The sequence below is a fragment of the Flavobacterium sp. OHVDL-2026-0007 genome, assembly GCF_059882335.1.
On the sequence record NZ_CM187612.1, the window covers coordinates 2,191,521 to 2,249,191 of the forward strand.

The following is a 57,671-nucleotide window of genomic DNA, read 5'->3' on the forward strand; positions in this document are numbered from 1 at the left end:
GCAACTCTAAAAATTTCATCTTGATAATTTACTCCTGCGCCCCCTACCTCAGGATTAAGGGCAATCGGCAATGAAGCTTTTCCCGCCCCTGCATAAGCTGCATTACTAACTTTTGCCCATTGCTCTTGATTCAACAAACCTAATTGTTTGGTCACACTGGCAAATCCACCAAACGCATCCAAAGTAACCTTTATGTCTCCTTTTTTACCACTCTTAGTGGTAATAATAACGACACCATTTGCAGCTCTGGATCCGTAAATTGCAGCTGCTGCTGCATCTTTTAAAACTTCAATGGATTCAATATCAGTAGGACTTATACTATTCATAGATGTTACTTGAATATCATCTACCAAAATCAAAGGTGTATTGTTGTTTAATGAACCCGCTCCTCTTATCTGAATTCTAGTACCAGATCCAGGACCACCTCCTGCAGATTCTACGGAAACTCCTGCCACCTTACCTTGAATAGCACTACCCAAGTTGGTGTTGCTTTGTGCATCGAGCTGTTTTGCCTTTAAGCTACTTATAGCACCGGTCGCACTACTTTTTTTCACACTTCCGTATCCGATGACCACCACTTCATTTAAGGCGTTACTTTCTTCATTAAGTGATACATTAATAACACCTCTACTATTTAGTGCTTCTTCAGTACTGGTATAGCCTATATATGTGAAAACTAATATTGCTTTTGCATCTGCTACATTTAATTTATAGCCCCCGTCAAAATCAGTTACGGTTGCCGTTGTAGTCCCTTTTACCGTCACGGTAACACCTGGGACTTTTTGAGCTGTTTTACTATCTCGAACTGTTCCTGTAATCGTATTTTGAGCTTGCATACTCATGCAGGAGATCAAAATAAAAAACGACAGAGCCAGTTTAGATTCCATGAAAGATCCTAAATTTTTCATGCGATTAACATTCTTGTTTTTCATAAATTCATAGTTTTTAAAATTGGTTGGTTAATATTTGTTTGCATTGATTCTCCGTTTAAGAAGAAAATTAAAATGGGTTTCGAAATTATTGCCATGGGAATTAACATTATATCCTCCTAAAATTAAAGCCCTACAGGCCTCTATTTTACATGTAGTATAATGTCAACTGGTTTTACCCATAGACTCGAAAAACGCACTTTTATGGGTTCTGATGAGACTCCTGTCGACTGTACATAAGCGGCAATGTGACCATGAAAAGCACGTTGCACATTATCGGTATAATCGGTCATATCAGTATTATTTCCTGCTTCAAGTCCTAGTAAAACTCCAGGTCCGTCAATGGTACACGTCACTTCATTATCTGAAAGCATAACTGGTAAACCATTCTGATCTTTTAACTGAACCATTATTTTGGCAACTCCTCTATCTTTTGCAATGCTGATATTCTTTTCAGAGATCGTTAATGCAAAGGCTTGCTGTGTAGATTCGATGGCATACCTACTCACTACGGCATCCTCTTTGTTTAAACCAATTGCTTCTAATTTTCCAGAGGCAAAGGGAATATCCCAATAAATAATTCCCGTTTTTTCATCGTAGGCTTTGGTCTGCCCCACTACTTTTCCATTTAATTCCAATCGCGCTTTTGCAGCATTGGTATAACAAACCACACGGATCATCTCTGTTTCTTTATAATTCCAAATTGCCCAAGCATCTTTAGAAACATCTTCTTTATCTTTCAGCGGATAGGTTCCAACATAAGCCATTGGTTTATCAGACCATAAGGACTGACGAAAATACCCTCTAGGTTTAATAACCCCAGCAAAATCAACCAGACCAGAATAAAATCCCCTTGAAGGCCATCTTCCTGACTCTCCTAGATAGTCAATACCTGTCCAAAGGAATTGTCCAAAAATATGTTTGTTGTTCTTTACCGCCAACCAAGGCTCCATATCGTGAACATTTTCACTTCCATAGATGACTCTGTTGGGATATTTTTCATGATCGGATTGGTATTTACTTTCTGTATAATTATAGCCCGTAATATCTAAAGCTCCTGGATAGGCTGTCTCGTTAGACATGGCTACACCCGCAAGTCCTGCAGTTGTTGGACGAGAGGTATCGTATTTTTTTACCGCAGCCACCAAGCGTTTTGCAATAACGCCCAGACGCATGGCATCTGGTGCGTCTTTTTTGTATCCTCCGTAAGCTGCTTGACCAAAACCATCTGTTCCTTTATCCAAAACAGGATGTGAATAAGGATCATTTGGATAATCCACTTCATTGCCTATACTCCAAGCAAAAACTGACATATGATTTCTGTCGCGACGAACAAAATCTTCCAAGTCTTTTTCTGCATAGTCTGCAAAAATATCAAACGACCCCTCGAATCCTGGTGTTCCATAATTCCATCCTTCTAACCATTTACGCTTTGGGAATTCCCATTCATCGTAGGCTTCATTGAGCACTAAAATTCCCAATTCATCACAGAGTTCATAAAAAACGGGCGCTTGTGGATTGTGACTGGTACGAATGGCATTTACCCCAATTTCTTTCAAGGTTTTCAATCTTGTTTCCCAAACTTCACGCGGAACAGCAGCTCCTAAAACCCCTGCATCATGATGTAGACAAACCCCTTTCATTTTCATCCATTTACCATTGAGCGCAAAACCATTATTGGGATCAAATTGGAAAGTTCTAAAACCTGTAGTAGTACTACTTTGATCTATCTTTTTTCCATCGCGCAAAACTGTTGTTTTGAGTTGATACAAATTGGGCGTATCCAAATCCCACAGTTTAGGATTCTTGAGCTTCATGGCTACTGTTATTTTTTGACTTTTATTGCCTTCGATCTGTACTTTAGTCGTCGTTTTGGCTACTGCTTTCCCATCGTTGTCAATCAATTCATTTTCTATAGTTAGAACCGATTTTGTCCCAGTCCCATTTTCAATAGCAACCTCAACTTGTAAAGTTCCAACTGCATTTTTCACTTCTGGATAAGCGTAAACGCCCCATTGTGCAATATGAACGGGATTGGCATAAACCATCCATACATTTCGGTAAATACCGGAGCCGGTGTACCATCTTGAATCGGCACTTTGGCTGTGATCAACACGTACCGAAATGGTATTCTCCTGTCCATATTTTACAAAAGGAGTTGCATCATAGGCAAATGATATGTAACCATTTGGTCGTTTTCCTAAAGAATGACCATTAATAAAAACCTCACTTCTATTATACACCCCTTCAAAATACAAATAGACTTTCTCCCCTTGCTTATTTTGAGGAACATTAAGTGTTTTTCTGTACCAGCCAATTCCACCTGGTAAATAACCTGAACAACTGGCCAAAGTAGGACTCAATTGTCCTTTCACACTCCAATCGTGTGGCACATTCACCCATGCCCATTTACTATCATCGTAAGTTGCTTTTTGAGCCTCTGGGGTATCCTGAAGATTAAACTTCCAGTTGTCATTGATTTTTTTTGAATCTCCGAATGATAGCTGACTAAATCCAGAGGTATAAGAGAACATAAATAGGAGTAATATGATTTTTTTAACCACCATTATTTTGAATGTTTTTTAATTATTATATATTTTAGATTCCACTACTGTTTTACTTTTCTATCGTATAAGGGTGCCCTTCTGAGCCCAATAGCTATTATTTTAGAGGACGGCCCACAGCTTTCTTAAAAGGCTACTTTTCATTTTGTTCGAGCATATACGATACCCTCTTCGTACAGGAATATCAGATGACATCATCACAACTATAAATGCAAAGTAATGTTTAGTCAGAAGGTTTCAGGAGGGGTAAAATGGAAAAAAAAGGAGGTCAAATCCGTAATTACGCTATTTAATTAACTATAAAATTATCAACTACAAAAAAAATATCTAAAATTTCAAGAAAATCATAATTATCAAATTAGCAACACTTACTCCATTGCCTTTTTTAAAAACAAGAAGACAATAACTATTGTGTAAAGAATAGAAATAAAGGGTAAAACAACATCCCAAAGACTAAGTAAAGTAAGAAATTGCCGCTTAGTACCAACGAGTCTACATAGAGCCCAGTGATTTAAAGCAGCGCTAAAAAACATATCCCTCTTATTGGATAATGTTTGTATCAGCGTTAAAGGAGTTTTTGTATTTTTTTATGTATTCAGAGGGCGTCATACCAAAGAGTTTTACAAATTGCTGACGGAAATACTTAGGATCCTCAAAGCCGACCTCAGCACTTGCTTGGGCAATATTAATATTTTCAGTTAACATCAACATGGCAGCCCTTCTAATTCGGATCGAGCGTATAAAAGCATTAAGGGTTTGACCTGAAATAATTTTAATTTTGGTATAAAGCGTCCTATGACTCATTCCCATTTCAGTAGCAAAAGTTTTAATGGTAAAGTCATTTTTATGAATATTCGCCTCGATAATATCAATACATCTTTTTAAAATCTCTTGGTATTCGGCTGGAACTTTCTGACTGTTTTCTTTTAGGGTTATACGGTCTAGAAAATAGCTACGTAAATTACTACGACTTCTCAATAGTGATTCCACACGAGCCACTAGTATAGCGTCGTCAAAAGGTTTGGTAATATAATCATCCGCTCCGTCACTTATCCCTTGCAGATGGGTTTCTGGATTTTTGGAAGCCGTAAGTAAAATAACGGGGATATGAGACAACACATCATTATATTTTATCTTTCTGCACAACTCAAGACCATCCATACCTTTCATGGCTATATCACTGAGTACCAAATCAGGCATATGTTTTTTAGTCAGTTCTAGTCCTTGCTCTCCACTTTCCGCACTGTATACAATAAATGTCTGCGAAAAAAGTTGGATCAAATAATTTCTAATATCATCATTATCATCTATAATTAAAAGTGTACGTTTATCGGTAAGCATGACTTTATGCAACTCTTGAGTCGAGGTGATAGTAGCACCTGACTTTACACTTCCCTGTATCTCATCGGCCATAAGTTCTTCCACCAATTGACTTCTTTTAGGTGTAGTGGTACTAACGGGCAAATCTTCAAAATGAGCATGTCCTTTTAAAAAATTCAATCTAAACACACTACCTTGACCAATTACACTACTGCAACTTACAGTCCCCTTATGTTTCTCAACAAAATACTTAACGATAAAAAGTCCAATTCCAAAGCCCGTTCCAACGGATACTTTTGAATTTATTTGCTTGAATTTCTCGAAGATCACTTCTAGATCTTTTTTCTCAATTCCTCTACCATTATCTGAAACTGCGATACTAACTTGTGTTTGATCTTGAGTTAACTCCAAACTAATCACTCCTCCATCCGAAGTATACTTGAAGGCATTCGATATCAGATTAAACAGTGAAATTTCAATTTTCTCATAGTCTCCTATTAGTTCAACAGTATACTCAGGTATCTCGAAAGTATAATTTATGTTTTTGTCTTTCGCCTGACTTACGAAACATTGAAAAACCTCACAGCAAAGGTTATTCACATTTATGACCGCTATACTAAGTCCATCCGCATCATTTTCAGCCTTACGAAAAAGCAATAGCTGATCCACTAAACTTAATAGTCTTCTGGCATTTCTATGGGCAATTACTAAATCACTAACGGTAGCCCCATTCTCAAGGTTCTCTTTTTGAATGGCTTTTTTCAGGGGATTTATAATTAAAGACAGTGGCGTACGAAACTCGTGAGAGATATAGGTAAACATCGAGGATTGTTTTTCAGCAATTTCCTTTTCTTTTTTACTTTCTAAACCTGCAATTTTCACTTTATACTTTAACTCTTCCTTGTTTTTATAGTACCTTATGTACCCATAAATCGCACCCACAACAAGAAATAAATAAAGGCTATATGCCCACCACGTCCTATACCATGGCGGCAACACCACTATAGTAACTAGACTTTCTCCCTTATTCCATCCTCCGCGTAAGTTTGTCGTTTTAACTTTAAAAACATATTTCCCTTCTGCTAATCTTGCATAGTTAGCCTTTCGAATTTTCCCCGCATAGTTCCAACGCGTATCCCAACCTTCTAGATAGTAGGCGTAATTAATTTTGTCGGAATTATTATAATCCAAGGTCACAAATTCTATAGATAAGGTAGTTTGATCATATCCTAACTTTACCTCTTTCATCTTACCCGAATCCCAAGCGGTGATCAGTTCCTTATTACTTTCGTCAAAAGGCTGATTGTTCACATAAAAATCAGTTAGGAGTACATTATTTTGATAACCAAATTCCTTAATGTCCTGAGGAAAAAAGGAATTAAATCCATTTATTCCTCCAAAAAAGAACTCTCCTGTAGACAATTTAAGAGCGGCATTAAAGCTAAATTGATTGCTTTGTAAACCATCATTTTCTGAGAAGTTTCTAAAAGTATTTTTCTTACTATCAAATCGACAGATTCCATTGTAGGTACTCATCCATAAGTTTCCTTCATTATCTTCCAACAACCTTAAAACCGTATTAGAAGGTAAACCATCGTTAGTTGTTAATCTTTTAAACGTACTGGTCTTCCTGTTGAACAGCAACAATCCTCCTTCTTGAGTTCCTAACCATAGATTTTTACTCTTATCCTCGAGTATACATCTAACAGGACTACCAATGTTTATCTTTTTGATTTTCTTCTTGCCTTTTTCTATGGCAATTAACGAGCTGTAATCTCCTCCCCAAAGAGTACCATCACTGGTCTGGGTCAGGCATTGCAAATTCGCAATGGATTTGTCATAAAGCAGAAAACTATTTTTTGTCTTATCAAAAAGATACAAGCACCCCTCATTGGTAGCACTTGCCCAGATGTTTTTTTGAGCATCTTGATAAACAAACCATATGTTTTTCTCCACCTGTTTGGTAAAGGGATTATAACAATCGAAATGAGTTACTGTATTACTTTGAGGGTTGATCCGATTGACCCCACCAGCCCAGGTGGACAACCATATATCATTATGCTCATCCTTTATGATACCCGTAATAAAATTACTGCTGATTTTATTGGAAACACTAGCCGAGGTACTATAGGTTTTATAGGTATTGGCTTTTCTGTCCCAATACTTTAACCCAGCCCCATCTGTACCAATCCACACATTCTTCTTTTGGTCTTCACAAAAGGACAATATGAAATTCTCAGCAGGATCGGTGTCTTTGCCGTTATACCTAATGTTCTTGAAGTACTTGGGACTATTTCCGATCATGCTGATCCCACCGCGTAAGGTACCAATCCATTTATTCCCAGCAACATCTTCATAAATATTCCAAATGGAATTACTTTTTACAAATTGATGATCTCTTGCCGAATTGTAGGGCACTGCTTTTTCATTTACACCATTTACCTTATAAATTCCACAACCATCGGTAGTGAGCCACAACACCTTTTTCTTATCTAACAATATAGAGGTTACCGTACATTTAGTTGCAAAATAGTTCTCAGACAGCGAGCTTGATTGAGCATTAAAGAGATACAAGCCCTCATCAGTTCCCATCCACAAATTCCCATCCACAGCAAGCTTCATGCACTTGACGTCCATAGAGAGTGGATGTATAACCTTTAACTTTTTCGACTGATAATTGTATTTACAAATTCCAACATTTCGCACATACACCCAACAATATCCTTCCTTACCAGCATCTTCGAGCACAGCAGCATCATATTTATGCTTAACATCATTTTTATTTAATCCTTCTAAGGCAATACTTTTACCAACAAATGATCCATTTTCAAAAACAAGTAGTCCTAAATTTTGAGAAGCTACTAAAACACCTTCTTTAGCAACGGATCTAATTTGCCTAATTATATCTTTTAAAATTTTGGGTTTATCGTTAGACAAAACATATTCAACAGGATGAAAACCAAAACTAGTTCGATCGTAAACACAAACTCCTTTTGAACCTCCCACCCAAATATTTTGTTTAGAATCACCCTCTATATAATAGATTGTATTAAACAACAATGATTTTTTATCATTAATCCTGTTGCGGAAAATTTTAAAAGTATAGCCATCATATCGGTTTAATCCATCATAGGTCCCAAACCACATAAAACCATCCTTATCCTGATAGATAGTTGTAACTGAATTATTAGACAAGCCATCGGATATACCCAGAAATTTAACGGGATAGTCTTGAGAAAAAGCCGACAACGAAAAAAACAGTATGAGTACTAAATATCGAATAATATATTTCAAGAAGATCAATTTAAAAGGGTTACCTATTTCATTTTCAACAAACAATTACAACCAAAATTCACAAACGGGCTTTAAAAATACCCCACAGACATTAAATCTCGGACGAACTTATTTTCAATTTTTTTACTTCACCTACAGCGAATTTCTATCCACCAAAATCGTGGGTATGATTTCTTGAATCTTTTTACGCTTCAATACAAAGTCAGCGGCTTTCCTTCCCATCAATGCAAAATCAGTAGAAAATGTACTAATACCATCAAATATAATTTCTTTAATGATATCGTCATTATGCGAAATAAAACCGATGTCTTGACCAATTTTCAATCCCTTCGTCTTGGCATCCCTTAGCATATGCCAAAGTTCCAAATTGTGAATGGTAAAATATACTTTTCCTTTTTCAACAGTACCTAACTCGTATTTTTCTTTAATAAAGCCGTTAATGTTATACTCTTTCTTAAACCTTTTAAAGGAACTTAAAATCTCATTAGGTTCAGAAGTCGCAGCCTTAAAAAAGAAAATCATTTCATCATATTTTTTTATTTTATCTTTTAGCTGCACAAAGGCTCTATAAGAGGAATCTCCAAACTCCTGTGCCACATAATTATAATTTTCATCCGTTTCAATAAAACGGTCTACCAACAAAACTCGCTTTGTTGGTAGTTGTTTTAAAACGCTTGGCGTTTTTTCATTGGGCATTGCCGCAATAACAAACATGCCATATTTTCCTTTTATATTTTGAATGATATTTTCGAACGTATCAAAATTATTATGATGAAAGAAAATATCAAGCTGAATATTTTCCCCAAGACCTTTTCTGAAATTTTCGTAAAATATTTCCTGAAAAGTATCGAATGCAAATAACACCAAAGCTACTTTTAGCTCCTGCTGTACATCCGTTGTAGCCACAAAATAACCCAATCTGTTTTTTGACTCTACAATGCCGCGATGTATAAGGTCCTTATACGCTTTTGCTATCGTTTCTCTGGCAAAGCCCAATTCACTTATAAAAGTATTAACCGATGGAAGCGGATCTCCTTTTGCGACCACCTTTTCGTCAATAGCATTGATAATCCCTTGAACAATCTGCTCGTGTTTAGAGAAAGAATTTACGGACTCTATATTTTTAATTTGCTCAATAATTTCTTTCATGAAAATGTCTTTATAGGATACTTAGCTCAAAAATAGCAATATTATGCATTGCTTTAGCTCTCCTAGCTCTTAGTAATTTTCAATACAACACTAGTATTATTAGCACCGACATTTGGATTAATACCGATTTGCATTAAAAAGTCACCTGAGTAAACGGCCGATTGAACTGCAGCATTTTTCCCTGGATAGAGATTAATTTCTTCCACCTTATAGTTTTGTCCCGCTTCTAGTCCTTTCAATTTTATAGGCAAATGCGTTCCTGCCTCATATCTGGAGTTAACCAAATAACTAAACAATACAGCTTCATCCCCCTTTTTATTGACAAACATCACCGCTGCCGCCTCATTATTCCAAGGACTTTGCAAACGATACTGATCTCCTTGCCAAATCGTGTTACTCAATTCTCCATAGTTTTTTATGGCTTGTTGACTAAAAGCCAAATCTTTTTCGTTCAAATCTTTAACCACTATATCAAAACCTAATCTGCCCATCATCGCCACATCTGTACGGTATTTCAAAGGCTGTTTTCCCCAATCTGTCACGTGTGCAGAAACCGTAAGTGCTGGATAAAAATAGGAGTATTCATATTGTATGAAAACACGTTCCAAAGGATCCGTATTATCACTCGGCCAGAATTCCGTAAAGTATTTCAAGGCCGCATAATCCACTCTACCACCACCGCCAGAACAAAGCATCATCGGCACTTTGGGATACTTGACACGAATACGTTCCAATACCTTATAAAGTCCCTTTACATAATCGGTATAAAAATTAGCTTGTTTATCTTTTAATGCGCTCGAATAAGCGTTATAAATCACCGCATTACAATCCCATTTGATATAGGCTAACTCAGGATTTTCTGTAAATAAATTATCTACAATTCCATAAACAAAGTCTTGAACTTTTGGATTGGCCAAATCTAAAACCAACTGATTACGGAAGTAATGCTCTGCTCTGCCTGGCTGTTTGATTACCCATTCTGGATGTTTTTTGTATAAATCACTTGCTGGATTGACCATTTCTGGTTCGATCCAAATACCAAATTTCACTTGATTGTCTTTAGCGGCTTTCACCAAGGCGCTGATACCGTTTGGCAATTTTTTCTTATTCACTTCCCAATCTCCTAATCCTGCATCATCATTATTACGAGGGTGATTATTTCCAAACCAACCATCGTCTAATAAGAACATATCGACACCTAATTTCTTCGTATCAGCAATAAGCACTTTTAGTTTATCTTCATCAAATTTAAAATAGGTCGCTTCCCAGTTATTCAATAGGGTCATACGACTTCCTTTACCGTCTAATATTTTATATTCTCTAGACCAATCATGCAAATTACGACTTGCTTTCCCTTTTCCTTCAGCCGATAAAGTGTACCAAAACTTAGGCGTAGTAAACACCTCATTTTTAGCTAATTTATAGGCCGCTGCCGCATTGTTGATTCCTGAGATAATACGAAGATTATCCAGTGGATCTAATTCTAAATCCGTACGAAAATTACCTGACCACTCTAAACCTGCAAGCAAAACTTTACCTTGATCTTCAGTAGCGGGCTTATCCAAAGACACCATAAATACGGAAGGTTGGAATAAATTAGCGCGGCTTCCTAACTTCGAATCCAACACTTTTATTCCGTGTGTAATTTTAGTTTCTTCTGGACGCATTTCTTTGGCCCATTCTCCATGATATTGATTGAGCCAAAACTCTTGGTATCCTTTAAGATATAAATTAGCCGACGCATATTTGTTTAAGGTAATACTCCCCTTCTCACTGTGTTCAATAGTAGACCATTGCTCTATAACATCGGTATCATAATAAGCCTGAATAAACAAATGCACTTCAACAGGATATACTGGGTCTTTAAGTGTTATTTCCGTTTGAGAAACCCCTGTGCTAATGGCAGTGGTTCTATGACTTACATATACTAAATCTAGGGAGGTATTTCCATCAGCATGCGTTACGGCAATGGCAGGTTCTAGCAAATTCTTAGAACCAGATGGTGTATATGCAGAATTGTAAATACCCGAATAATCTCCTCCTTGACGGAACTGACCTTGTATTTTTACATAGTCAAAGTCATTAGCCAGCTTTTCTCCAAAATAAATGGTATTGACTTCTTTCTTTGGGGTTAGTTGCAATACAAGCGCATTACTTTTTGTTTTGATTGAAATGACTTCTTGCCCATGAATCGGCCCGAAACAACTAACTAGAATAAAAAACACCACCGCAAAAGATGGTCTTAAAGCTGTACTAAAATTTCTCATTTTTTATTATTTGGTTTTTGATTAATCTCCTGCTAAAGCGCTGTTATAAAAACAGCTACTCCAATTTATTCAAATCACTATACTATTCTATACTACAATAATACAAATAAAAATCAATTTAACAAGCTTCTTAAAAACTTCATAAAATTTCTTTGAAGAAAAAAATAAAAAAATAAAATACTCCCTCAATTACTTATCAGAATAGAGTGTAATCCATGGCGCTTTACTCCTACCAGTTAAGCGTTCCCCTTTCTTGCAAAAACTGCTGCTTTTTTCTTAATTCCCTTTGATCCTAGTCCAAATTCCTTTCAACAAGGCTTTACCATCTCGCTTCTGCTTGGGAACTTCCAAGGCTTTTAAGGTCCCATTTTCCTCTTTAAAAACATAACTAAAGGCAAATTGAGGGTCTTTAGGATCTTTGGACAATAAGCCAAAACGCAGATCATTAAAATAGTAATTGTGGTCTTTTTGAGAGACTATAAACCACCCCTCACTTACTTTTTTTAAAGTTTCAAAATCGGAGTTACCAGCAAGTTGTTCTGACAAAACATTATTTTTCTCATAACGTTCAAAGCTGATTGCTTTGCTATCAAACAAAGAATAGTCGCCCAAAAGATAAGCATCCTTTGTCGCTACGTTGGCATTCCATAAGATACAATTGAACGCCGTTGGTTTTACAATAAGATCCTCATAAGGTATTTGTTGCTGTTGCAATGCCGCTTTGAATTGCTGCAAAGCAAAAAGTTTCAAACTAACCGTTACCAATAAATAAAACGAACTGAGGTATAGTCCGCGTAAAACATATTTTTTTCGCAAAGAAAATGTTGATTTTTTACAAGCTATCAGCAGACAAATCAGCAGAGGGATTGTATAGAAGGGATCAATAACAAAAATGGTTTTTAGGGCTATTCGCTGAGAAAATGGCCAGAAAATTTGCGTTCCCCAAGAAGTGAACATATCCAGCAGCACATGGGTAAACAAACACCAAAAGGTCAAAAGACTCGCTCCTTTCCAATCAATTCTCCCCCGCTCTATCTTGGAAATTACCCAGCCTAAAATTGGAGAAAGCAGTACAAAAAACAATATCGAATGACTCAGTCCCCGATGTATTGATACGCCTTCTACTGGATTCAAAAACTGTCCTACCACCACATCTAAGTCAGGAATAGTCCCTAGAAGGGCACCATATAAATAGGTTTTGCGTCGCAGTTTTTTACCTGCACATATTTCGGCCGTTGCCATCCCAAGCAAAATCTGAGTAAAAGAATCCATCAAGTTGTAATTGAATCACAAATTTAAAGAGAAAGCAGCCTACTATACCTCCCTTTCCAACAACTTTTCTCGCCTTTGTTTATTTGGTGCATTGAGTACCATTTACCGTAGATTAAAAAGTTCTTTTTGATGACGATTTAAAACACTTTAATTCACTGTAAATTACACTATTGCAAAATCCATTTCGTATATTTGATACAAGTCATTGTGTAAATACTACCTCATGAGTCTGATAGCCTCTTTAGCCGAAATTGACAACTTAGCGTCCTCCGTTTTTGTGACACATGAACGAGTTGAGAAATATATTCCATGGCACAGTCACAGCAAAGGGCAACTATCATACGTTGAAGGCGGAGTCGCTTATCTAAAAATAAATGATCGCCATTATGTTATTCCGGCCCGTCACTATTTTTGGGTTCCACAGGGAATTACTCATTCGCTAAAAATAGGCCATTCAGGAACCATCTTACGCTCTTTGTTTTTTTATACCGATGATGATTATAAACATCCTTTTTATTCAGAGATTGGTATTTACCCCATTACAGACTTGTTAATGGAAATGATAAAGTATACTGAAACCTGGTCTGGATCCATCTTACCTGAGGAAAACCGCTATCAATTTTTATCGGTAATCAAAAACATTCTACCCGAGATAAGCAACAAGGGACTTCCTATTGCACTACCTTTTACCGAGAACGATCGCATGAAGCCTATAGTAGGATGGATAGAAAATAACATTGCAGATTCCCATTCCTTACACAGCATTGGGGAAAAATTCGGTCTGAGCGAAAGAACGTTATCACGTCTGTTTCAATCCACTCTAAACACTTCATTTTTACAATACTTAAAACTTTTACGAATGGTTAAAGCCATTGAATTAATGTTACAAACCAACTTGTCTATGAGCGAAATTGGCTATGCTGTTGGTTACAATAGTTTAGCCGCTTTCAGCAGCACCTTTCATCAGTTGACTAGTTTTAGACCTTCCAATTTTAAAAATAATTTTAAAAACAATGAAAGCTATAACGATAAAAAGGGTTTATGACAACCTTGTCAGCGATGGATCATACCGCATCTTGGTGGATCGATTATGGCCCCGTGGTGTGAAAAAAATTGATTTACATACCGATCAATGGAACAAGGACATTTCACCATCAGTTGAATTAAGAAAATGGTTTGACCATAAAAAAGAACGCTTCGAGGAATTTTCTAAGCTGTACCAACAAGAGTTAATGGCCAAAACGACCGAAACAAACCGACTAAAAGAAATTGCAAAAACAACACCTATTACTTTATTGTATGGCGCAAAAGATCCTGAAATCAATCACGCCATCATTTTAAAAGATTTTCTATTAAGCCAAATTTAAAAAAAGCTACAGTACCTTTATCCACCAATCCCATTTTAAACAACGCTTAAATTCAAACCCATTTTGAACGTCCATAGAAAAACCATCCTATTTACAGTTAGAGAAAACGACACAGTACAATCAATTGAAACCTATGTTGGCCAATATCCTAATTTGATGTTTTTACTTCGAGACAAACTCTACTTAGATAGTTTTGGGGAATGTCAAGGAATGGGGCGCTGCGCAACTTGTATCATAAAAACAAAAGGAATAAAAGGAAACTCTGTGTTAAAAGAAAGAAATGAACCTTCTACATTGATTAAAATGGGGTATACCGATCCCAATATTAGACTTTCTTGCCAATTAATGGTCACCAGTGATTTAGAGGGATCTGAAATTGAAATCTTCGAATAAAGTCTTAATTCCTACATAAAAACAAAATGCTTAACTATTTCATAATCTTGACATTACAACAACTTAACAACTATTTTGTTACTTTGAGTAAATCTAAATATTATGAAATTCTTCAATCTAAATTTTCTAGTTTCTTTTAAAGAGTGGCTATTTCTAAGAGCGATGCAATCCTCTTTCCTTCACTAATCAATTTAAAAAAGGAAGGCCCATTTGAATGAATAAAGCAGAAAACTCGTTTTTAAACAAGGACCAATTTGGTGTTGATTTCCTATGGGGAGTATCTACAGCCGCTTTTCAGACGGAAGGCGCTCATGACGCCGATGGAAAAGGCGCCTCGATATGGGATGTATTTACCTCAAAAAAAGGCACGATCAAAAATGGTCATCATGCTTCAATTAGCTGCGATTTCTACAATAGGTATCCAAATGACATTGAGTTAATCTCTCAACTAAACATCCCCAATTTCAGGTTTTCTATCAGTTGGTCTCGAATTATGCCTACAGGCACTCATCCTGTAAATCAGGCCGGAATTGATTATTACAACAACATCATTGATTCTTTGCTAGCAGCCGGCATAGAACCTTGGGTAACCCTATACCATTGGGATCTTCCCCATGCTTTAGAACTAGACGGAGGCTGGACCAACAGAGCTTCAGTTGATTGGTTTTCAGACTATGTTTCCCTATGTGCCGAACATTTTGGTGATCGGGTAAAAAACTGGATGGTCATCAATGAGCCATCAGTATTTACCGGTGCTGGTTATTTTTTGGGAATTCACGCTCCGGGTAAAAAAGGCTTAAGCAATTACCTAAAGGCCATACATCATGTTACCTTGGCTACTGCCAAAGGAGCAAAAACACTACGTGAAAAAGTACCTCAAGCCAATATAGGCACCACTTTTTCCTGTACCCATATTGAACCTTTCTCTCAAAGCCAAAAAGATATAGAAGCCGCTAAGCGTGTAGATACCTTAATCAACAGAACCTTTATTGAACCTATATTAGGTCTTGGTTACCCAGTGGAGGATTTACCCATTCTTAAAAAACTGAGTCCTTACATTTTAGCAGACGATCTCCACAATATGGCATTTGACTTTGATTTTATAGGGCTTCAATGTTATACTAGAGAAATTGTTAAAGCCTCCTTACTCATTCCCTACATCGGTGCTGAATTAGTATCTGCTGAAAAAAGAAATGTTATTGCTACCGAGATGAAATGGGAAGTCTATCCTGCTGCCCTTTACCATATCCTAAAAAAATTCAACAACTACTCGGGAATAAAAAAAATTATAGTCACCGAAAATGGTGCTGCTTTTCCAGATAATCTCATCAATGGCAAAGTATACGATATCAAACGAACCCAATACATACAGGATAACCTCGAACAACTCTTAAAAGCCAAACAAGAAGGCTATCAAGTCGACGGCTATTTTATATGGAGCCTTACGGATAATTTTGAATGGGCCGAAGGTTACAATGCTCGATTTGGACTCATACACATTGATTTTGAAACCCAGAAACGAACCATTAAACAATCGGGAATGTGGTATCGTGATTTTTTATCTTAAAGAACTAAAGTTCTTAATCCTTATATATTTATCAAAAATATACTGTGTCATCGGTTTTAACGCCTTCCCATTTTCAGGATGTGTTCCGTGTGTATTAAAAAAATCAATTCCATTTTTAGTTTTTGCGTACCAAACTAAAGCCTCACCATTGTTATTAAAACAACTAGTCGTATCACAAACCCTGATTTTTCTCAGTTCATATTTCCTCTGATCAAATACTTCTACCTTGTTTAGGGTCTCAACTACTTCGATTTTCAAATCACAATCCACTTTCTCATAATGATCATTTGACCATTGCATACATTGCTTTTTTGGAAAAACATAATGACTAATGACAAATCCAAAAATAAAAACACCAACCACACCAATGACTGTTCGCCTTACCTTATGCCTAAATTTTTTAAAAAAGTGTTCTTTAAAATTTGTAGCTAAAAAAAAAGTTTTGGGTTGCATCATTTCCGCCTCAACTTTATGGTCTTCCACAGTCCCAAAGGTTTTAATTTCTTTACATTCATCAATTAATTCTTCAGGAAAATCATCCATTTCCTCATCCTGAGCAACAGAATTCCCTTCTACTTCAATTTTACATTTTCTCTTAAACTTCGGATAAGGTCTCCATTCAAATCCCACCAAAATGGCAGCAAAATTAATCGTATCTATTTTAGCTGGCCTTTTTTCCCTTCTTAGAAAAGCACCCACTTTTTTAAACTTATCGGTGTAATGGGTAGAAGTATTCTCATTGTTAGCATCAAATTCAAATTTAAAAAAATCTGAATAAACCTTTAGATCATCGGCGGTGATAAAATCCGATTTAAAAATTTTCCAACATAGATCCCTCAAATTTGCTTGTGAAGGACTACTCAAATAATTTGAATAAATACCATCCTCTTTCTCAACTTCATATTTAATTCTTATCGCTTCTATATAGTCATCTGGAGTATTGTTATGCATACGCAGCTCGGTTTTTTTAGGAATTATTAGGACTTTTCAAGATTTGTTTGGATTTCAAAAGACTAAAAAGGAATTCCAGGAATTCCTTACTATTTCAGGCTTATATCCGTTGTTCCTTTGCCTGAGAATCAGTTATCGTTTTGATCTGCAGGTTAAAACAAATGTACAAAACTAGTTCAGCTAAAAAGTGCGGAAAACCGTAAAATGGAGTTTATCCGGGAAGTATAAATAAAGTTTTATAGTTCTACGCACTTCACTTCCCAACATCAATTGGTATTGCCCTTAATAAAATTCAGAAAAGCTCTGAAAGGCAATTCCTATGTCTAATTTTTAATCAAATCTAAAATGAAAAAGCTATTTATATTGGGAGCGTTTATACTATTGAGTACCATTCTCTTTTCTTGTACTTCTGACGACTATCAAGATGCTCAAAAAGAGATTAATCCTGCAACTCCATCCTATGCCGATGGCCCTGGAGACCTACCTATAATTGTACCTCCGCCTCCAGTAACAAAATAATAGCTCCTAAGGCTATTTAATCTAGAAATTAATACTATTTTCGGGGAAAGTATCACTTATGTTACGATCCCCGATTTTTTATCTTATACTATTCTTCTTTCTCCTTTCTTGCAAAAAAGAGAACGACAGACCCACTAATACTGCGTCCATAAAAAAGGAAGCTTTTAAGGCAAGGGATCAAGGATTAACAAATTTTCAGGACAAAAATTTCAACAGTTCTTTTTACAACTTTAACAAATCCAAAATAGCCTTTGAAATCGTAAAAGACAGTGTAAACATTGTCTATAATCTTATTCAAATGGCCTCCATTCAACAAATAAATGGAGATTATTATGGAAGCAAAGAAACCCTAACCGAAGCACTACCCTTTCTTAAAAAGAAAGACATTTACAGTGCTGCTATTAACAATGGCTTTGGCATCGCTTTTAAAGAACTCTCTATTTACAATGATGCCGTCTTTTATTACAAAGAGGCGATAAAAGATTGCGAAGATTCCCAATCAAAACTAGCTCCTCTAAACAATATCGCCGTTGTCTATATTCAACAAAAAAAATACGACCAGGCCATTTCTATATTAGAAAGCATACTGAAGGAACCACTCCTCGATAAAGAGCCTACAAGAAGAGCAGGGATTTTAGACAACTTAGGTTTTGCCTATTTTAAAAAAGGAGCCACTGAACGGGGACTTCCCTTAATAATCGAAGGTCTTGAAATCAGAAATAAAACTAATGACTCTTACCGCGCGATTGAAAGCAATCTACATTTGGCAGAATACTATTTCAAGTCTAATTCTGAAAAATCCACTCTATATGCAAAGACTGCCTATCAAAGCGCAACAAAATCTAACAGTATAGATGAACGTTTGAAAGCTTTATCTTTTTTAATTTTAAACAATTCTGATGGTAAGAATACACATTATGCACAAAAATATATTTCCTTAAATGACAGTATTACAAAGATTCGCAACAACTTTAAAAATAAATTTGCTAAAATAAGGTACGATTCAAAAAAAGAAAAAGACGAAAACCAGCAACTTCGTTTAGAAAAAGCTGAAGATTCATTAGCGCTTCAAGCGGCTAAATATCAAAAAATAATATTTGCAATCGGAATCGTTTCATTGGTACTTATCATCTTGCTTCTCGTTCGATATTACCGAAATAAAAATAGGGTCGAAAAAATAAAAGCTTCCTACGATACCGAAACTCGAATTTCGAAAAAAATACACGATGAATTAGCCAATGATGTCTTCCATGCTATAACTTTTACTCAAACACAGCCGCTGACTCAAGAAACCGTTAAAGAGTCTTTACTTGAAAAACTAGACCACATTTACAAACGTGTTAGAGGGATTTCAAGAGAAAACAATGATATCGAAACAGGTGACCACTTCGCTGAGAGTCTAAAAGAATTGTTATCGACCTATAACAATGATGGTACAAATATTATTGTCAACAATCTTGATAAACTAAACTGGGAAGGAATCGATGAAATAAAAAAAATCACGCTTTACCGAATTCTTCAAGAATTGATGGTCAATATGAGAAAGCATAGTCAAGCCTCACTAGTTGTGGTAAAATTTGATCAAAATCAAAAAAATATCGTTATAGACTACGTAGACAACGGAATTGGTTGTCTCAAAGATAAAATTATTAAAAATGGTTTGCAAAATATGGAAAACCGTATTCTAGCCATAAAAGGAACTATTACTTTTGATACTGAACCTAACAAAGGGTTTAGAGTACAAATGTCCCTACCTAAATAATTTTTATGATGTTTAAAAAAGTAATAATTGCTGAAGATTTTGATAGTATTAACTTAGGAATAGAACAAGCCTTGAGAGATCTCGGAATTGTTCATTTTCAGCATTCAAAATATTGCGATGATGCCTTTTTAAAAATACGAAAAGCCAACTTAGACCAGGAACCGTATGATTTATTAATTAGTGATTTATCCTTTAAAGAAGATTACAGAGAAGTAAAAATCGCAAGTGGTGATGAGCTAATACAACAGGTACGAACCCAACAGCCGAACATTAAAATCATTGCTTATTCTGTTGAAGATAAAAGTTACCGCATTAAATCACTTTTTGAAAATGCGGGGGTAGATGGTTTTGTTTTGAAAGGCCGAAACAGCATTGAAGAATTAAAAAAAGCCATAGACTTAGTGGCCAATACGGATCAAAAATACATTTCGCCTGAGATTGCTTCTTTAATACAAGAAAAAAACAACTACGAAATAGATGATTTAGACATCCTCATCCTCAAACATTTATCAGTGGGTACGCCACAAGACAACATCACAGAAACTTTTAAAGAGCTAGGAATTAAGCCCAATAGTAAAAGTACCATTGAAAAAAGAATTTCTAAATTGAAAGACTTTTTCAAGGCCAATACCACCATACATCTGATCTCTATAACGAAAGATATGGGACTTATCTAAACAATATTCTTCTATTATGGTTTTCCATAAAATGCTGATTTTAATTGGGTTTACATTTGAATACTTTATGTAAACTTAAACAAATTCAAACCTATGGAAATCAACATTGAACTTAAATCATTAGCGGATAAAATTAATCAGCTAAAAGGCAAGATTGAAACAGAAGAATCTACCAAACATGCTTTTGTCTTGCCCTTTATTAATCTTTTGGGTTACGATGCCTTTAATCCTTTGGAGGTGGTTCCTGAATTCACCGCAGATTTAGGATTAAAAAAAGGAGAGAAAGTTGATTATGCCATTTTCCAGAATAATGAGCCCATTTTAATTGTAGAATGCAAAAGTTGGAAAGAAAACTTGTCGATACATAATTCTCAATTGTTTCGTTATTTCCATGTTACTAAAACCCGTTTTGCACTTTTAACAAATGGTATTCAATACCAATTTTTCACGGATTTAGATGATAAAAACAAAATGGATCAAAAACCATTTCTGGAATTTGACATTACCAATCTAAAAGAAAATACGGTAAGTGAAATTGCTAAATTTCATAAATCTAGTTTTGATGTTGACAACATCGTCACTAATGCTAGTGCTTTAAAGTATATAAAAGAGATCAAAAAACAAATTAATATAGAACTTGAAACCCCATCAAGTGATTTTACAAAACTCTTTGCCGGTAAAGTTTATACGGGTAGACTTACCGAAAAAGTGGTTGAAGAGTTTAAAGATTTAGTTCAAAAATCTCTAAATCAGTTCATCAGCGAACAAATAAATGATCGTTTAAAAGCAGCGCTTACCAAAGAAACAATTAAACAACAGGACGAACAAATCGAAGCTATTGAAGAAGAAAGTAAAACCACACTAACAGAAGAGGAGCTAGACGCTTATCGCATTATTGTTGCTATTTTAAGACGAAAACTTCCTACAAGCCGAATTGTACATCGCGATACACAATCCTACTTCGGTATTTTATTAGATGACAACAATCGCAAACCGCTTTGTCGCTTACATCTAAACAGTTCTAAAAAATACATCAGCTTATTTAACGATAACAAAAACGAGTCGAAAGTAAGCTTGTCTACTATTGATGACATTTATCAATTTGAAAACGAATTATTAGCTACAGTTGACCTTTACGAAACAGAATAATAAACCGCTTAAAAATGCCAACAAAATTTATTTATGCTGCGTTGATTATCATTGCCCTTTGTTCAAGCTGCAAAAAAGAGTTAGCTCCTCTAAAGAGTACCCCCTTTTACAAAGCAACAATTACTGCGAATGATCGCAAAATCATCACAGCTGAAGAAGCAAAAACTTATCATGTTGATGCAGAACGCCACTATGAATACCGAACTGGAAAATCAGGTCATTATGAATATAATTATGATGTAAAAGGCACCGATATAAAAGGAGATTCTGTTTTTGGAAACATCAATATTGAAGGAAAAATGGGTGCTGGAATAGTAAGCACTGACAGCCTTAAGTATATTGAAATAATGGTCCATTGGGTTGGTTATGGTAAATTAGAAGCTGTAGACCAAAATGGAAATCAATACGATCTAAAAGTTGATTAACTCGAACGTCTAAAGCTATTGCTATGAAATACCTCTTAATCTTTGTTTTTATCTCCCTGACCTCTTTTCACACTGCTCAAACCAAGGTATATATCTGTGGTCCATCTGGTGCAAAAAAATACCACTATCTTGAAAACTGCCGTGGTTTAACCGCCTGCAAACAAAAAATCGTAAAAACTTCGATTCCGCAAGCTAAGGCATTTGGCTTGAGTCTATGTGGTTGGGAAGACTAAATCTTATTTACTACAATCGCTCTTTCTAAAAATTAAAAAGCCTCTCAAAAGTTCAACTTCTGAGAGGCTTTACTCTACAAATCAACAAATAATATTATCTCCAACCACCACCTAAATCTCTGTAAACATGGACTGCAGCATTGAGTTGTTCTTTTTTAGTATCTACTAATTCTAATTTTGCTTCTAAGGCATCACGTTGTGTCATTAACACTTCGAAATAATCTACTCTCGCAGATTTAAACAAATCATTAGAAACATCAATCGATTTATTTAAAGCATCTACTTGCTGCGATTTCAAATCATATCCTTTTTGCAGATTGTCAATCTTAGATAATTGATTGGACACTTCTAAATAAGCATTTAAAATCGTACGGTCATAGTTATATAAGGCTTGCAATTGTCTGGCATTTGCACTAGCGAATTCTGCCTTAATGGCATTTCTATTGATCAATGGCGCTGCCAAATCTCCTGCCAACGAATAAAGTAGTGATTCCGGCATCGTAAACAAATAAGAGGGTTTAAAAGCCTGTACTCCTATCGCCGCTGAAATATCAAGTGAGGGATAAAATTCGGCGCGAGCCACTTTTACATCTAATTTTGCCGCTACTAACTCTAACTCTGCTTGTTTAACATCTGGACGGTTTGCCAATAATCCAGACGGTATTCCTGAACTAACAGCCGCTGGTAACAAACTCAAGAAATTGTTACTATTAGTTCTTTTAATTTCCTGTGGATACCTTCCCAACAAAAAGTTGATTTTATTTTCCGCTTCTTTGATTTGCTGCAAAATGCCAAACTCCAAACTTTTCGAGGTTAAAACCTCTGCTTGAAATTTTTGCACTCCCAATTCTGTAGCTCTTGAAGCTTGTTTTTGAATTTTTACAATTTCTAAAGCATTTGATTGCAATTTGATTGTTTGCTTCACTATCTCCAACTGACTATCTAAAGCCAATAATTCATAATAAGAATCTGCTACTTCAGCAATCAGATTAGTCACCACAAAGTTTTTCCCTTCAACAGTAGCTAAATACCTGTTTAAGGCAGCTTTTTTAGAATTGCGCAGTTTTTTCCAAATATCGACTTCCCAATGGGCGTAAGCCGCAATGGTAAAATCTCCCAAAGGATCTGGTGTCTCTCTACCTGGCGTTATTTCTGTAGAAGCATCACCGGCACCTTGACTGGTATAACGACCCACTTTTTCTACTCCAGCTCCAGCACGAACGCCAACAGTTGGTAGTAAAAGTCCTTTTTTGACACGGATGTCATTCTTTGCAATTTCAATTTCTTGTAAAGTGATGTTCAATTCCTGATTGTTCTTCAAGGCAACATCAATCAAATCTACCAGATTTTGATCTTTAAAGTATTCTTTCCAAACTAAGGCTGATGTACTATTGGAATCCTGATTCTGAGTGGTTGTACCAAATGTCTCAGGAACTATTATACTACTAGAAGGTGCTGCCTCAGGCGCAGGGGCTTTACACCCTGCAACCGTCAGACATATTCCTAATGCAATACCATATTGATATGATTTGAATTTATACATGATTGTTATCAATTTCTTCTGTTAATGGATTCTCTTCTTCATTTTTTACCAACTTGTATTTCTCTGAGATTTTTCCAAAAATGTAATACAATCCAGGGATTACAAAGACGCCACAAATGGTTCCTATAAGCATACCTCCAGCAGCGGCAGTACCAATAGTTCTGTTTCCAATTTTCCCAGGACCAGTGGCAAAGGCTAGCGGAAGTAATCCCGCTATAAAAGCAAATGAAGTCATTAAAATAGGTCGGAACCTGGCTTTGGCTCCTTCCATAGCGGATTCAAGAACTGTTCTTCCTGCTGCATGTCGCTGTATGGCAAACTCTACAATCAGTACGGCATTTTTACCCAGTAAACCAATAAGCATTACCATGGCCACCTGCGCATAAATGTTGTTTTCCAATCCCGTGAGTTTCAACAAAAGGAAAGCGCCAAAAATACCCGCCGGCAAAGAAAGAATTACCGATAATGGCAAAATAAAACTCTCATATTGAGCGGCTAGAACTAGGTATACAAATCCTAAACAAATCAAGAATACCCAAACAGCTTGATTACCTTGAGCCACCTCATCGGCAGAAATACCTGCCCAATCAATATCATATCCTCTAGGCAACTTTTTAGCCGCCACATCCTGAATCACCTTAATAGCGGTACCACTACTGTACCCTGGAGCTGCACCCCCACTAATTTCCGTAGAGTTGTACATATTGTGTCTGGTAATTTCAGAAAGACCATACACCTTTTCTAGTTTCATAAAGGCAGAAAAAGGAACCATTTCATCATGGTTATTTTTTACATAAAGCTTTAAGATATCATCCGGTTGTGCGCGATATTCCGGAGAAGCCTGAACAATTACCTTATAATTAATCCCGTATTTAATAAAACTAATTTCATAATTACTTCCCACAAGAGTGGATAGCGTGTTCATGGCATTTTCAATAGAAACTCCTTTTTGCTGCGCCAAATCATTGTCCACTTTCATCATATACTGTGGGAAACTAGCGCTAAAGAAACTAAACACGTTAGACAATTCAGGTTGTTTGTTCAACTCCTTTACAAAATCATTATTGACTGCTTCCATTTTTTTGAAATCACCCGATCCTGTTTTATCCAATAAACGAAGTTCAAATCCCCCTGCTGCTCCATAACCTGGTACTGCTGGTGGTTGAAAAAACTCGATATTAGCTCCTGGAATATCTTTCGATTTTTCTTCCAACTCTGTCATAATCTCCTGCACGGATTCTTTACGATCATCCCAGTCTTTTAAGTTGATCAAACATGTTCCGGCATTTGATCCAGTACCTTCGGTTAAAATTTCATAACCTGCCAATGAAGAAACTGATTTCACACCATCGACTGTCTCGGCAATTTTCTGCAATTTTTCCGCGATATTATTAGTCCTTTCTAAGGATGAACCTGGAGGCGTTTGAATAATAGCATAAAACATTCCCTGATCCTCATTGGGAATAAACCCAGAAGGAACCGTACTACTGACCAACCATGTTCCCGCACAAAATCCTACGAGCGCAATAATGGTAACGGCTCTTCTATTGACAATCTTAGCTAATACATTTTGGTACTTACCTTGCGCTAGGTTAAACGTATTATTAAACCCGTCAATAAAGCTATTAATAGGTGTTTTCTTTTTAGGTTTACCATGGGTGTTTTTTAACATCATCGCACAAAGCGCTGGCGTTAAAGTCAAAGCTACGATACCTGACAGTATAATCGCCGTGGCCATCGTAATAGAAAACTGTCTATAAAACACACCTACAGGACCAGACATAAAAGCCACTGGAATAAATACCGCAGCCATCAAGAACGTAATAGCCACAATAGCCCCAGCAATCTCATGCATGGCTTTTTTAGTGGCTTTAAGTGGTGAAAGATGTTCCTCTTCCATTTTAGCGTGAACCGCTTCAATAACCACAATGGCATCATCGACCACGACTCCAATAGCCAAAACCAAAGCAAATAAGGTGATTAAGTTAAGTGAAATGTCGAAGAATTGCATGAATACAAAAGTTCCTACTAAGGAAACCGGTACCGCGATAGCCGGAATAATAGTGGAACGCCAGTCCCCTAAGAAAAGGAAGACTACTAAGCCCACCAAAATAAAAGCTTCAATTAACGTATGAATTACTTTCTCGATTGAGGCATCTAGGAATTTAGAAACGTCATACGAAATTTCATAATCCATTCCTTTAGGGAATTTTTTCTTAATGGTTTCTAATTTCGCTTTTACGTCTGTAATTACTTGATTGGCATTACTTCCAAAAGACTGTTTCAATACAATAGCCGCAGATGGTCTACCATTCAAATTAGAATAAATATCATACATCGAACTACCAAATTCGACTGTGGCAATATCCTTCAAACGTAAAAGTTCTCCATTACTATTGGATCTCACTACGATATTTCCATATTGTTCTTTTGTTGTAAAACGTCCAGAATATTTCAATACATATTCAAATGCCTGTGAACGTTTACCAGAACTTTCCCCTGTTTTACCAGGAGAGGCTTCTAAACTTTGACTCGACAATGCTTCCATTACCTCATCAGCAGATATTTTATAAGCCAACATTCGATCTGGTTTTAACCAAATACGCATTGCATATTCACGTGTTCCTAAAATATCTCCAGATCCAACACCGTTTACCCTTTTTAATTCTGACAATACATTGATATCGGCATAATTGTATAAAAACTTCATGTCGGTATTTTTATCCGTACTATAAAGATTCACATACATCAACATACTTGGTACTTCACGGGTAATCTTAACCCCTTCTCTTACGACTAAGGGAGGTAGTTTATTGGTAACCGAAGCCACACGGTTTTGCACGTTAATAGCGGCTTGATTGGGATCTGTCCCCAAGTTAAACACCACCTGAATACTCGCTTCACCATCATTTCCCGCATCAGAGGTCATGTATTTCATCCCTGGAACACCATTGAGCGCTCTTTCTAAAGGAATCACAACCGATTTGATCATTAATTCTCCATTCGATCCAGGATAATCTGCCGTAACATTCACCATAGGAGGAGAAATGGAAGGGAATTGGGTAATAGGCAAATTCATTACCGACAATACCCCTAAAAAGACAATGATTAACGATATGACTATCGACAACACTGGTCTTTGAATAAATTTATTAAACATTTTTTATATTTTTTAATGATTAAACCTATTCTGCTTTTAAGCGCAACGTATTCATTACCGCTTTAGGAGATTGGAACTCATATTTGATTTTTTCATTCTCTTTTACTTTCTGAACTCCTTCAAGTAAAATTTTATCATCCTCTCTTAGTCCACTGCTGATTACGTACAAATCAGGGATTTCACCCGTAACGGTAATTTCTTTCGAACTCACTTTATTGTTTTTATCCAGGACAAAAACATACTTTTTGTCTTGAACTTCATAAGTAGCCTTTTGCGGAATGACAATAGCATTTTTAAGCGGTACTAACATTTGAACTTGCCCTGTTTCACCGTTTCTAAGTAATTTACCTGTATTAGGGAATCTTGCTCTAAAGGCGATATTACCGGTTTCATTGTTAAATTCACTTTCGATTACTTCCACGTTTCCTTTGTATTTGAAAATGGCTCCATTAGCCAAAACCAAACTTACTTTAGTCTCAGCACGATCTTTAATATCGGTTTGGTATTGCAAGTACTCTGGTTCGGATACATTGAAATAGGCAAACATTTCACTATTGTCTGAAAGACTCGTTAGTAATTCCCCTTCGTCGATAAGACTTCCTAGTTTTAAAGGAATTCGGTCAATAGTTCCATCAAAGGGCGCTCTAATTTCTGTAAATGATAAATGAAGTTTAGCCAATGCTACCTCGGCTTTTGCAGATTGCAGTTTTGCCTGAGCTACACTTAATTCGTTTTTAGAAACGATATTTTTATCGGCAAGTAGTTTCGAATTTTGTAATTCTATTTCAGTAGATTTTTGCTCAGCCTGCGCTTTAAGCAATTCCGCCTGATACATGTTGGGCATAATTTTAAACAACAACTGGCCCTTTTTCACGAACTGACCTTCATCCACATAAATATTCTGCAAAAATCCTTTTTCCTGTGCTCGGATCTCAATATTTCGAACAGATTTTATCTGCGAAACATATTCTTTTGTAAACGAAGTGTCAATTTTGACAGGATTGGTAACGGTAAATTTATCCGCTTCTTCTTTTTCTTCTTTTTTAGATGTACAGCTTGTAAGGCACACTAGGGCAATCAAGCCCGTGAACACGATAATTCTTTTCATGATTTTAATGGAAATTAAGCGATTGAATGCTTGGAATGCAAAGATTCCTTTAGACGAAAAATAGCACCAAGAGCCATCAGTTGGACCTTAACTGTTCTATAAGAAGAAGTAGTAAAAAAATATACATCTACAAGATTGTAGGATCACAACTTAGGCAATCGATGTATAGGAATAGATCAAATTCTTAAAACTCGTTGAGTAATATAAATAGGATTTGATTGGCCACAAAAAGGCACGAAGATTTCAAAACGACTATAAGAGTTCACCAATAGTTGACGTGAGAATGTCAAATACCAATCATCCAGTAAACTGTAATTGGAGGCAAAAGACTTCGTAGAAAGTCCCTCTTTAAGATCATGATCACCAAGGTATTCTTCATCCAAATCTAAATCAGCATCTTCAATTATGGAGCTGCCTTGATCTTGATTGGTAAATTTCACACGGTGTTTTCTTTCAAGATTATGAAAGTGAGTGTTTTTAGGAGTACCTGCATTGAGATATTGTCCTCCGCCTAGCAGAAGAAAATTCACAAATACTAGAAATACTACTAACTTTCTCATTTGGGTGCGAAAGTAATAAAAGATTGGAATAAAAAAAATAAAATAAGAAAGTCTTAACATGAAAAATCAAACGAAAACGTTTTAATTTTATGCCCCTATAGATTTGCCTATAGGATTAGCGTTTTTAAGTTAAAAAGCTATAATTCAAAAAACATTTAGTCGGACCAGCTGCACGATACAAAACAGTTATGCTAAAAAGAAACCGTTTCACATAGTCTAACTGGGCATCCTCTTTCTCCTAAATCCCATTCTTATTTAACTCGTAAATTTCATAGTAAATGGCTCCCCACCTTTCTTTGATGGGTATTGCAACTCTTGATCTCACTAGCAGATGTTTTAAAGCTACTTCTTTTTATTGCTAATTTGGGTGTGAACGCGGGACCAGAAAACGCCTTTTAAGCAAATAAAAAAAGGGAATCTAATGATTCCCTTTTAAAGTTATTTTATTTTGATAAAAAAGCGTTCCCTATTGTCACTTTCAATTTTTTTGAGGCCATTTTCATCCTTTACACCTACATTAATAGCACGCAATTCATCTGCATTTTCATTAATCATACAATTCCAAATCGTACCATCCGAGAGGATAATCCCAGAAAACAAAGAGCCTAATTCCTCATTGCTATAAACGATTTTTTCCGTTCTGGTTAACTTTTTCTCTTGTGTTTTTTTATTGATCTGATAAAATTCAATCTCATTTTCCTTGACCTCTACTACTTCATCAAACTCTTTTACTGCAGCATTATTTTGACCGACTGCCCAAACTGGTTTATCTCCAGTCATTTTCCAAGTACCTATGGCTTGAGTTAATATCTCTTTTCTTAAAATCGCTTTTAAAGTATCCACTTTTCTAGCAGATTCTTTACTTATTTCATTCTCTGGTTTCATTTTAGAAGCAATATTAAAAAGATCAATTGCCTTCTTGTAATCATGCTTTTCATAATACGAAACAGCCAAGGTATACCTACTTTTCTGAAATGCAGTTTTCGAATCATTCTGCGCCATTGTCAAAGACGAAATTAACAAAAGAATAAAAAAAAGAGTCCTTTTCATCAATATCATAATTTTTCCGTTTATTTATTGCTGCAAACGTAGTTTTTTAATTTGATATTTTTTACAATTTCTTGTTTATTTTTTAACATTCAATTAAGAAATACAGGATTTGCTATCGCGGAAATTGGTAGTCTAAAAAAACTCTTACAGCATCAAAAAAAGGACTACCATCTTTATTTTGCTCTTATTTAGCTGACCAAGTATTGTTTACTGGTGTAGCATCCATAAAAATACCGCCATCTACGGTTATCTTCTTGATTTGTTTTTTATCTTTTAAAGTAAGGCTAATTTTTTTTTGATTCTTCTCCCAGATTGCAGGAGTTTGATGTAGGGTCTGGCTGCTATTATCTGTGTAGACAATCTTAAGGTCAAACGGAATAGCAAACCCACCAACATTTTCTATGCACACTGTTTTCCCTTCCACCTTTTTAATTGAAACATCAATATAATTATTGGTAAAAAACCAGTTATTAAAAAACCAGTTCAAGTTTTTCCCTGCACCACTATTCATTGAATTAAAATAATCCCAAGGAATAGGATGTTTTCCATTCCAATTATCCATGTAGGTATGTAGGGCTTTTTTAAATAGATCATCTCCAAGCATATCTTTTAAAGCCAAATAGGAGAGCGAAGCTTTCCCATATGAATTATTACCATAACCCACTCCTGAAACCTGGGTCGACATTGAGATAATCGGTTGATCCTGCTCCGTTGACGGATCATAGATGTATTTTTTTACCCTAAAATCTTTATAAAATTTATCTGCAGCTTCCTTACCGTGTTCTGCAATTCCAACTAAATACTCAAATGTAGTAGCCCAGCCTTCATCCATAAAGGCATAACGCGTCTCATTAATCCCCATATAAAAAGGGAAATAAGTATGTGCGACTTCATGATCCTGAACCAACTGAGCAAAAATAGGATCTCCCATTTGTGAGTCATTACACATCATTGGATATTCCATATCAGCAAAACCTTGAAAAGCCGTCATTTTAGAAAAAGGATAGGGTACTCCTGGCCAATTATTGGAAAACCAATCCAAAGCAAACTGATTGTTTTTGACCGATACCACAAAATCAGTTCCTTTTACATCGTAAGCGGCTTGAACACTAGCACGTCGATTTGTTTTTTGATCCACCACCACACTACTGGCATCCCATAAATAATGGTCACTCAAACCAAAACACACATCAGAAATATTTTTGGCTTCAAATTTCCAGATATTCCAATCGTTTTGTTTGGTCACCAAACCGCTTTTCATTTCGGTTTCGTTGGCGATATGCATCACCTCATCACTCATATAGGATTTTTTCAAACGAGCTGAAAATTCTCCTTGCAAAACCTCATCCGGATTTAACAAATCTCCAGTTCCGTATACCACATAGTTTTTCGGTGCTTTAACCCAATAGGTATAATCATTGAAATCATTGTAAAATTCCTGACGATCTGTATGCGGTATCCTATCCCACTCATTATAATCATCAAAAACAGACACACGAGGATAACTATAAGCAACAAAAAAAGTAGAGTCGTCTATTTGTCCTTCTCTACCACTTTCCTTCGATAGCGGATAATTCCAATCGATCGCAATGGTAATTTTCGAATGAGGCAACATCGGCTTATTAAGCCTAACTTCTCCTACGGTACCCCATGCTCTGGCATCTTCAAGGTACACTTCATTTTCGATCTTCAAAGACGTAATGGTTAATCCTGAGCTCAAAAAATCATCACTTACGGTTTGACTTCTTGGCGAAGCCGGTTTGTGCAGATTATTCACAAAGCGAATCGGTAAATTCCTCAAAGTATCGTTACTATTATTTTCGTATATAATGGTTCCTGTCCCACTTACCATTTTGGTCTGAGGATCTACCGTTAGCTCAAGGGTGTACTGACCGCGATTCTGCCAGTAGTTTTTCCCAGGTTTTCCATCCATAGAACGGGTTCCCTTAGCAAAAGCCTCTTTGATATTTCTTGGCATATACAGCTCTTGTGCAAAACTATATGGTGCTATAAGTCCTAATGCCAGTACGCATAGCTGCAGCAGTTGTTTTTTCATAATAGATTAGTTGATTTTAGTGAAGATTACTAATAGCAGTAAGTCCATTGAATTAAAATAATGTTACACTTTTTATCAAAATTACTACTTCATCTTAACCTTTATACTATCCTCTACTTAAAAAAAAGGAAACAGCAAAGCAACATCCTTTTGTTTTTGGGGTTCCTTTTACATATCCCTAAATACAAAAAAGTCAAGCTGTTCCAAAACGAACAGCTTGACTTTTGATATTCAAAACACTAAACTAGCAGAAGAAAATGCTACTATATTCTAGTTTAGATCCTTATTTAATTTCTGATAAACCACGTGTTAACCAACCTCTTTTATTGGCCGTAACAATGGCGTAAGGCGTAATCCAGAACAAACTAAAAGTATAAAAAACACTATACGAATAGGCCCAAAAAGCTTCAGACACACTATATCTCTTAGCATAAAAGAGCGCAGGGAAACTCGATACTATGAATATACTCACAAGGGTCGAACTTAAAAACAACAAAGGATGCATAATGACAATAAACAGCATAAAGAGTAGAAATGGATAAGCCATAATAATCTTTAAGGACTGGTTGATAAATAAAAGTCTCGCGCCAAATTTAGATTCTTTTCTAAAATCCTTAAAAACATATTGTGCCATCATAATATTCTCACGCACATTACTTCTACCCCATCTGATAAACATTTTATACAATCCAGTGTATTCTTCTGGAACATTGGTCAACACTAAGGCATTTCGTTGAAACAATACATGGTAGCCTTGTTTCAAAATCATATTGGTCATAGCGCGATCTTCTCCAATGTCTGAAGGTTGCCCCATAAAAGTCTGATCAATCCATTCCTCTAGACATCCGAAAACCGCTTTTCTGCTATAAGCTGCTGCTGCACCTGGGGTACAAAGCACAGATCCTAACATACTTTCTGCAGATCGCATGAATTCAAAACTCATAACAAAACTCACGTTTAACATTTTAGGAAGCAATGCTTTTTTGTTGTTTAAAACATGTACGTTTCCTGCCACGGCTCCACATTTTTCATCCACTACAAAGGGACTCACTAAATTTCGTAAAGTATCTTTTTTTACTATGGAGTCACTATCTACAGTTACAAAAATTTCTCCAGTACCTAGTTCAAATCCACGGTAAAGTGCATGACGTTTTCCTTTATTTTCAGGTTGTTGAAAGATAGTCAATCGGTCGCCTAATTTAATTTTTGCTTGTTGCATCCAATACCAAGTATCATCTTTACTCCCATCATCAACAGCTAGTATTTGCAATTTTTGCTCAGGAAAATCACTATCGGCTAAACTCAGTAAGGTGTCCCAAACTAGTTTTCCTTCATTGTAGGCCGGTACTATTACCGTAACAGTAGGCAATAATTCATCTGTAACTGACTCAATAGGCTTGTAATTAAAATAAAGAAATAAATTATACAAGAATGTCCCTGTTTGAAAGACAAATAACAAAACTGTGAACAGTAAAAAAGGATATCCCCAAGTAGAATTGATTCTGTCTATATGAAACTGATCAAAGTCGGATTGAAATTCATAAACAAAAAATGCCCCCGTAAGCATTAGGATAAAAGTACCAATAAGCACTATGCCCCCTTTTACACTTGTCGGTCTCTCACTTGTTTTTTTTGCTGATTGGGTACGGATACCAAAAAAGGAACTCTTTAAAGTCTGCCCATCTTTGGCAGCCTTATTATTTGAAGAAAAAAATTGTTTTGAAATTACTGTTTCGCTTTCCATAATTATGCTATTGATTGCTGGCTTTTATTAAAACCTCATTCCTTACAGGAAAGAAGTTGATTAACTCACATTTAGCAAGCCTTATGCCAATTCAGTCTTTACCCTAATACAGAACACTTTACCATTTTACCCATGCTACAGCAGTGTATAAACTTTACCCATTTCGTAAAAACATTATACAGTTTAGGGTTCGTTTTCCAGCTCAATTCAGGGCGATTACCCAGATTCAAAAAGCCTTTTTCTCTTTTAAAATAAAAAACCGCCCTTTCTAAAAGAAAAAGGCGGTTTCTACAATTACTATATTTGCGTATTACAGTATATAATCAGTATTAATAAAATTCGATTCTTTACTATTCAATAGCTCTTGAAGGATTTCATTATTATAAGCAATATCTTTTGAGGCTACGAACGTACGAATTGAAAACGAACGCAAGGCATCAGGAATACTTAAAGTTCCCACAGCAGAATCTTTACGCCCCGTAAATGGGAACGCATCAGGTCCTCTTTGGCAAGAACTGTTTAAGTTCACACGACACACTAAATTGACCAAAGCATCAATAAGTGGTGCTATAGTTTTAATGTCTTTGCCAAACAAACTCACTTGCTGACCGTAATTAGATTCAGCCATATCTTTTAATGGCTCCTTGATATCTTTAAAAGCAATCACTGGTATAACGGGTCCAAATTGCTCTTCATGATACACACGCATTTCTTTATTCACTGGGTATAAAACGGCTGGAAAAATAAAGTTATCACTGTGTTTACCTCCCTTTTCATTTAATATTTTTGCCCCTTTATGTTTAGCATCATCAATTAATCCTTGAATATAATGTGGTTTTTCAGCCTCTGGAAGTGGTGTTAAGAAAGCCCCTTTTTCCCAAGGATTCCCAAACACTAACGCATCTACTTTCTCCGTGAAACGTTTGTTAAATTCTTCCACGATGGACTCATGAACATACAATACTTTCAAGGCCGTACAACGTTGTCCATTGAAAGACAAAGTTCCAGCAATACATTCTTGAATTGTTAAATCTAAGTCCGCATCTGGCAAAATAATCGCTGGATTTTTAGCTTCTAAACCTAGAATCAAACGCAATCTGTTTTTATTTGGATGCTGGTCTTGTAAAGCAATAGCTGATTTACTATTTCCGATCAAGGCCAAAACATCAATTTTTCCTGATTTCATAATTGGAGAAGCCACTTCACGTCCTCTACCATAAACGATATTAATTACTCCTTTTGGAAAACTACTTCTAAAAGCTTCGAGTAAAGGTGAAATACATAAAACACCATGTTTAGCAGGTTTGAAGATAACAGCGTTCCCCATAATCAAGGCCGGAATCAATAAGGAAAAAGTTTCATTCAAAGGATAGTTGTAAGGACCTAGACACAAAACCACTCCTAAAGGTCCACGGCGAATCATAGCATTGACTCCTTGAACTTTAGAAAATTTAGAACTACGCCCGTTTAATTCTTTATAACTATCAATGGTATCGTAAATATATTCTACGGTTCTGTCAAATTCTTTTTGAGAATCGCCTAATGATTTTCCTATTTCCCACATCAAAAACTTCACTACCTCTTCGCGCGTTTCTTTCATCTGACTCACGAAGTTTTCCATGCACTTGATACGATCCACTACTTTCATAGTAGGCCATAATCCTTGTCCCATATCATAAGCCCCGCAAGCAGCTTCAACCACTTCGTGCGCTTCTTTTTCTCCCATAAAAGGAATCGCTCCTAATAAAGTAGGGGTATATTTTTCTGTAGAGGAAATCGTGGAAAAAACAGGAGTCGTCTGTCCTGCCCAATGTTTTAGTTCTCCATTTACAAGATAAGTATCTTGATTTACAAGGCTTTTAATCTGATATTCTTCTGGTATTAAATTCATAATCGGGTATTTATAGTTTGGTTATTAATGGTTATTTAAAGAAAAAAGAGGCTTAATTTGCCTCTTTTTGTCTTTTTATGGATTCACGGTATCACCTTCCCAGTCCAGAATTCCTCCAAGCAAATTATAGGCATTTTCAATCCCTAATTCATTCATAATCTGACATGCTTTGGCGCTTCTGGCTCCAGAACGACAATACACATAATAATTTTTATTTTTGTCTAGTTCTTCAATTTCATAAATAAAACCTTGGCCTTTATTGATATCAATATTTAAAGCATTCTCAATATAGCCGTCATTAAATTCGTCTTCAGTTCTTACGTCAAGTATAACTGCATTCTGGTCAGCAGCAAGCTGATTAACCCAATCTTCTTGTGATAAATTCATAATATGTGTTTTTTGTAAAATTACGACGTTTCTATTGATAAAAAACGTGCTCAATGCGATTTCGATTATTATTCTCAGAAAACGTTTTAGAGAAAGTACTATAATCAGTGAAATACAAATTTACTCACTATTTTTAAAAATATAGCCTATAAACTCGATAGAAAATAGGATTTTTTCATTTACATAAAATGATCTTAAATTTAGTTATCTGACAATTAATACCATTTCAATCTCCTATATTTGTAATAAATTGCAATTTTAAAGCGCATTTTAATAACAATTAAGCGTTTATTTTTAACCACCCTCAGTTCGAGCGCAGTCGAAAGACACCACTCGGCTCACTGTGACAAAATCATTTCTAAACATGCAAAGTTCCTTAAAAAAAATATTCCCTAATTTCTCCAATGACCTGATCGCGACGATCGAAGAAAACGGAAGCTTGCAAGATTTTGAAGCGGGTAACATTTTAATGCGAACTGGACAGTACATTAAAAATACCGCTTTAATTACCAAAGGAAAAATTAAAATCTATCGCGAAGGCGAAGATGGAGGAGAATTTTTAATGTATTATTTACAACCCGGACAAGCTTGTGCCATCTCGATGATCTGCACGGCTAAAAACGAAAAAAGCCAAGTGATGGCAAAGGTAGTAGAAGATGCCTCGGTGATGATGATTCCATTGCAGCTGATGGATAAATGGATGATGGAGCACAGAAGTTGGTACGAATTTGTGATCGAAACCTATAGAAGTCGTTTTGAAGAAGTACTTGAAGTTGTAGACAATATTGCTTTTAGATCGATGGATGAGCGTTTGGAGTTTTATTTGAAACGACATACCGAAGCTTGTGGTTGCACTGAAGTAAATCTCTCTCATCAAGAAATTGCTTCTGAATTAAATACCTCCAGAGAAGTCGTTTCTAGATTGCTTAAAAAAATGGAGCAACGCGGCCTAGTCAAACTTAACCGAAACCAAATTGCTCTTTTGAAGTAATCGAATTGATTTACCTTTTTTTCCTGCTAAATTAATCATGAAAGTTAGTCTTGTGTGATAAATGTTACCGTAGGTTTCTATGGAAGAGAGGACCTTTGTAGCAAAACATTATCAATGGAATATATTGGGTATTTAGCGTCAATCATCATCGGAATCTCACTGGGCTTAATCGGCGGTGGAGGTTCGATCTTAACGATCCCGATTTTAGTGTATTTGTTCAAAGTAAATCCAGAACAAGCCACCTCCTATTCTTTATTCATAGTAGGATCAACAGCGCTATTTGGAAGCTACAGCCATTACAAAATGGGAAATCTCAAACTCAAATCGGCCTTGTATTTCGCCATACCCTCTGTCATTTCTATACTGATTATACGAGAAGTCATTTTTCCTCAAATTGCCTCTACCCTATTTTCAATCGCTTCTTATACGGTTTCAAAAGATTTTCTGATCATGCTTATCTTTGCTGTGCTGATGATCGCCGCGGCGATTTCGATGATACGAAAAAATAAACCTGAAATAAAAGGTACTCAAACCAATTATACCCAATTAAGTGTGGTCGGTTTTGTAGTGGGCATCGTAACGGGATTTTTGGGTGCCGGTGGTGGATTCTTAATTATTCCAGCCCTACTCTTTTTTGCTAATTTACCAATGAAGCAAGCCGTTGGAACCTCATTACTGATTATCACTATTAATTCTTGTATCGGTTTTGGCGGTGACCTCTATATTGGTACTCCTATAGATTATCCTTTTTTACTTGGCGTTTCCGCCATGGCGCTTTTGGGAATGTTCATCGGAAGTCAACTTTCTAAAAAAATAGATGGCCCTAAGCTAAAACCCCTTTTTGGCTGGTTTGTGTTGGTCATGGGTTTTTATATCATTACCAAAGAGGTTTTGTTTTAGTGTTTTACCTTTCTAGTCTATGGCTGTTTTTAGCCTCTCTTGAAAAGCACAAGTGATCGCAGAGAGACTGTTGGCTATTTCATTTTTACAGGGATCTGCTGCCGCTACTTTTTATCTTTTATCTTTTGCAATAAAAGGGCTAGCTCGTTTACTCTGGCTGGATATTGATCGGCAAGATTATTTTTTTCACCCAAATCAGCCTGTAAATCGTACAATTGCGGCTGTTTGTTATTGCCTAATTCTGTATTGGTTCCCATATCCATCGCAGGTCCATTATTGGGCTCGATATATTTCCAGTTTCCTTGAACAATAGAAAGTGATCCTACCCCTTGCTGAACCAAAACAGTTCTGCCCTTTGAGGTTTTCCCTAACATCACATCCAACATATCTTCACTATCTGGAGCTTCACTTGGAGCCAATTTAACATTCAACATCTTAGAAAAAGAGCGCATTAAATCAAGCTGAGTTACTAAGGCATCTGAAACTGCCTGTTTGGTTTTTCCTGGCCAACTCACTATAAAAGGCACTCTTGTTCCTCCTTCAAATAGGCTGTATTTTCCACCACGTAAAACACCGGCAGGTTTATGTCCATTTAGTTTGGTTACGGCTTCATCTTGATAACCATCATCCACTACAGGGCCATTATCACTACTGAAAAGAATAATAGTGTTTTTGGCGATACCTAAATATTCGAGCTGCTTCATAATTTCTCCTACTGCCCAGTCTAATTGCAAAATCGCATCTCCACGAAGGCCCATCTCACTTTTCCCTCTAAACATTGTCGAAGGCATACGCGGTACGTGAGGCTCGGTTAAGGTATAGTACAAAAAGAAGGGATTGCTTTTATTGGTCTGGATAAACTCTTCTGCTTTTGATAGAAAAGTCAATGGCATTTCTTCATCGGTCCATCGTGCTTTAGTTCCTCCACTCATATAACCAATTCGGCCAATACCATTTACAATGGTATTATTATGTCCTTGTCCAGGAGTAGAATGCATTTTCAATAATTCAGGATGTTCTTTTCCTGTTGGATCATTGCCCACCTTTTTATTATAATCCACCGAAATTGGATCGGACGGATCCAAGGCTACCACCTTATGATTTTCGACAAATACCGTAGGTACACGATCTGCAGTAGCGGGAAAAATAAAAGAATAATCAAATCCCACTTCATTAGGCCCTGGTTTTAATTCCCCATTCCATTCTTTTTCTAAACTAGTCCCCAATCCTAGGTGCCATTTACCCACTATACCGGTTTGGTAACCTGCTTTTTGAAACAAGGATGCTAAAGTAGTTTGATCCGTCGGTACAATCAAAGCGGCGTCCCCTGGTAGAATTCCCGTACCTTTTTTTCGCCAAGGATACTGACCGGTCAACATCGCATAACGAGAAGGCGTACAGGTAGCAGAAGTCGAATGCGCATTAGTAAACTGAACTCCTTGTTTGGCCAGCCTATCAAGGTTAGGGGTTTTAATTTTTGTTGCGCCATAGCAACTTAAATCACCATAACCCAAATCATCCGTTAAAATAACAATAACATTGGGTTTCTGTTGTGCCAACATGACATTCGTTAACAAACAACTTATCAGTACCCATACGATTTTATTCATTGTGTAATTTTTAATTCATTGGTATATGACTAGACTTTTGAAACGAGTCTTTGCCTTACTCTTTTTTATTTTACTTTTCAGAAAACTTTGGGTTTATAAATTCCCAATCTCTAATGTGAGAAGCCTGATGTTCTTTTTTGACGATCTCTTCGAATTGCTTGGCCAATTCTGGATGCTCTACCCCAACATCAGTGGTTTCTTTTTCATCGGTACGAAGATTGTAAATTTCCCAAGGAGCATTTTTATTTTTCTTCATGTTACTCTTAACCCCTTTCCAATCTCCCATTCGAACAGCTACTTGCCTGCCCTTTTCAGGAAATTCAAAATAAAGATAGTCGTGTTTCTTTTGTTTAACATCGTTCCCCAGTAGTGTTGGTAAAAAGGAAACGCCATTATTATTCCAGGCTTTTACCCCTGTGATTTCCGATAGGGTTTCCATCAAATCATACTGCGCCGAAATATGATTGGTCACTTTTCCAGCAGGAATCTTACCTGGCCAACGGGCAATAAAGGGTTCACGGATTCCACCTTCGTATAAATCTTGTTTTTTTCCTCTTAAACCTCCAACACTATTAAAAAAGTCCGTATCCGCTCCACCAACATTAAAAGTAGCACCATTATCACTAGAGAACATCACGATGGTATTTTTATCCAATCCCAGCTCTTTCAACTGTTTCATAATACGTCCCACTTGTTGATCCATATAAGTAATAAGCGCCGCATACGTAGATTTTGGATACAAGGTGGAAGCATAGCCATTTTCACCTCGGTAAGGCTTCTCCTCAAATTGTCCAATATACTGCTTCACTGCTTGGTCCGGTGCCTGAAGCGATACATGTGGACCCGTATAAGGCAAATACAAGAAAAAGGGTTTCTTTTGATTTTTCGCGATAAACTCTATAGTTTTATCCCCCATTTTGGTTACCGAATAGTCTTTCCCTTTGAAGGCATCAAAAGCGGCATCGGGAGCATCTTTAGGTAATGCTTTGTGCACATATATGTACGGATTATTTAAAGTGTCCCATTTTCCGTTTTCCCAAAGATGAGTGGGATAAAAATTATGCGCCTGTTTCTGATCCAGGTAACCGTAGAAATAATCAAAACCCTGGCTGTTTGGATCACCAGTAGTTCCGTTCATCCCTAAGCCCCATTTACCAATAGCTCCTGTTACGTAACCGGCCTGTTTCATCAACTTGGCAATGGTGAAAGTACCTTCAGGTAATGGCATTTGACCTCCTTCGTTCTCATCTTCAAAGCCCCCTAACTCGTAATTCCCTCGGATATAAGAATGTCCACTGTTCTTACCGGTCATTAACATGCAACGAGCAGGAGCGCAAACAGGTGCCCCCGTATAATGCTGGGTGAATTTTATTCCTTCCTTGGCAATCTGATCTAAATTAGGCGTTTTTATTTTGTCCTGACCATAACTACCCAATTCTCCATAGCCCATATCATCCGCATAAATGTAAATGATGTTAGGTTTTTGCTGAGCGTAGACCACGCTACTAAGCAAACAGCTGACTAATAAAGTCATTATTTTATTTCTATTGACTACTTTCATATGCTAATAAATGAATTACTATCCTTAAGAAAAAAATTTATCTTTCGCCTTTTTGGCTCACAAACTACTAAAAATCAACCACTAACAGTTTTCGAATTCCCCACTAAAACAGTAATCTAACAAACGATCTTCTTAAAGGTGATTTTTTCCAAAATACTGCATTATTAGTGACGAAAACAAAAAATACCTACCAGTTAATTAACAGTACTCCTTACACTCCATCTGTAATCACAAAAAACACGATAATAGTACACCCACAATAATTTAATAAAAAAGCCTTACTTTGAGTAAGGCTTAAATCTTTAATAGGCGCGATCTGACTGTCTAAATCTATCATTTCTATAAAAAGCCTATCCCTATTATCTAATGCTCTCCATATCCAATCTCATCCATTTTACCACTAAAAACGCGATACTGTACGATGAGATAAACGATCACCAAAAACAAAGCAATAAAAAACCAACTCATTCCAGCATTCAATCCATATTGGCCGGCAGCGGTATTGTAGATGGTCAAAGACGGATTTACATTATTAGTTGAAGGCAATACATTCGGAAAAATAGATACCGCTGTGGAAGCAAATCCCCCTACCAAAAACAAGGAAGAAAATAAAAATCCGTATCCGTCTCTTTTGAAAGAACGTACTTTAAACAATCCGATTAGTCCAACAAAAGTCAATAGAGGAAAAAACCAAAGAATAGGATTTTCTATAAAATTATGAAACGGTTGTGGTTCAATAAAATGCCAGACCTGCAAGGAAATGAACACTAAAACCAATAAAACAATATTGAGTTTAAAAACCACATTTTTAAGTTGGGTATTCAACGAAGAATTGGTTTTAAAAATAATCCAATTGGCTCCATGAATGGTTAAAGCTACCACACTTACAATGCCCAAAAAGATTGTAAACCAATCGATAATGCCCAGTTCATTGGCTTGCGGACTAAAGGTTGGATTCCATAAAGGCAAAAAGAAATAATGCGCTTCCTGTGTGGAAACCCCGTTGGTTACCATGCCCAGATTAACACCGCGAACAATATTCCCCAAAGCAATTCCGAAGAACAGAGCCAAAAGCAAACTAGCAATTCCAAAAGCCTTATCCCAAATGGCTTCCCACATGTGATGATGCACTTGGCCTCTCATTTCTAGTCCAATGGCACGGAAAATCAGCAGCCATAAAATCATGATCAGTGGCAAATAAAATCCACTGAATGAAGAAGCATATAAAATAGGGAACGCAAAAAACAAAACCCCACCAGCAGCGATAATCCAAACTTCATTGGCATCCCAAAAGGGACCAATTGCGCTTGTAATTGCTTTTTTATCTTTCTCTGTTTTAGCAAAAAATAAATGAATAATTCCTGCTCCAAAATCGTAACCATCCAAAACGATATACACCGCTAGGATTCCCATTAACACAACGTACCAAAAAAACTCCATACTTATATATTTTCAGTTATACCTCCATTGTGAGGTCCTTTATTAATGATTTTTCCAACCAAAAGCAGAAACAGCATTCCCAATAAAAGATACAATCCTATAAAACCCAATAGGGTAAATAAGGTGTTCCCTGATGAGACTGTTGGCGATGCTCCTTCGGCAGTGCGTAATAAATTATAAACCAACCAAGGCTGTCTCCCTAGTTCTGCCGTGTACCAACCAGTAGTGTTGGCGATATAAGGAAATGGCATCATAAACATCAGCGACCATAAAATCCATTTAGTCTCAAATAACTGCTTTCTAACAAGCTGGAAAACTGCTAGGGCCATCAAACCAATAAATATGGTTCCCAATCCCACCATAATGTGATAGGCATAATACAATCCGGAAATGTTAGTAGGATGCAGATCTTCTTCAAACTGATCCAATCCTTTAATTTCTTGATGCCAACTACCATACGTTAAGAAACTCAATATATTAGGAACGGCAATTTTATTGTCTAGTTTTTTATCTTTTACATCGGGTTGCCCAATTAAAACGATCTCAGAACCTTTCTTTTCGGTATGGAAAATCCCTTCCATAGCCGCAAAAGTTACCGGTTGGTACTTGACTACATTTTTAGCCAGTAAATCTCCCGTTGGCACAGCCACGATCATACTGGAAATCAACCCAAAAATAACACCCGTTTTAACGAATAACTTTCCAAAAGAAATATTCTTTTTACTCAGAATATAGAAAGCCCCAATTCCGGCTACAACAAATGAACTCGTTACCATAGAAGCTGCCTGATTGTGCAAATAAGAAGGCCACAACCATGGATTTAAAAACAAAGCTTTGAAATTGGTCAACACAAATCTCCCGTTTTCAAGGATTTCGTATCCTACAGGATTTTGCATCCAAGAATGGGTAGCGATGATCAGATAGCCGCTGGCCCAGGAACCAATGCAAATTAACAAACCCGTTACAAAATGCCATTTGTGTCCAAGTATCTTTTCTCCAAACAAGAATATACCCAGAAATGAGGATTCTAAGAAAAAGGAAAACATCCCCTCCATGGCTAAAGTTTGCCCAATAATCCCTCCTGTTAGTTCGGAGAATTTTGCCCAATTGGTTCCAAATTGAAACTCCATCGGAATCCCCGTTACCACACCCATCGCAAAATTTAAAGCGAAGATTCTCATCCAAAAATGGGTAGCGTGATTGTATTGTTCTTCTTTTGTTCGTAGGTATCTCCATTTGAAATAAACAATGATCAGCGAAAGCCCCATTGTCAGTTGTGGAAAAAGATAGTGAAAGGTAATGGTGAAGGCGAATTGCATTCGGTCGTAAAAAAGCATTTCTTCCATAGAGTCGTAATTTATTCTTGAATTCCCACAAATTTACCCATTAAAACTCGAACAACTGATCTTTAAAAATAATTTATGCGCCGATATTTGTTAAACTTTTAAACAGCCAAAATAGCCACTGTTATTTTTTTCCTAAAACGATTTTGTGTAACATTAGTCACCTATTTTCCCAAAAAACAGACTTACCTTTGCAAAACATTATTTTAGATTTCTTATCATGAAAATTGAACAAATTTACACCGGATGTTTAGCCCAAGGTGCTTACTATATCACTTCAAATGGGGAAGCTGCCATTATCGATCCATTAAGAGAGATACAACCTTATCTGGATCGTTTAGAACGTGATCAGGTAAAGTTAAAATATATATTCGAAACCCATTTCCATGCTGATTTTGTTTCCGGCCATATTGATTTGAGCAAAGAAACGCAAGCGCCAATTGTATACGGACCCAATGCTATTTGTGAATTCGAATGCATCACTGCCAAAGACGCGCAAGAATTTAAAGTTGGAAATATTACCATAAAAGCTTTGCATACTCCAGGTCACACTATGGAGAGCACCACTTATTTATTGATTGATGAAAACGGAAACGATCACGCTATTTTTTCTGGAGACACTTTATTTATTGGCGATGTAGGTCGTCCAGATTTAGCTCAAAAAGCCGCTGGAATGACACAAGAACAATTGGCTGGAATTTTATTTCATTCTCTAAGAGATAAAATCATGACTTTGGCTGATGCTGTCATCGTTTATCCTGCCCATGGCGCAGGTAGTGCTTGTGGGAAAAACATGAGTAAAGAAACCGTTTCTACTATCGGAAATCAAAAGGCCACTAATTATGCTTTGCGTGCGAACATGACCGAAGCCGAATTTATCACTGAAGTTACCGATGGACTATTGCCTCCTCCTGCTTACTTCAGTATGAATGTAGCGATGAACAAAGGCGGGTATGAGAGTTTTGAAACCGTTCTACACAATGGAATGAAAGCGATTAAAGCTGAAGATTTTGAAGCTGTAGCTGAAGAAACTGGAGCCCTAATTCTTGATACTAGAAGAAATGGTGATTTCTATAAAGGATTTATTCCTCAATCGATCAATATTGGAATCAATGGTGATTTCGCTCCTTGGGTGGGGACTTTAATTGCCAATGTAAAACAACCCATTATATTGATTACCGAAGTAGGTCTTGAAGAAGAAACCGTAACACGCTTGAGCCGTGTTGGTTTTGATTCCATTATCGGACATCTAGACGGAGGTTTTGAAGCATGGCAAAAAGCCGGTCTTGAAATTGATACGGTGAACCGAATTTCAGCTGCCCAATTTGAAAGCGAATTTGAAAGCGAAAAAAGCAAGGTCATCGACATTCGTAAAGAAACAGAATATAGCGCCGAACATATTGATCAGGCTTATAACAAGCCATTGGCTTCTATTAATGAATGGGTAAAAGACATTAACCCAAACGAGCATTTTTACCTGCATTGTGCCGCTGGATATCGCAGTATGATCGCCGCTTCTATTTTACAGGCTCGTGGTTTTAGAAACTTTACAGAAATCGAAGGAGGCTTTGGTGCCATTTTAAAAACGGATATTCCAAAATCAGATTTTGTTTGTCAGAGTAAGATTTTAAAGTAATTTTTTTGTTTCTTAGAGATCACAAAGTACAACAAAAAGCACAAACACTTAATAAAAACAGCAGACAGGGCTTACCCCTTTAATGACCAAAAATCCTTGAATTGGTAAAGTCTGTAACTAAAATTTAAAATTTCAAAAATGAGTATACTAGATATTCTAAAAGAACCTTGGCCTTGGTACGTTTCAGGTCCATTAATTGGATTAACTGTACCTATATTATTAATCATCGGAAACAAATCATTCGGAATCAGTTCCTCATTGCGTCATATTTGCGCCATGTGCATACCAGCGAATATTTCCTTTTTTAAATACGATTGGAAGAAAGAAAGCTGGAATTTATTTTTCGTTTTCGGAATTTTCCTTGGCGGAATTATCGCTGCTCATTTTTTAGCTAATCCAAATCCCGTTGTAATTACACCAGAACTCTCTGAACAATTGGCAACTTACGGTATTACGGATCATGCTGGATTATTACCCAAAGAACTTTTTTCTTGGGAAAGTTTATTCACACTTCGTGGCTTTATTATGATTGTCGTAGGTGGATTTTTAGTTGGTTTCGGAACACGTTACGCTGGAGGATGCACTAGCGGGCATGCCATTATGGGGATTTCAAACTTGCAATGGCCTTCATTAGTAGCTACCATCTGTTTTATGATTGGTGGATTTATTATGGCCAATTTGATTTTACCTTATATCCTTTCACTTTAAAATTTCAAAAATGAATAATTTAGAAAATAAAAATACAGATACAGAAGGAATCAACGCAAGTCAATTGAAAGATTCCGGATTGTCTAACCTAAAATATATGTTAGTCGGAATCATTTTTGGAATCATATTCGTAAAAGCCGAAATCGTTAGTTGGTTTCGTATTCAAGAAATGTTTCAATTACAATCCTTCTTTATGTATGGTGTAATTGGAAGCGCCGTTGCAGTTGGTCTTATATCAGTTCAATTGATCAAAAAGTTCAACATCAAAACCATCCACGGAGAAAAAATCGAAATCCAACCTAAGACTTTTAACAAAGGACAAATTTACGGTGGTTTACTATTTGGATTTGGCTGGGCGCTAACAGGAGCTTGTCCTGGTCCTTTATTTGCTCAAATTGGAACTGGAGTTACGGTAATTGTAATCACTTTACTGAGTGCCATTTTAGGAACCTGGGTTTATGGTTTCATTAAAGATAAATTACCTCATTAATATTCAATAGCGATACGTTAAAAAAATGAGTAATACTACAGCACCGTTTATCTTAAGAAAAGCAACTTCATCAGATAGCCCTGTTATTTGGACCATCCTACAAGATGCTATCGAACAAAGACGACTAGATGGAAGTTCCCAATGGCAAGATGGCTATCCTAATCCATTAAGCATTGCAAGCGATATAGAAAATGGTTACGGCTATGTCCTAACTGGTGAAGAAGAAATTTTGGCTTATGCCGCTATTATCTTCGACAAAGAACCCGCTTATGACACTATAGAAGGTCAATGGCTGACCGATGGCCCTTATGTTGTGGTACATCGTGTTGCCGTCTCTAGCGCAACAAAAGGCAAAGGTATTGCCACCCATTTTTTTAAACATTTGGAAGATTTATGCCTCGAAAACAAAATATACAGTATAAAAGTAGATACCAATTTTGATAATGTTCCGATGCTGAAAATTTTAGAAAAGCTTCAATACACTTATTGTGGTGAAGTGTTTTTTAGAGGTGCAGCTCGAAGAGCATACGAAAAAACGCTACGCTAACGGCTAGAACAAAAACAATACTTTTCTAAATACAAAATCAAACCCGACAGTTCTTAAAAAACGGTTGGGTTTCGTTTTTTAATACCACAACCTTCCTCATTAGCCTACACAACGACATCCTTTAGTTTAAAAAATAGTTAAATCACTACTAATCTTCTCTTTAAACCCTAAAATATCTTAATTTTAATACCGTTTATCAAGCCTTACTTGACAGCAAACACAGCCTTTTAAACAGAATTAACTAAAAATTAACACAACACTTGTATATACAACAGTAAAAAGATACTACATTTGTATATACAAATTAGACACTTACGACTATGACAATTGAAGAAGTTATAAAAAGTACAGTTAAGATGGATAATTCGAAAAAAGTTATTCTCAATATCATGTACACGCAAAATGTGATTCAAGATCATTTTAACGAGTTGATCAAACCGTATGATCTTTCAGTAGAGCAATACAATGTGTTACGAATATTAAGAGGACAAAAAGGAAATCCGGCCAATATGTGCGTCATTCAGGAAAGGATGTTAGCCAAAACAAGTAATACCACCCGATTAGTAGACAAATTATTATTGAAGGATTTTGTTACCCGAAATGTTTGCCCTGATAACCGTAGAAAAATAGAAGTCTTAATTACCCAAAAAGGATTGGACATCTTACAGGAATTAGATCCTAAAGTAAATGAGCACGAGCGTGAATTTGCAGAGAATTTAAGTCCTCAAGACTTAGAATTATTAAATCAATTATTAGAAAAATACAGAACACATAAACAAAATTAAATTATGAGTAATTTCTTAGAAAATCAAAATTGGAGATACGCAACAAAAAGATTTGATGCGACAAAAAAAATATCAACTGAAGATTTAAAAACATTAAAAGAAGCCGTTAGACTAAGCGCTTCTTCCTATGGATTACAACCCTATAAAGTAATTATCGTTACTAATCCAGAAATAAGAGAAAAATTAAAAGCAGCAGCTTACGGACAAGAACAAATCACCGATGCATCTGACTTATTTATATTCGCAAACGACTTGAATCTTGGAGATGAGGCTGTAAACGATTATATTAAAAACATTAGCCAAACAAGAGGTGTTCCTACTGAAGCCTTAGAAGGATTTAGTGCCATGATGAAAGGTACAATTGCAAAATTACCTAACGATGCCAAAAATACCTGGACGGCAAAACAAACGTATTTAGCATTAGGTAACTTATTAAATGTTACTGCTGAATTAAAAATTGATGCTACACCAATGGAAGGATTTAACGCTGTAGCGGTTAATGAAATCTTAGGTTTAGACAAATTAGGTTTAAACGCTTCGGTAATCGCAACTGTAGGTTACAGACATGAAGAGGATACTACTCAACATTATAAAAAAGTTAGAAAATCACACGAAGATTTATTTATTACTCTATAATCATTTATTTACACAATCAAATTTTAACAACATGAAGAATTTAAAAACAATTGCATTAGCATTATTCGTAGCAGTAGCTAGCGTTTCAGTAAACGCACAAACTAAAAAAATCGACGCAAAAGCAAGTACTATCAAATGGGTAGGTAAAAAAGTAACTGGAGAGCACTCTGGAACTGTAAACTTTAAAGACGGTGCTGTAGTATTCAAAGGGAAAAAATTAACTGGTGGAACTTTCACAGTAGATATGACTTCTTTAACTGCAACTGATTTAACTGGAGAATACCAAGGAAAATTAAACGGTCACTTAAAAGCTGACGATTTCTTTGGAACTGACAAATTCCCAACTGCAAAATTGACTTTCAAAACGATTAAAACTAAAGCAACTAATGTTTATACAGTAACTGCTGATTTAACAATCAAAGGAATCACTAAACCAGTAACTTTAGATATTACTGTTAATGAAAATACAGCTACTACTGCATTCAAAGTAGACAGAACTAAGTACGATATCAAATACAACTCTGGTAATTTCTTCGAAAACTTAGGAGACAAAACTATCAATGACGATTTCGAATTAGCTGTAGCTTTAAAATTCTAATATTTAAGACTTACTAATTCTTATATTCCACAAACCCCAAAAGTGCATACTTTTGGGGTTCTTTTTTACATTCACTTTTCATAAAAATAACATTCTTAATCTTAAAATAACCCTTTCATAATAGGTAATAGCGCTTTGATTAACATTGGACTTCTACTTTTGGTTTGTTAAAAAATCCAAAACTACAGATCAAAACCATCGTTATGAAAACAACATTACACTTTACTATTCTAAGTATATTAAGCAGTTTTTATCTACAGGCACAGCAGCCAAAAGGCATCATTGGCGACACCAACTGGATGAGCAATTGGACCAATTTCAAACCTGCAAATACCGAATACAACGAAGCAACAGATATCTTGGTCGGCACAATCAGCAAAGACACCAAATTACTCAAGCGAAATACCTATCAATTAGTAGGCGTGGTTTATGTCACCAATAACGCTGTTTTAACCATTGAACCGGGAACGGTCATACGTGGTGATGATAAAACCACTGGAACACTAGTGATTACCAACGGCGCAAAAATCATGGCAGAAGGCTTGGAAACAGACCCCATTATTTTCACTTCCAACAAAGACATATCCGAAAGAAGACCAGGAGATTGGGGTGGAATTGTTCTTTTAGGAAAGGCCCCTATCAACACCATAGGCGGGATTCACATCTTACCTTTTGATTTTGAACCGATGCTCAATCATTATGGAGGTCAAGATCTTGAGGATAATTCTGGTGTTTTAAAATACGTGAGAATCGAGTATTCTGGGCGAAAACTTAGTGCTTTAAAAGAACTTAACGGTCTTTCATTAGCAGGTGTAGGAAGAAAAACCGTATTGAGCAATATTCAAATTAGTTATTCCAACGATGATTCTTTTGAGTGTTATGGTGGAGAACTCAATATGAACAACCTCATTTCGTATCGAACAACAGATGACGATTTCGATTTTACCCAAGGTGTTCAATGCAACCTAAACAACAGTATTGCCATTCGCCATCCCTTTTCATCAGATGTTTCCGGTTCCAGATGTTTTGAAGTCGATTCCTATGATAAAATTGGCAACACCGATATGACCAAAAAATTGACCAGTATCAAAGCCAGCAACATCACCTTAGTTAATTTGGAAGAAAACAATCAAGGACTTGTTCGTGAGTCTATCTATGTCAAGGAAAATACCTTCTTTGAATTAAACAGTAGTGTGGTTTCGGGTTTTAGTCCTTTTGCATTACTAGAAGTCAATATAGGAAACGGGGAGGTCAATTTAGCCAAGATTAAACTTAAAAACATAATCATCAACAATTGCAATGGCAGCATTACTAGTGAATCGAACAGCAACAATCAAGGGCTCAATAACTATTTTAGTAATCCTACTTTCGGCTTAGAAACTACTGCTATTAAAAACAGCGATTTATTTAACTTGCCTACTATCAAAACAAATCCTGATTTCAGAACCAAACAAAACAACACGATTGCTATTGGCAATTAAGCCTTTACAAAAGCACTTCTCGCCTTAATTTAACAAAATTCTGATTTTAAAAAAGATTTTTTTATTTTTTTATGTCTTGTAATTCAAAATACCTTTATATCTTTGTCACATCAAAATAAGATATGAAAACAATAATAAACAATACTTGGTGGTGGAAGAATTTACGTCAAACGTCGTGAACAGAGCTTCCTATGGTATTGTAAAACTATAAATATAAAAGGCTTGTCATCACGACAAGCCTTTTTTTTTGGTCCTAATTGAAACGAAATTATTATAAAAACTAAAAAACTACATACATTGAAACCTTTTATACTCAACACACACTACAAACAAATTCTGGCAGACACTATCACACCAGTTAGTGTTTATTTCAAAATCAGAGATAAATTCCCAAATAGTTTATTGCTAGAAAGTAGTGACTATCACGGAAATGACAATAGTTTCTCGTACATCTGTTGCAATCCAATTGCCACATTTAAAATCGAAAATGAAACGATTTCACAAACTTTCCCTGATGGTACTACAACCACTAGTGCTATTGATGCGACTACAAATATCCCTGAAGTAATTCAAAATTTTTCTAGTCAATTTAAATCGGAGAAAAACGACTTTAAATTCATCAACAATGGTTTATTTGGCTACATCTCTTATGATGCTGTTCGTTACTTCGAGAAGGTATCTATTGCAAAAAAAGACACTGCCACGGCAATTCCTGATGTGTATTATGCGGTTTACCAAAACATCATTGCCATCAATCATTTTAAAAATGAAGCTTATATTTTTTGTCACAGCTTAGACTCAAGAAACAATATTTCAGAAATTGAACAATTGTTACAATCTCGAAATATTGCATCGTACAGCTTTACTAAAGAAGGAGAAGGATTCTCCAACCTAACCGATGAAGAATTCAAACACAATGTGGCTTTAGCCAAGAAACATTGCTTCCGTGGTGATGTATTTCAATTGGTTTTATCTCGTCGTTTTACACAAGGTTTCAAAGGGGATGAATTCAATGTTTACCGCGCTTTGCGAAGTATCAATCCTTCTCCTTATTTGTTCTTTTTTGACTATGGTGATTTCAAAATATTTGGTTCTTCACCTGAAGCGCAAATTATTGTAAAAAACAGAAAAGCGGAAATTCATCCTATTGCTGGAACATTCAAAAGAACAGGAAATGATGAGCGTGATGCCCTTTTAGCCAAAGAGCTTTCGGAAGACAAAAAAGAAAATAGCGAGCACGTTATGTTAGTGGATTTGGCTCGAAATGATTTGAGCCGCAACGGTCATGATGTGAATGTTGAGAAATACAGAGAAGTTCAATTTTTCTCACATGTCATCCATTTAGTTTCCAAAGTAACAGGTCAATTACACGAAAAAGCCACCACTATGCAAGTGGTAGCAGACACTTTCCCAGCGGGAACTTTAAGTGGAGCTCCCAAACACAGAGCCATGCAACTAATTGAGGATTACGAAAAAACCAATCGTAATTTTTATGGAGGAGCCATTGGGTTCATGGATTTCGAAGGCAATTTTAACCATGCCATTATGATCCGAACTTTCTTAAGTAAAAATCATCAATTGCATTCTCAAGCAGGTGCCGGTATTGTAGCCAGTTCTGATGAGGAAAGCGAAATGCAAGAAGTTTACAATAAGTTAAGAGCTTTAAATACGGCTTTAGAAATGGCTGAGAAAATATAACAGCCCTCTTTTCTTCAGCCCACAAAACTGACAACTAAAACGAACACTAAACTAAAAACAAAAACTATGAAAAATTACATTCCTTTTTTTATCGCTTTGGTACTTTTAGCCTCATGTCAACCAAAAAACGATTCAAAATCGATTGCATTAACAGGAACCTGGCGTCTGATCTCGGCAGAAACAACGGAGAAAGATTCTACTTTTTCCACGTTTAATCCTAAAACAAAAATGATTAAAATAATTAATGATTCTCATTTTGCTTTTTTTAATCATGACTTGAATAACGGAAAAGACAGCACAGCGGTTTTCTTTGGAGGAGGTGGGAAATACACCTTAAAGGATAGCATTTATACCGAAAACTTAGAATATTTTAATAACCGTCAGTGGGAGAACAATAAATTTGAATTTGTAGTGAAAATTAAAAGCGACACATTGATTCAAAAAGGAATTGAAAAAATAGAAAAATTAGGAGTAAATCGAATTATAGTTGAAAAATACGTTCGAGAAAAATAGACCCAGAAATCATGAAAAAAATATTAGTTATAGACAATTACGATAGTTTTACTTATAATTTAGTTCACTATCTAGAAGATTTAAACTGCGAAGTTACGGTATACAGAAACGATGAATTCGATATTGAAGAAATAGCCTCTTTTAATAAAATATTACTCTCACCAGGACCTGGAGTTCCAGATGAAGCAGGTTTATTAAAAGCGGTGATTCAAAAATATGGATCAACCAAAAGTATTTTAGGGGTTTGTTTAGGTCAACAGGCCATTGGAGAAGTTTTTGGAGGAACACTTTCCAACCTAGATAAAGTATATCACGGAGTAGCAACAAAGGTAAAAACCGTAGTGACAGATGAACTGTTATTTGAAGGTTTAGGAGATGAATTTGAAGTCGGACGTTATCACTCATGGGTAGTGGATAGTAATCTACCTGAAGCCTTAGAAGCTACATCAGTAGATGAAAACGGTCAAATTATGTCACTAAGACACAAAACTTTTGACGTAAGAGGAGTTCAATTCCATCCAGAAAGTGTACTGACTCCAAATGGAAAAAGAATTTTAGAGAACTGGATCAAGAGTTAGTTTAACCACTCCCAATTTCCTTACAGTAAAAAAACATAGCCACTGAGTTCCATAGAACTCTAGCACCTTAAAAAAAGAATGAAAAATATATTAAACAAATTAATCAACCACGAAGTACTTTCAAAAGAAGAAGCCAAATTGGTATTGATTAATATCTCAAGTGGAAGCTATAATCCAAGTCAGATTTCGGCATTCTTGACCGTCTTTATGATGCGAAGCATTACCATTGATGAACTTTCAGGTTTCCGTGAAGCCTTATTAGAATTGTGCATCAAAGTAGATTTATCTGCCTACAACACTATCGATTTATGTGGAACGGGTGGTGATGGAAAAGATACTTTCAACATCTCAACCCTGGCCTCTTTTGTAACTGCTGGAGCGGGAATAAAAGTAGCCAAACACGGAAACTATGGTGTTTCCTCTATTTCTGGATCAAGCAATGTGATGGAGAAAATGGGAATCAAATTCAGTAATGATGCTTCCTTTATCGAGAAATGCATCGACAAAGCAGGTATCTGTGTTTTGCATGCTCCCCTATTCCATCCTGCCATGAAAAATGTGGGCCCCATAAGAAAAGAATTAGCGGTAAAAACCTTCTTCAATATGTTAGGTCCAATGGTTAATCCATCGTTTCCTAAGAATCAACTAGTAGGGGTATTCAATTTGGAATTAGCCCGTATGTATGCTTATTTATACCAAAACACCGAGGTGAATTTTACGATCTTACATTCACTAGACGGTTATGATGAAGTTTCGTTAACGGGACCAACGAAGATTATTACCAGTTCAATGGAAGGCATGTTAAATCCAACTGATTTTGGCGTTTCTCTTTTAGCACAAACCGATATAGAAGGTGGGAAAACCATTGAAGAATCCGCTGAAATGTTCACCAATATCATTTCTGGAAAAGGAAATCAAGCCCAGAACAATGTGGTTTGCGCCAATGCCGCAATGGCCATAGCAACTGTTACTAAATGTTCCCCTCTAGAAGGATTTGAATTAGCCAAAGAAAGCTTATTCTCAGGAAAAGGATTAAAAGCCTTGCAAACATTACAAGAATTGAGCAAATAAATAGTTTGATCCATACGTTTTAAAATGCTTAGCAAGAATGATCATTTTTAAAACGTAGACAAACAAAACTTTAAACAACTAAAAATGAATATCCTCGATAAAATCATCATTGACAAGAAAAGAGAAGTCATTCTTAAACAATCCATCATTCCAGTTTCACAGTTGGAAAGTTCAGTGTTTTTTGGAAGAGAAACCATTTCTTTAAGTCAAAAACTAAAAACAAGTTCAACGGGTATTATCGCTGAACACAAACGTCGTTCTCCTTCAAAATCCGTAATCAATCAAAGTTTCACTGTAGAGGAAGTAGTAAAAGGATATGAAAGTGCAGGTGCTTGTGGTATTTCAGTTTTAACGGACGCAAAATATTTTGGAGGTTCCTTAGACGATTTACTTTTAGCAAGAGCAAGTGTAAACATTCCCCTTTTGCGCAAAGAATTTATTGTGGATGAATATCAAATTCTAGAAGCCAAAGCTTTTGGAGCCGATTTAATTTTGCTAATTGCAGCAGTTTTAACACGCGAAGAAATCAAGTCACTCTCTGAATTCGCTAAGAAATTAGGTTTAGAAGTATTACTTGAAGTCCACAATCAAGAGGAATTAGAAAAATCAATCATGCCCAGTTTAGACATGATAGGGGTGAACAACAGAAACCTAAAAACCTTTGAAGTAAGTTTAGATTTCAGCAAACAACTAGCGGCTCAAATCCCAAATGATTTTGTCAAAGTTTCGGAAAGCGGTATTTCTTCTGTTGAAGCCATTACGGAACTAAGACCCTACGGTTATACCGGATTCTTAATTGGTGAAAACTTTATGAAAACGGACAACGCAGGTCAAGCAGCAACTGAATTTATTAAACAGCTTTAGGCAAAGGACAGGACTAAAAACCTTGAATCCATCATGTCAAAAAACAATACTAAAATGAAACTCAAAATATGCGGTATGAAATACCCCGACAATATACTCGAAGTAGGAGCGCTCCTACCCGATTATATGGGCTTTATTTTCTGGGAGAAATCCGCTCGATTTTTTAATGGCACTATACCGGAATTGATTAAAACGATTAAAAAAGTAGGCGTTTTTGTAAACGAATCAGTTGACAATATTGTAGAAAAAGTCAACCAACACGGTTTACAAGCCGTTCAATTACACGGAAAAGAATCTGCAGTATTCTGCGGTGAATTAAAAAACAAGCTTGACCCTAAAATCGAAATCATAAAAGTATTTTCAGTTGGAGAAGATTTCGATTTTGAGCAACTACAACCTTTTGAAGCGCTCTGTGATTATTTTCTTTTTGACACCAAAGGAAAATTACCTGGAGGAAACGGCACCACCTTCGATTGGAATCTATTAAAAAAATACAAATCCGACAAGCCCTTTTTCTTAAGTGGCGGAATCGGAATTGAAGAAATAGCCGCTATTAAAGACCTCAAATTACCCGTTTACGCCATAGATGTAAACAGCCGATTTGAGATTGAACCTGGATTAAAAAACAAAAACTTATTAAGCAATTTCAAGCGAAAACTCGAAATTGTCAACATTTAAAATTTAAACAAAATGAATTTTAACGTCAACGAAAAAGGATACTACGGAGAATTTGGAGGAGCCTACATTCCTGAAATGTTATATCCCAATGTAGAAGAATTACGCCAAAACTATTTAAAAATAACAAGCGAGCCTGATTTTAAAGCAGAGTTTGATCAATTGCTAAAAGATTATGTTGGACGCCCTAGTCCACTTTATTTTGCTAAGCGATTATCTGAAAAATACAATACTAAAATTTATCTAAAAAGAGAAGACTTAAACCATACTGGAGCTCATAAAGTCAACAATACTATTGGGCAAATATTGGTAGCCAAACGTTTGGGTAAAAAACGAATTATTGCTGAAACTGGCGCTGGGCAACACGGTGTTGCAACGGCTACAGTTTGTGCTTTAATGGGAATGGAATGTATCGTATACATGGGGGAAATTGACATCGCACGTCAGGCACCAAACGTAGCGAGAATGAAAATGTTAGGTGCCGAAGTTCGTCCAGCACTTTCAGGTTCTAGAACCTTAAAAGATGCGACTAATGAAGCCATTCGTGACTGGATCAACAATCCTGTTGATACCCACTATATCATCGGATCGGCTATTGGACCACATCCTTATCCCGATATGGTTACCCGTTTCCAAAGTGTTATTTCTGAGGAAATAAAATGGCAGTTAAAAGAAAAAGAAGGTCGTGAAAATCCAGATTATGTGGTTGCTTGCATCGGTGGTGGAAGTAATGCAGCTGGAACTTATTACCACTTTTTACACGAGCCTGAAGTAGGTATCATTGCCGTTGAAGCTGCTGGAAAAGGGGTTGATAGTGGACATAGTGCCGCTACAAGCAAATTAGGAAAAGTAGGTGTTATTCATGGTTGCAAAACCCTTTTGATGCAAACTCCTGATGGTCAAATTACCGAGCCTTATTCTATTTCTGCAGGTTTGGATTACCCTGGAGTTGGTCCAATGCATGCGCATTTAGCTCAAACAGGTCGTGGAGAATTCTTCTCTGTAACGGATGATGATGCCATGAACGCAGGTTTACAATTGACCAAACTCGAAGGCATTATCCCAGCAATAGAAAGTGCGCATGCCTTTGCTGTTTTAGATCAAAAACAATTCAAACCAACCGATATTGTTGTCATCAGCCTTTCAGGTCGTGGAGACAAAGATCTAGACAATTATATCGATTATTTTAAATTATAAAAAAATCTACTAAAAGCTTTCAACAGCTTTTAGGACAAAAAATAAAAACGATGAACAGAATAACTCAAAAACTACAAGAAGATAAAAGGATCCTTTCTATTTATTTTTCAGCGGGATACCCTAACTTAAATGATACTGCTCAAATTATTCAGGATCTAGAAAAAAATGGCGTTGACTTAATCGAAATTGGCTTACCTTTTAGTGATCCTTTAGCAGATGGACCAACCATCCAAGCGAGTTCTACCGCGGCACTTCACAACGGAATGACCACTCAAATTCTTTTTGACCAACTAAAAGACATCCGACAAAGTGTAAGTATTCCACTTATTATCATGGGGTATTTCAATCCGATGTTGCAATATGGAGTTGAAGCCTTCTGTAAAAAATGTGCAGAAATTGGTATCGACGGTCTAATTATTCCCGATCTACCAGTTGATGTTTACGCAGAAGAGTACAAAGCTATTTTTGAAAAATACGGTCTAATCAATGTGTTTTTAATCACACCACAAACCTCTGACGATCGCATTGCTTTTATCGACAGCGTATCCAATGGATTTATTTATATGGTGAGTTCAGCCAGTGTTACGGGTTCTCAGGCAGGTTTTGGAAATATACAAGAGCGTTATTTCGAAAGAATCTCTAATATGAATTTAAAGAATCCACAAATCATCGGTTTTGGAATATCCAACAAAGAAACCTTTGATCAAGCAACCAAATTTGCCAAAGGCGCTATTATCGGAAGTGCCTTTATCAAACATTTAAGCGAAAATGGTTCTGGTAAAATCAAAGAATTTGTTGCAGAAATTAGATAAGGAAACCTTTCGTTTGATCATAAATAAATGAACAAAAAATATAAGTTTTTACTAAACTCAATTTCAACAGGACTATTGTCCGTCATATTTTTTTTTGTTGCTTACATTGGTTATGAAAAACAACATATCGATTTATCAGCGTGTGACCAGTTTGAAGGTATAATAATTGACAAAGGAATTGATGTTCATTACGGAAGTAA

General features: G+C 36.2%; 49 protein-coding genes (2 of these 49 cut by a window edge). 29 read left to right on the forward strand and 20 right to left on the reverse strand.

Annotated features, from left to right (window positions below):
• From AC51AA_RS08510 to AC51AA_RS08535, 6 genes are all read right to left on the reverse strand, one after another.
• A protein-coding gene (locus tag AC51AA_RS08510; RefSeq protein ID WP_500705540.1) for a SusC/RagA family TonB-linked outer membrane protein crosses the window boundary here: on the reverse strand, window positions 1-932 show its start. Its footprint begins 2,140 nt before the window's first position; 932 of the gene's 3,072 nt are visible here — the first part of the coding sequence; its start codon is at window positions 930-932; its stop codon lies off the left edge, out of view.
• 140 nt (window positions 933-1,072) lie between these two features.
• A complete protein-coding gene (locus AC51AA_RS08515) occupies window positions 1,073-3,496 on the reverse strand; it encodes a glycoside hydrolase family 2 TIM barrel-domain containing protein (protein WP_500705541.1) in 2,424 nt (807 codons plus the stop codon).
• A gap of 537 nt (window positions 3,497-4,033) precedes the next feature.
• Complete coding sequence (locus AC51AA_RS08520; RefSeq protein ID WP_500705542.1) at window positions 4,034-8,107, reverse strand: two-component regulator propeller domain-containing protein; 4,074 nt, start codon at window positions 8,105-8,107, stop codon at window positions 4,034-4,036.
• A gap of 132 nt (window positions 8,108-8,239) precedes the next feature.
• A complete protein-coding gene (locus AC51AA_RS08525; RefSeq protein ID WP_500705543.1) occupies window positions 8,240-9,256 on the reverse strand; it encodes a GntR family transcriptional regulator in 1,017 nt (338 codons plus the stop codon).
• Window positions 9,257-9,318: 62 nt separating this feature from the next.
• Window positions 9,319-11,523 (reverse strand): alpha-galactosidase, encoded by a 2,205-nt coding sequence (locus AC51AA_RS08530; protein ID WP_500705544.1) that lies wholly within the window; start codon window positions 11,521-11,523, stop codon window positions 9,319-9,321.
• A gap of 276 nt (window positions 11,524-11,799) precedes the next feature.
• Window positions 11,800-12,795, reverse strand: a complete 996-nt coding sequence (locus tag AC51AA_RS08535) for a metal-dependent hydrolase (protein WP_500705545.1) — start codon at window positions 12,793-12,795, stop codon at window positions 11,800-11,802.
• Between the two features lie 223 nt (window positions 12,796-13,018).
• Between AC51AA_RS08535 and AC51AA_RS08540 the strand changes: the two genes are divergently transcribed.
• The 4 genes from AC51AA_RS08540 to AC51AA_RS08555 all read left to right on the forward strand — a co-directional run bounded on the left by AC51AA_RS08540 (window position 13,019) and on the right by AC51AA_RS08555 (window position 16,122).
• Window positions 13,019-13,840 (forward strand): helix-turn-helix domain-containing protein, encoded by an 822-nt coding sequence (locus AC51AA_RS08540; RefSeq protein ID WP_500705546.1) that lies wholly within the window; start codon window positions 13,019-13,021, stop codon window positions 13,838-13,840.
• Window positions 13,809-14,162 (forward strand): DUF488 domain-containing protein, encoded by a 354-nt coding sequence (locus AC51AA_RS08545; RefSeq protein WP_500705547.1) that lies wholly within the window; start codon window positions 13,809-13,811, stop codon window positions 14,160-14,162. Before AC51AA_RS08540 ends, AC51AA_RS08545 begins: the two co-directional genes overlap by 32 nt.
• Window positions 14,163-14,225: 63 nt before the next feature.
• Window positions 14,226-14,555, forward strand: coding sequence for a 2Fe-2S iron-sulfur cluster-binding family protein (locus tag AC51AA_RS08550; RefSeq protein WP_500705548.1), 330 nt, complete (start codon window positions 14,226-14,228; stop codon window positions 14,553-14,555).
• 214 nt (window positions 14,556-14,769) lie between these two features.
• A complete protein-coding gene (locus tag AC51AA_RS08555) occupies window positions 14,770-16,122 on the forward strand; it encodes a GH1 family beta-glucosidase (RefSeq protein ID WP_500705549.1) in 1,353 nt (450 codons plus the stop codon).
• On the opposite strand, the gene AC51AA_RS08560 is transcribed toward AC51AA_RS08555, so the two are convergent.
• Window positions 16,114-17,073 (reverse strand): hypothetical protein, encoded by a 960-nt coding sequence (locus AC51AA_RS08560; protein ID WP_500705550.1) that lies wholly within the window; start codon window positions 17,071-17,073, stop codon window positions 16,114-16,116. The genes AC51AA_RS08555 and AC51AA_RS08560 overlap by 9 nt on opposite strands.
• 345 nt (window positions 17,074-17,418) lie before the next feature.
• Between AC51AA_RS08560 and AC51AA_RS08565 the strand changes: the two genes are divergently transcribed.
• The 6 genes from AC51AA_RS08565 (at window position 17,419) to AC51AA_RS08590 (ending at window position 21,838) form a co-directional block, all read left to right on the forward strand.
• A complete protein-coding gene (locus AC51AA_RS08565) occupies window positions 17,419-17,592 on the forward strand; it encodes a hypothetical protein (protein ID WP_500705551.1) in 174 nt (57 codons plus the stop codon).
• Window positions 17,593-17,890: 298 nt separating this feature from the next.
• The gene (locus tag AC51AA_RS08570; protein ID WP_500705552.1) at window positions 17,891-19,354 is read left to right on the forward strand and encodes a tetratricopeptide repeat-containing sensor histidine kinase; all 1,464 of its coding nucleotides are present in this window, start codon (window positions 17,891-17,893) and stop codon (window positions 19,352-19,354) included.
• Between the two features lie 8 nt (window positions 19,355-19,362).
• Complete coding sequence (locus AC51AA_RS08575) at window positions 19,363-20,031, forward strand: response regulator (RefSeq protein ID WP_500705624.1); 669 nt, start codon at window positions 19,363-19,365, stop codon at window positions 20,029-20,031.
• Between the two features lie 93 nt (window positions 20,032-20,124).
• On the forward strand, window positions 20,125-21,180 hold the full coding sequence (locus AC51AA_RS08580; RefSeq protein ID WP_500705553.1) for a type I restriction endonuclease: 1,056 nt from the start codon (window positions 20,125-20,127) through the stop codon (window positions 21,178-21,180).
• Between the two features lie 14 nt (window positions 21,181-21,194).
• Entirely contained in the window at window positions 21,195-21,605 is a 411-nt protein-coding gene (locus tag AC51AA_RS08585; RefSeq protein WP_500705554.1) for a hypothetical protein, read from the forward strand.
• 23 nt (window positions 21,606-21,628) lie between these two features.
• Complete coding sequence (locus AC51AA_RS08590; protein ID WP_500705555.1) at window positions 21,629-21,838, forward strand: hypothetical protein; 210 nt, start codon at window positions 21,629-21,631, stop codon at window positions 21,836-21,838.
• A 94-nt stretch (window positions 21,839-21,932) separates the two neighbouring features.
• On the opposite strand, the gene AC51AA_RS08595 is transcribed toward AC51AA_RS08590, so the two are convergent.
• The 9 genes from AC51AA_RS08595 to AC51AA_RS08635 all read right to left on the reverse strand — a co-directional run bounded on the left by AC51AA_RS08595 (window position 21,933) and on the right by AC51AA_RS08635 (window position 35,337).
• Entirely contained in the window at window positions 21,933-23,381 is a 1,449-nt protein-coding gene (locus AC51AA_RS08595; protein WP_500705556.1) for a TolC family protein, read from the reverse strand.
• A complete protein-coding gene (locus tag AC51AA_RS08600) occupies window positions 23,374-26,541 on the reverse strand; it encodes an efflux RND transporter permease subunit (RefSeq protein ID WP_500705557.1) in 3,168 nt (1,055 codons plus the stop codon). The genes AC51AA_RS08595 and AC51AA_RS08600 overlap by 8 nt, the downstream gene beginning before the upstream one ends.
• A gap of 25 nt (window positions 26,542-26,566) precedes the next feature.
• The gene (locus AC51AA_RS08605) at window positions 26,567-27,649 is read right to left on the reverse strand and encodes an efflux RND transporter periplasmic adaptor subunit (protein WP_500705558.1); all 1,083 of its coding nucleotides are present in this window, start codon (window positions 27,647-27,649) and stop codon (window positions 26,567-26,569) included.
• A gap of 176 nt (window positions 27,650-27,825) precedes the next feature.
• Complete coding sequence (locus tag AC51AA_RS08610; protein ID WP_500705559.1) at window positions 27,826-28,209, reverse strand: hypothetical protein; 384 nt, start codon at window positions 28,207-28,209, stop codon at window positions 27,826-27,828.
• A 438-nt stretch (window positions 28,210-28,647) separates the two neighbouring features.
• Window positions 28,648-29,259, reverse strand: a complete 612-nt coding sequence (locus AC51AA_RS08615; protein ID WP_500705560.1) for a hypothetical protein — start codon at window positions 29,257-29,259, stop codon at window positions 28,648-28,650.
• A gap of 184 nt (window positions 29,260-29,443) precedes the next feature.
• On the reverse strand, window positions 29,444-31,315 hold the full coding sequence (locus AC51AA_RS08620; RefSeq protein WP_500705561.1) for a M1 family metallopeptidase: 1,872 nt from the start codon (window positions 31,313-31,315) through the stop codon (window positions 29,444-29,446).
• A gap of 283 nt (window positions 31,316-31,598) precedes the next feature.
• Complete coding sequence (locus AC51AA_RS08625; RefSeq protein WP_500705562.1) at window positions 31,599-33,059, reverse strand: glycosyltransferase family 2 protein; 1,461 nt, start codon at window positions 33,057-33,059, stop codon at window positions 31,599-31,601.
• 310 nt (window positions 33,060-33,369) lie between these two features.
• A complete protein-coding gene (locus AC51AA_RS08630; RefSeq protein ID WP_500705563.1) occupies window positions 33,370-34,950 on the reverse strand; it encodes an NADP-dependent glyceraldehyde-3-phosphate dehydrogenase in 1,581 nt (526 codons plus the stop codon).
• 75 nt (window positions 34,951-35,025) lie between these two features.
• Complete coding sequence (locus tag AC51AA_RS08635; protein WP_500705564.1) at window positions 35,026-35,337, reverse strand: rhodanese-like domain-containing protein; 312 nt, start codon at window positions 35,335-35,337, stop codon at window positions 35,026-35,028.
• 364 nt (window positions 35,338-35,701) lie between these two features.
• Between AC51AA_RS08635 and AC51AA_RS08640 the strand changes: the two genes are divergently transcribed.
• Together AC51AA_RS08640 and AC51AA_RS08645 are read left to right on the forward strand one after the other, a co-directional pair.
• Entirely contained in the window at window positions 35,702-36,328 is a 627-nt protein-coding gene (locus tag AC51AA_RS08640) for a Crp/Fnr family transcriptional regulator (RefSeq protein ID WP_500705565.1), read from the forward strand.
• Between the two features lie 114 nt (window positions 36,329-36,442).
• Entirely contained in the window at window positions 36,443-37,228 is a 786-nt protein-coding gene (locus AC51AA_RS08645) for a sulfite exporter TauE/SafE family protein (RefSeq protein ID WP_500705566.1), read from the forward strand.
• Between the two features lie 104 nt (window positions 37,229-37,332).
• On the opposite strand, the gene AC51AA_RS08650 is transcribed toward AC51AA_RS08645, so the two are convergent.
• From AC51AA_RS08650 to AC51AA_RS08665, 4 genes are all read right to left on the reverse strand, one after another.
• Complete coding sequence (locus AC51AA_RS08650) at window positions 37,333-38,838, reverse strand: sulfatase family protein (protein ID WP_500705567.1); 1,506 nt, start codon at window positions 38,836-38,838, stop codon at window positions 37,333-37,335.
• Window positions 38,839-38,908: 70 nt separating this feature from the next.
• Window positions 38,909-40,399 (reverse strand): arylsulfatase, encoded by a 1,491-nt coding sequence (locus AC51AA_RS08655; RefSeq protein ID WP_500705568.1) that lies wholly within the window; start codon window positions 40,397-40,399, stop codon window positions 38,909-38,911.
• Window positions 40,400-40,762: 363 nt separating this feature from the next.
• The gene (gene cydB, locus AC51AA_RS08660) at window positions 40,763-41,839 is read right to left on the reverse strand and encodes a cytochrome d ubiquinol oxidase subunit II (protein ID WP_500705569.1); all 1,077 of its coding nucleotides are present in this window, start codon (window positions 41,837-41,839) and stop codon (window positions 40,763-40,765) included.
• A 2-nt stretch (window positions 41,840-41,841) separates the two neighbouring features.
• Window positions 41,842-43,185 (reverse strand): cytochrome ubiquinol oxidase subunit I, encoded by a 1,344-nt coding sequence (locus AC51AA_RS08665; RefSeq protein ID WP_500705570.1) that lies wholly within the window; start codon window positions 43,183-43,185, stop codon window positions 41,842-41,844.
• A gap of 217 nt (window positions 43,186-43,402) precedes the next feature.
• Here AC51AA_RS08665 and AC51AA_RS08670 point away from each other — a divergent pair, with 217 nt between their 5' ends.
• From AC51AA_RS08670 to AC51AA_RS08750, 17 genes are all read left to right on the forward strand, one after another.
• The gene (locus AC51AA_RS08670) at window positions 43,403-44,818 is read left to right on the forward strand and encodes an MBL fold metallo-hydrolase (RefSeq protein ID WP_500705571.1); all 1,416 of its coding nucleotides are present in this window, start codon (window positions 43,403-43,405) and stop codon (window positions 44,816-44,818) included.
• Window positions 44,819-44,956: 138 nt separating this feature from the next.
• A complete protein-coding gene (locus AC51AA_RS08675; RefSeq protein ID WP_500705572.1) occupies window positions 44,957-45,526 on the forward strand; it encodes a YeeE/YedE family protein in 570 nt (189 codons plus the stop codon).
• 10 nt (window positions 45,527-45,536) lie between these two features.
• Window positions 45,537-46,016, forward strand: a complete 480-nt coding sequence (locus AC51AA_RS08680; protein WP_500705573.1) for a DUF6691 family protein — start codon at window positions 45,537-45,539, stop codon at window positions 46,014-46,016.
• 25 nt (window positions 46,017-46,041) lie between these two features.
• The gene (locus AC51AA_RS08685) at window positions 46,042-46,563 is read left to right on the forward strand and encodes a GNAT family N-acetyltransferase (RefSeq protein WP_500705574.1); all 522 of its coding nucleotides are present in this window, start codon (window positions 46,042-46,044) and stop codon (window positions 46,561-46,563) included.
• A 320-nt stretch (window positions 46,564-46,883) separates the two neighbouring features.
• A complete protein-coding gene (locus tag AC51AA_RS08690) occupies window positions 46,884-47,348 on the forward strand; it encodes a MarR family winged helix-turn-helix transcriptional regulator (protein WP_500705575.1) in 465 nt (154 codons plus the stop codon).
• 3 nt (window positions 47,349-47,351) lie between these two features.
• Complete coding sequence (locus tag AC51AA_RS08695; RefSeq protein WP_500705576.1) at window positions 47,352-47,984, forward strand: NAD(P)H-dependent oxidoreductase; 633 nt, start codon at window positions 47,352-47,354, stop codon at window positions 47,982-47,984.
• Between the two features lie 31 nt (window positions 47,985-48,015).
• A complete protein-coding gene (locus AC51AA_RS08700; protein WP_500705577.1) occupies window positions 48,016-48,582 on the forward strand; it encodes a YceI family protein in 567 nt (188 codons plus the stop codon).
• Between the two features lie 203 nt (window positions 48,583-48,785).
• Entirely contained in the window at window positions 48,786-50,063 is a 1,278-nt protein-coding gene (locus AC51AA_RS08705) for a beta-helix domain-containing protein (RefSeq protein WP_500705578.1), read from the forward strand.
• Between the two features lie 297 nt (window positions 50,064-50,360).
• On the forward strand, window positions 50,361-51,761 hold the full coding sequence (locus AC51AA_RS08710) for an anthranilate synthase component I family protein (RefSeq protein WP_500705579.1): 1,401 nt from the start codon (window positions 50,361-50,363) through the stop codon (window positions 51,759-51,761).
• Window positions 51,762-51,827: 66 nt separating this feature from the next.
• Window positions 51,828-52,274, forward strand: coding sequence for a hypothetical protein (locus AC51AA_RS08715; RefSeq protein ID WP_500705580.1), 447 nt, complete (start codon window positions 51,828-51,830; stop codon window positions 52,272-52,274).
• An 11-nt stretch (window positions 52,275-52,285) separates the two neighbouring features.
• Window positions 52,286-52,852 carry an anthranilate synthase component II gene (locus tag AC51AA_RS08720; protein WP_500705581.1) on the forward strand — a complete coding sequence of 189 codons (567 nt, stop codon included), beginning with the start codon at window positions 52,286-52,288 and terminating at the stop codon, window positions 52,850-52,852.
• 78 nt (window positions 52,853-52,930) lie between these two features.
• The gene (gene trpD / locus AC51AA_RS08725) at window positions 52,931-53,923 is read left to right on the forward strand and encodes an anthranilate phosphoribosyltransferase (protein WP_500705582.1); all 993 of its coding nucleotides are present in this window, start codon (window positions 52,931-52,933) and stop codon (window positions 53,921-53,923) included.
• Between the two features lie 84 nt (window positions 53,924-54,007).
• Window positions 54,008-54,787: an indole-3-glycerol phosphate synthase TrpC gene (gene trpC, locus AC51AA_RS08730; RefSeq protein ID WP_500705583.1), complete on the forward strand. Its 780-nt coding sequence runs from the start codon at window positions 54,008-54,010 to the stop codon at window positions 54,785-54,787.
• Window positions 54,788-54,841: 54 nt separating this feature from the next.
• Window positions 54,842-55,465 carry a phosphoribosylanthranilate isomerase gene (locus AC51AA_RS08735; protein WP_500705584.1) on the forward strand — a complete coding sequence of 208 codons (624 nt, stop codon included), beginning with the start codon at window positions 54,842-54,844 and terminating at the stop codon, window positions 55,463-55,465.
• A gap of 12 nt (window positions 55,466-55,477) precedes the next feature.
• The gene (trpB, locus tag AC51AA_RS08740) at window positions 55,478-56,659 is read left to right on the forward strand and encodes a tryptophan synthase subunit beta (protein WP_500705585.1); all 1,182 of its coding nucleotides are present in this window, start codon (window positions 55,478-55,480) and stop codon (window positions 56,657-56,659) included.
• A gap of 50 nt (window positions 56,660-56,709) precedes the next feature.
• Window positions 56,710-57,471: a tryptophan synthase subunit alpha gene (gene trpA, locus AC51AA_RS08745; RefSeq protein WP_500705586.1), complete on the forward strand. Its 762-nt coding sequence runs from the start codon at window positions 56,710-56,712 to the stop codon at window positions 57,469-57,471.
• Between the two features lie 75 nt (window positions 57,472-57,546).
• Window positions 57,547-57,671, forward strand: partial view of a hypothetical protein gene (locus tag AC51AA_RS08750; protein WP_500705587.1) — the beginning only. 316 nt of this gene lie beyond the right edge of the window; only the first 125 of its 441 coding nucleotides appear in the window; it begins with the start codon at window positions 57,547-57,549; its stop codon lies off the right edge, out of view.

Bases quoted from the DNA above. Each gene is read 5' to 3' on its own strand.
- AC51AA_RS08675 (WP_500705572.1), top strand. From the start codon at position 44,957: ATGAGTATACTAGATATTCTAAAAGAACCTTGGCCTTGGTACGTTTCA.
- AC51AA_RS08530 (WP_500705544.1), bottom strand. From the start codon at position 11,523: ATGAGAAATTTTAGTACAGCTTTAAGACCATCTTTTGCGGTGGTGTTT.
- AC51AA_RS08670 (WP_500705571.1), top strand. From the start codon at position 43,403: ATGAAAATTGAACAAATTTACACCGGATGTTTAGCCCAAGGTGCTTAC.
- AC51AA_RS08615 (WP_500705560.1), bottom strand. From the start codon at position 29,259: ATGAAAAGGACTCTTTTTTTTATTCTTTTGTTAATTTCGTCTTTGACA.
- AC51AA_RS08665 (WP_500705570.1), bottom strand. From the start codon at position 43,185: ATGGAAGAAATGCTTTTTTACGACCGAATGCAATTCGCCTTCACCATT.
- AC51AA_RS08570 (WP_500705552.1), top strand. From the start codon at position 17,891: ATGGCCTCCATTCAACAAATAAATGGAGATTATTATGGAAGCAAAGAA.
- AC51AA_RS08700 (WP_500705577.1), top strand. From the start codon at position 48,016: ATGAAGAATTTAAAAACAATTGCATTAGCATTATTCGTAGCAGTAGCT.
- AC51AA_RS08535 (WP_500705545.1), bottom strand. From the start codon at position 12,795: ATGGATTCTTTTACTCAGATTTTGCTTGGGATGGCAACGGCCGAAATA.
- AC51AA_RS08635 (WP_500705564.1), bottom strand. From the start codon at position 35,337: ATGAATTTATCACAAGAAGATTGGGTTAATCAGCTTGCTGCTGACCAG.
- AC51AA_RS08540 (WP_500705546.1), top strand. From the start codon at position 13,019: ATGAGTCTGATAGCCTCTTTAGCCGAAATTGACAACTTAGCGTCCTCC.
- AC51AA_RS08655 (WP_500705568.1), bottom strand. From the start codon at position 40,399: ATGAAAGTAGTCAATAGAAATAAAATAATGACTTTATTAGTCAGCTGT.
- AC51AA_RS08555 (WP_500705549.1), top strand. From the start codon at position 14,770: ATGAATAAAGCAGAAAACTCGTTTTTAAACAAGGACCAATTTGGTGTT.
- AC51AA_RS08590 (WP_500705555.1), top strand. From the start codon at position 21,629: ATGAAATACCTCTTAATCTTTGTTTTTATCTCCCTGACCTCTTTTCAC.
- AC51AA_RS08545 (WP_500705547.1), top strand. From the start codon at position 13,809: ATGAAAGCTATAACGATAAAAAGGGTTTATGACAACCTTGTCAGCGAT.
- AC51AA_RS08715 (WP_500705580.1), top strand. From the start codon at position 51,828: ATGAAAAATTACATTCCTTTTTTTATCGCTTTGGTACTTTTAGCCTCA.
- trpC (WP_500705583.1), top strand. From the start codon at position 54,008: ATGAATATCCTCGATAAAATCATCATTGACAAGAAAAGAGAAGTCATT.
- AC51AA_RS08515 (WP_500705541.1), bottom strand. From the start codon at position 3,496: ATGGTGGTTAAAAAAATCATATTACTCCTATTTATGTTCTCTTATACC.
- AC51AA_RS08565 (WP_500705551.1), top strand. From the start codon at position 17,419: ATGAAAAAGCTATTTATATTGGGAGCGTTTATACTATTGAGTACCATT.
- cydB (WP_500705569.1), bottom strand. From the start codon at position 41,839: ATGGAGTTTTTTTGGTACGTTGTGTTAATGGGAATCCTAGCGGTGTAT.
- AC51AA_RS08685 (WP_500705574.1), top strand. From the start codon at position 46,042: ATGAGTAATACTACAGCACCGTTTATCTTAAGAAAAGCAACTTCATCA.
- AC51AA_RS08695 (WP_500705576.1), top strand. From the start codon at position 47,352: ATGAGTAATTTCTTAGAAAATCAAAATTGGAGATACGCAACAAAAAGA.
- AC51AA_RS08605 (WP_500705558.1), bottom strand. From the start codon at position 27,649: ATGAAAAGAATTATCGTGTTCACGGGCTTGATTGCCCTAGTGTGCCTT.
- trpB (WP_500705585.1), top strand. From the start codon at position 55,478: ATGAATTTTAACGTCAACGAAAAAGGATACTACGGAGAATTTGGAGGA.
- AC51AA_RS08640 (WP_500705565.1), top strand. From the start codon at position 35,702: ATGCAAAGTTCCTTAAAAAAAATATTCCCTAATTTCTCCAATGACCTG.
- AC51AA_RS08525 (WP_500705543.1), bottom strand. From the start codon at position 9,256: ATGAAAGAAATTATTGAGCAAATTAAAAATATAGAGTCCGTAAATTCT.
- AC51AA_RS08650 (WP_500705567.1), bottom strand. From the start codon at position 38,838: ATGAATAAAATCGTATGGGTACTGATAAGTTGTTTGTTAACGAATGTC.
- AC51AA_RS08680 (WP_500705573.1), top strand. From the start codon at position 45,537: ATGAATAATTTAGAAAATAAAAATACAGATACAGAAGGAATCAACGCA.
- AC51AA_RS08585 (WP_500705554.1), top strand. From the start codon at position 21,195: ATGCCAACAAAATTTATTTATGCTGCGTTGATTATCATTGCCCTTTGT.
- AC51AA_RS08595 (WP_500705556.1), bottom strand. From the start codon at position 23,381: ATGTATAAATTCAAATCATATCAATATGGTATTGCATTAGGAATATGT.
- AC51AA_RS08610 (WP_500705559.1), bottom strand. From the start codon at position 28,209: ATGAGAAAGTTAGTAGTATTTCTAGTATTTGTGAATTTTCTTCTGCTA.
- trpD (WP_500705582.1), top strand. From the start codon at position 52,931: ATGAAAAATATATTAAACAAATTAATCAACCACGAAGTACTTTCAAAA.
- AC51AA_RS08690 (WP_500705575.1), top strand. From the start codon at position 46,884: ATGACAATTGAAGAAGTTATAAAAAGTACAGTTAAGATGGATAATTCG.
- AC51AA_RS08575 (WP_500705624.1), top strand. From the start codon at position 19,363: ATGTTTAAAAAAGTAATAATTGCTGAAGATTTTGATAGTATTAACTTA.
- AC51AA_RS08630 (WP_500705563.1), bottom strand. From the start codon at position 34,950: ATGAATTTAATACCAGAAGAATATCAGATTAAAAGCCTTGTAAATCAA.
- AC51AA_RS08720 (WP_500705581.1), top strand. From the start codon at position 52,286: ATGAAAAAAATATTAGTTATAGACAATTACGATAGTTTTACTTATAAT.
- AC51AA_RS08560 (WP_500705550.1), bottom strand. From the start codon at position 17,073: ATGCATAACAATACTCCAGATGACTATATAGAAGCGATAAGAATTAAA.
- AC51AA_RS08705 (WP_500705578.1), top strand. From the start codon at position 48,786: ATGAAAACAACATTACACTTTACTATTCTAAGTATATTAAGCAGTTTT.
- AC51AA_RS08645 (WP_500705566.1), top strand. From the start codon at position 36,443: ATGGAATATATTGGGTATTTAGCGTCAATCATCATCGGAATCTCACTG.
- AC51AA_RS08600 (WP_500705557.1), bottom strand. From the start codon at position 26,541: ATGTTTAATAAATTTATTCAAAGACCAGTGTTGTCGATAGTCATATCG.
- AC51AA_RS08625 (WP_500705562.1), bottom strand. From the start codon at position 33,059: ATGGAAAGCGAAACAGTAATTTCAAAACAATTTTTTTCTTCAAATAAT.
- trpA (WP_500705586.1), top strand. From the start codon at position 56,710: ATGAACAGAATAACTCAAAAACTACAAGAAGATAAAAGGATCCTTTCT.
- AC51AA_RS08620 (WP_500705561.1), bottom strand. From the start codon at position 31,315: ATGAAAAAACAACTGCTGCAGCTATGCGTACTGGCATTAGGACTTATA.
- AC51AA_RS08580 (WP_500705553.1), top strand. From the start codon at position 20,125: ATGGAAATCAACATTGAACTTAAATCATTAGCGGATAAAATTAATCAG.
- AC51AA_RS08735 (WP_500705584.1), top strand. From the start codon at position 54,842: ATGAAACTCAAAATATGCGGTATGAAATACCCCGACAATATACTCGAA.